Source organism: Exiguobacterium sp. s46, assembly GCF_018618875.1.
Taxonomy (GTDB): Bacteria; Bacillota; Bacilli; order Exiguobacteriales; family Exiguobacteriaceae; genus Exiguobacterium_A; species Exiguobacterium_A abrahamii.
The window spans coordinates 1-54,388 of record NZ_JACSMY010000005.1 but is presented as its reverse complement, the minus strand read 5'-3'; the positions used below and the strand labels follow the sequence as shown (position 1 = coordinate 54,388).

General features: G+C 48.0%; 70 protein-coding genes and 2 other annotated features. Of the genes, 1 reads left to right on the top strand and 69 read right to left on the bottom strand.

Features of this window, described 5'->3' with window-relative positions; all coding sequences use genetic code 11:
- Window positions 1-320: 320 nt before the first annotated feature.
- The 3 genes from KNQ08_RS16010 to KNQ08_RS16000 all read right to left on the bottom strand — a co-directional run bounded on the left by KNQ08_RS16010 (window position 321) and on the right by KNQ08_RS16000 (window position 2,752).
- On the bottom strand, window positions 321-923 hold the full coding sequence (locus KNQ08_RS16010; protein ID WP_058266102.1) for a KinB-signaling pathway activation protein: 603 nt from the start codon (window positions 921-923) through the stop codon (window positions 321-323).
- A gap of 2 nt (window positions 924-925) precedes the next feature.
- Window positions 926-1,957: an Mrp/NBP35 family ATP-binding protein gene (locus KNQ08_RS16005; protein WP_023466657.1), complete on the bottom strand. Its 1,032-nt coding sequence runs from the start codon at window positions 1,955-1,957 to the stop codon at window positions 926-928.
- Window positions 1,958-2,101: 144 nt separating this feature from the next.
- Window positions 2,102-2,752, bottom strand: a complete 651-nt coding sequence (locus KNQ08_RS16000; RefSeq protein WP_214725593.1) for a M15 family metallopeptidase — start codon at window positions 2,750-2,752, stop codon at window positions 2,102-2,104.
- A 96-nt stretch (window positions 2,753-2,848) separates the two neighbouring features.
- On the opposite strand from KNQ08_RS16000, the gene KNQ08_RS15995 reads away from it, so the two are divergent.
- On the top strand, window positions 2,849-3,136 hold the full coding sequence (locus KNQ08_RS15995; RefSeq protein WP_214725591.1) for a hypothetical protein: 288 nt from the start codon (window positions 2,849-2,851) through the stop codon (window positions 3,134-3,136).
- A 93-nt stretch (window positions 3,137-3,229) separates the two neighbouring features.
- Here KNQ08_RS15995 and rpsI read toward each other — a convergent pair whose 3' ends face one another.
- The 66 genes from rpsI to KNQ08_RS15665 all read right to left on the bottom strand — a co-directional run bounded on the left by rpsI (window position 3,230) and on the right by KNQ08_RS15665 (window position 54,208).
- Window positions 3,230-3,622 carry a 30S ribosomal protein S9 gene (gene rpsI, locus KNQ08_RS15990; RefSeq protein WP_023466655.1) on the bottom strand — a complete coding sequence of 131 codons (393 nt, stop codon included), beginning with the start codon at window positions 3,620-3,622 and terminating at the stop codon, window positions 3,230-3,232.
- Window positions 3,623-3,646: 24 nt separating this feature from the next.
- Window positions 3,647-4,084, bottom strand: coding sequence for a 50S ribosomal protein L13 (rplM, locus tag KNQ08_RS15985; protein ID WP_023466654.1), 438 nt, complete (start codon window positions 4,082-4,084; stop codon window positions 3,647-3,649).
- A 168-nt stretch (window positions 4,085-4,252) separates the two neighbouring features.
- Window positions 4,253-4,987: a tRNA pseudouridine(38-40) synthase TruA gene (gene truA / locus KNQ08_RS15980; protein ID WP_214806298.1), complete on the bottom strand. Its 735-nt coding sequence runs from the start codon at window positions 4,985-4,987 to the stop codon at window positions 4,253-4,255.
- Window positions 4,987-5,778 carry an energy-coupling factor transporter transmembrane component T family protein gene (locus tag KNQ08_RS15975; protein WP_149426607.1) on the bottom strand — a complete coding sequence of 264 codons (792 nt, stop codon included), beginning with the start codon at window positions 5,776-5,778 and terminating at the stop codon, window positions 4,987-4,989. The genes truA and KNQ08_RS15975 overlap by 1 nt, the downstream gene beginning before the upstream one ends.
- Complete coding sequence (locus KNQ08_RS15970) at window positions 5,775-6,629, bottom strand: energy-coupling factor transporter ATPase (protein WP_149426606.1); 855 nt, start codon at window positions 6,627-6,629, stop codon at window positions 5,775-5,777. The genes KNQ08_RS15975 and KNQ08_RS15970 overlap by 4 nt, the downstream gene beginning before the upstream one ends.
- Window positions 6,617-7,447: an energy-coupling factor ABC transporter ATP-binding protein gene (locus KNQ08_RS15965; RefSeq protein ID WP_029343095.1), complete on the bottom strand. Its 831-nt coding sequence runs from the start codon at window positions 7,445-7,447 to the stop codon at window positions 6,617-6,619. Before KNQ08_RS15965 ends, KNQ08_RS15970 begins: the two co-directional genes overlap by 13 nt.
- Before the next feature lie 98 nt (window positions 7,448-7,545).
- Complete coding sequence (gene rplQ, locus KNQ08_RS15960; RefSeq protein ID WP_023466649.1) at window positions 7,546-7,917, bottom strand: 50S ribosomal protein L17; 372 nt, start codon at window positions 7,915-7,917, stop codon at window positions 7,546-7,548.
- Window positions 7,918-7,950: 33 nt separating this feature from the next.
- Window positions 7,951-8,895 (bottom strand): DNA-directed RNA polymerase subunit alpha, encoded by a 945-nt coding sequence (locus KNQ08_RS15955; RefSeq protein ID WP_023466648.1) that lies wholly within the window; start codon window positions 8,893-8,895, stop codon window positions 7,951-7,953.
- Window positions 8,896-9,032: 137 nt separating this feature from the next.
- The gene (gene rpsK / locus KNQ08_RS15950; protein ID WP_023466647.1) at window positions 9,033-9,428 is read right to left on the bottom strand and encodes a 30S ribosomal protein S11; all 396 of its coding nucleotides are present in this window, start codon (window positions 9,426-9,428) and stop codon (window positions 9,033-9,035) included.
- Between the two features lie 16 nt (window positions 9,429-9,444).
- Window positions 9,445-9,810, bottom strand: coding sequence for a 30S ribosomal protein S13 (rpsM, locus tag KNQ08_RS15945; RefSeq protein WP_023466646.1), 366 nt, complete (start codon window positions 9,808-9,810; stop codon window positions 9,445-9,447).
- 20 nt (window positions 9,811-9,830) lie between these two features.
- Entirely contained in the window at window positions 9,831-9,944 is a 114-nt protein-coding gene (rpmJ, locus tag KNQ08_RS15940) for a 50S ribosomal protein L36 (protein WP_003156543.1), read from the bottom strand.
- Window positions 9,945-9,977: 33 nt separating this feature from the next.
- On the bottom strand, window positions 9,978-10,196 hold the full coding sequence (gene infA / locus KNQ08_RS15935) for a translation initiation factor IF-1 (RefSeq protein WP_012369032.1): 219 nt from the start codon (window positions 10,194-10,196) through the stop codon (window positions 9,978-9,980).
- 149 nt (window positions 10,197-10,345) lie between these two features.
- Window positions 10,346-11,098, bottom strand: a complete 753-nt coding sequence (gene map, locus KNQ08_RS15930; RefSeq protein WP_023466644.1) for a type I methionyl aminopeptidase — start codon at window positions 11,096-11,098, stop codon at window positions 10,346-10,348.
- On the bottom strand, window positions 11,098-11,745 hold the full coding sequence (locus tag KNQ08_RS15925; RefSeq protein ID WP_023466643.1) for an adenylate kinase: 648 nt from the start codon (window positions 11,743-11,745) through the stop codon (window positions 11,098-11,100). The genes map and KNQ08_RS15925 overlap by 1 nt, the downstream gene beginning before the upstream one ends.
- Window positions 11,746-11,816: 71 nt before the next feature.
- Window positions 11,817-13,106: a preprotein translocase subunit SecY gene (secY, locus tag KNQ08_RS15920; protein ID WP_023466642.1), complete on the bottom strand. Its 1,290-nt coding sequence runs from the start codon at window positions 13,104-13,106 to the stop codon at window positions 11,817-11,819.
- Window positions 13,106-13,546 (bottom strand): 50S ribosomal protein L15, encoded by a 441-nt coding sequence (rplO, locus tag KNQ08_RS15915; protein ID WP_035399353.1) that lies wholly within the window; start codon window positions 13,544-13,546, stop codon window positions 13,106-13,108. Before rplO ends, secY begins: the two co-directional genes overlap by 1 nt.
- Before the next feature lie 35 nt (window positions 13,547-13,581).
- Window positions 13,582-13,767 (bottom strand): 50S ribosomal protein L30, encoded by a 186-nt coding sequence (gene rpmD, locus KNQ08_RS15910; protein WP_023466640.1) that lies wholly within the window; start codon window positions 13,765-13,767, stop codon window positions 13,582-13,584.
- An 18-nt stretch (window positions 13,768-13,785) separates the two neighbouring features.
- Window positions 13,786-14,286 carry a 30S ribosomal protein S5 gene (gene rpsE, locus KNQ08_RS15905; protein ID WP_023466639.1) on the bottom strand — a complete coding sequence of 167 codons (501 nt, stop codon included), beginning with the start codon at window positions 14,284-14,286 and terminating at the stop codon, window positions 13,786-13,788.
- A 22-nt stretch (window positions 14,287-14,308) separates the two neighbouring features.
- On the bottom strand, window positions 14,309-14,659 hold the full coding sequence (rplR, locus tag KNQ08_RS15900; RefSeq protein ID WP_023466638.1) for a 50S ribosomal protein L18: 351 nt from the start codon (window positions 14,657-14,659) through the stop codon (window positions 14,309-14,311).
- Between the two features lie 37 nt (window positions 14,660-14,696).
- Window positions 14,697-15,233: a 50S ribosomal protein L6 gene (gene rplF / locus KNQ08_RS15895; RefSeq protein WP_023466637.1), complete on the bottom strand. Its 537-nt coding sequence runs from the start codon at window positions 15,231-15,233 to the stop codon at window positions 14,697-14,699.
- A gap of 31 nt (window positions 15,234-15,264) precedes the next feature.
- Window positions 15,265-15,663 carry a 30S ribosomal protein S8 gene (gene rpsH, locus KNQ08_RS15890; RefSeq protein ID WP_012369023.1) on the bottom strand — a complete coding sequence of 133 codons (399 nt, stop codon included), beginning with the start codon at window positions 15,661-15,663 and terminating at the stop codon, window positions 15,265-15,267.
- A gap of 31 nt (window positions 15,664-15,694) precedes the next feature.
- On the bottom strand, window positions 15,695-15,964 hold the full coding sequence (rpsN, locus tag KNQ08_RS15885; RefSeq protein ID WP_023466636.1) for a 30S ribosomal protein S14: 270 nt from the start codon (window positions 15,962-15,964) through the stop codon (window positions 15,695-15,697).
- 14 nt (window positions 15,965-15,978) lie between these two features.
- Complete coding sequence (gene rplE / locus KNQ08_RS15880) at window positions 15,979-16,518, bottom strand: 50S ribosomal protein L5 (RefSeq protein WP_023466635.1); 540 nt, start codon at window positions 16,516-16,518, stop codon at window positions 15,979-15,981.
- Between the two features lie 31 nt (window positions 16,519-16,549).
- The gene (gene rplX / locus KNQ08_RS15875) at window positions 16,550-16,861 is read right to left on the bottom strand and encodes a 50S ribosomal protein L24 (protein ID WP_012369020.1); all 312 of its coding nucleotides are present in this window, start codon (window positions 16,859-16,861) and stop codon (window positions 16,550-16,552) included.
- A gap of 34 nt (window positions 16,862-16,895) precedes the next feature.
- Window positions 16,896-17,264, bottom strand: coding sequence for a 50S ribosomal protein L14 (gene rplN, locus KNQ08_RS15870; protein ID WP_012369019.1), 369 nt, complete (start codon window positions 17,262-17,264; stop codon window positions 16,896-16,898).
- A 48-nt stretch (window positions 17,265-17,312) separates the two neighbouring features.
- Window positions 17,313-17,576 carry a 30S ribosomal protein S17 gene (gene rpsQ / locus KNQ08_RS15865; protein WP_023466634.1) on the bottom strand — a complete coding sequence of 88 codons (264 nt, stop codon included), beginning with the start codon at window positions 17,574-17,576 and terminating at the stop codon, window positions 17,313-17,315.
- Window positions 17,577-17,607: 31 nt separating this feature from the next.
- Window positions 17,608-17,811: a 50S ribosomal protein L29 gene (gene rpmC, locus KNQ08_RS15860; RefSeq protein WP_012369017.1), complete on the bottom strand. Its 204-nt coding sequence runs from the start codon at window positions 17,809-17,811 to the stop codon at window positions 17,608-17,610.
- A complete protein-coding gene (gene rplP / locus KNQ08_RS15855; RefSeq protein WP_012369016.1) occupies window positions 17,798-18,235 on the bottom strand; it encodes a 50S ribosomal protein L16 in 438 nt (145 codons plus the stop codon). The genes rpmC and rplP overlap by 14 nt, the downstream gene beginning before the upstream one ends.
- A gap of 33 nt (window positions 18,236-18,268) precedes the next feature.
- Window positions 18,269-18,925, bottom strand: a complete 657-nt coding sequence (gene rpsC, locus KNQ08_RS15850) for a 30S ribosomal protein S3 (protein WP_023466633.1) — start codon at window positions 18,923-18,925, stop codon at window positions 18,269-18,271.
- Between the two features lie 12 nt (window positions 18,926-18,937).
- Window positions 18,938-19,270, bottom strand: coding sequence for a 50S ribosomal protein L22 (gene rplV / locus KNQ08_RS15845; RefSeq protein ID WP_012369014.1), 333 nt, complete (start codon window positions 19,268-19,270; stop codon window positions 18,938-18,940).
- 20 nt (window positions 19,271-19,290) lie between these two features.
- Window positions 19,291-19,569, bottom strand: a complete 279-nt coding sequence (rpsS, locus tag KNQ08_RS15840; RefSeq protein ID WP_012369013.1) for a 30S ribosomal protein S19 — start codon at window positions 19,567-19,569, stop codon at window positions 19,291-19,293.
- Between the two features lie 63 nt (window positions 19,570-19,632).
- Window positions 19,633-20,463, bottom strand: coding sequence for a 50S ribosomal protein L2 (gene rplB / locus KNQ08_RS15835; protein WP_023466632.1), 831 nt, complete (start codon window positions 20,461-20,463; stop codon window positions 19,633-19,635).
- Between the two features lie 32 nt (window positions 20,464-20,495).
- The gene (rplW, locus tag KNQ08_RS15830; protein ID WP_023466631.1) at window positions 20,496-20,780 is read right to left on the bottom strand and encodes a 50S ribosomal protein L23; all 285 of its coding nucleotides are present in this window, start codon (window positions 20,778-20,780) and stop codon (window positions 20,496-20,498) included.
- Entirely contained in the window at window positions 20,780-21,403 is a 624-nt protein-coding gene (gene rplD / locus KNQ08_RS15825; protein WP_023466630.1) for a 50S ribosomal protein L4, read from the bottom strand. Before rplD ends, rplW begins: the two co-directional genes overlap by 1 nt.
- Before the next feature lie 29 nt (window positions 21,404-21,432).
- A complete protein-coding gene (rplC, locus tag KNQ08_RS15820) occupies window positions 21,433-22,059 on the bottom strand; it encodes a 50S ribosomal protein L3 (protein ID WP_023466629.1) in 627 nt (208 codons plus the stop codon).
- A gap of 68 nt (window positions 22,060-22,127) precedes the next feature.
- Window positions 22,128-22,436, bottom strand: a complete 309-nt coding sequence (rpsJ, locus tag KNQ08_RS15815; protein WP_029343090.1) for a 30S ribosomal protein S10 — start codon at window positions 22,434-22,436, stop codon at window positions 22,128-22,130.
- 316 nt (window positions 22,437-22,752) lie between these two features.
- The gene (gene tuf, locus KNQ08_RS15810; protein WP_058266098.1) at window positions 22,753-23,940 is read right to left on the bottom strand and encodes an elongation factor Tu; all 1,188 of its coding nucleotides are present in this window, start codon (window positions 23,938-23,940) and stop codon (window positions 22,753-22,755) included.
- A 117-nt stretch (window positions 23,941-24,057) separates the two neighbouring features.
- Entirely contained in the window at window positions 24,058-26,136 is a 2,079-nt protein-coding gene (gene fusA, locus KNQ08_RS15805) for an elongation factor G (RefSeq protein ID WP_050677142.1), read from the bottom strand.
- A 124-nt stretch (window positions 26,137-26,260) separates the two neighbouring features.
- On the bottom strand, window positions 26,261-26,731 hold the full coding sequence (rpsG, locus tag KNQ08_RS15800; protein WP_023466623.1) for a 30S ribosomal protein S7: 471 nt from the start codon (window positions 26,729-26,731) through the stop codon (window positions 26,261-26,263).
- A gap of 49 nt (window positions 26,732-26,780) precedes the next feature.
- Window positions 26,781-27,200 carry a 30S ribosomal protein S12 gene (gene rpsL / locus KNQ08_RS15795; protein WP_023466621.1) on the bottom strand — a complete coding sequence of 140 codons (420 nt, stop codon included), beginning with the start codon at window positions 27,198-27,200 and terminating at the stop codon, window positions 26,781-26,783.
- A 125-nt stretch (window positions 27,201-27,325) separates the two neighbouring features.
- A complete protein-coding gene (locus KNQ08_RS15790; RefSeq protein WP_023466620.1) occupies window positions 27,326-27,577 on the bottom strand; it encodes a ribosomal L7Ae/L30e/S12e/Gadd45 family protein in 252 nt (83 codons plus the stop codon).
- 80 nt (window positions 27,578-27,657) lie between these two features.
- Window positions 27,658-31,257 carry a DNA-directed RNA polymerase subunit beta' gene (rpoC, locus tag KNQ08_RS15785; RefSeq protein WP_050677143.1) on the bottom strand — a complete coding sequence of 1,200 codons (3,600 nt, stop codon included), beginning with the start codon at window positions 31,255-31,257 and terminating at the stop codon, window positions 27,658-27,660.
- A gap of 20 nt (window positions 31,258-31,277) precedes the next feature.
- Window positions 31,278-34,835, bottom strand: coding sequence for a DNA-directed RNA polymerase subunit beta (gene rpoB, locus KNQ08_RS15780; protein WP_047390625.1), 3,558 nt, complete (start codon window positions 34,833-34,835; stop codon window positions 31,278-31,280).
- Between the two features lie 231 nt (window positions 34,836-35,066).
- A complete protein-coding gene (locus KNQ08_RS15775) occupies window positions 35,067-35,663 on the bottom strand; it encodes a class I SAM-dependent methyltransferase (protein WP_023466614.1) in 597 nt (198 codons plus the stop codon).
- An 82-nt stretch (window positions 35,664-35,745) separates the two neighbouring features.
- The gene (gene rplL / locus KNQ08_RS15770; protein ID WP_023466613.1) at window positions 35,746-36,114 is read right to left on the bottom strand and encodes a 50S ribosomal protein L7/L12; all 369 of its coding nucleotides are present in this window, start codon (window positions 36,112-36,114) and stop codon (window positions 35,746-35,748) included.
- A 76-nt stretch (window positions 36,115-36,190) separates the two neighbouring features.
- A complete protein-coding gene (gene rplJ / locus KNQ08_RS15765; RefSeq protein WP_023466611.1) occupies window positions 36,191-36,697 on the bottom strand; it encodes a 50S ribosomal protein L10 in 507 nt (168 codons plus the stop codon).
- 50 nt (window positions 36,698-36,747) lie between these two features.
- Window positions 36,748-36,899, bottom strand: a sequence feature (ribosomal protein L10 leader region).
- A gap of 55 nt (window positions 36,900-36,954) precedes the next feature.
- Window positions 36,955-37,641 (bottom strand): 50S ribosomal protein L1, encoded by a 687-nt coding sequence (gene rplA / locus KNQ08_RS15760; protein ID WP_023466610.1) that lies wholly within the window; start codon window positions 37,639-37,641, stop codon window positions 36,955-36,957.
- 117 nt (window positions 37,642-37,758) lie between these two features.
- On the bottom strand, window positions 37,759-38,184 hold the full coding sequence (gene rplK, locus KNQ08_RS15755; protein WP_023466609.1) for a 50S ribosomal protein L11: 426 nt from the start codon (window positions 38,182-38,184) through the stop codon (window positions 37,759-37,761).
- A gap of 149 nt (window positions 38,185-38,333) precedes the next feature.
- Window positions 38,334-38,885, bottom strand: coding sequence for a transcription termination/antitermination protein NusG (gene nusG, locus KNQ08_RS15750; RefSeq protein WP_023466607.1), 552 nt, complete (start codon window positions 38,883-38,885; stop codon window positions 38,334-38,336).
- 19 nt (window positions 38,886-38,904) lie between these two features.
- Complete coding sequence (gene secE / locus KNQ08_RS15745) at window positions 38,905-39,075, bottom strand: preprotein translocase subunit SecE (RefSeq protein WP_023466605.1); 171 nt, start codon at window positions 39,073-39,075, stop codon at window positions 38,905-38,907.
- Window positions 39,076-39,119: 44 nt separating this feature from the next.
- Window positions 39,120-39,266: a 50S ribosomal protein L33 gene (gene rpmG, locus KNQ08_RS15740; RefSeq protein WP_023466603.1), complete on the bottom strand. Its 147-nt coding sequence runs from the start codon at window positions 39,264-39,266 to the stop codon at window positions 39,120-39,122.
- A 155-nt stretch (window positions 39,267-39,421) separates the two neighbouring features.
- Window positions 39,422-40,063, bottom strand: a complete 642-nt coding sequence (gene sigH, locus KNQ08_RS15735; RefSeq protein WP_029343084.1) for an RNA polymerase sporulation sigma factor SigH — start codon at window positions 40,061-40,063, stop codon at window positions 39,422-39,424.
- A 187-nt stretch (window positions 40,064-40,250) separates the two neighbouring features.
- Window positions 40,251-40,781, bottom strand: coding sequence for an NYN domain-containing protein (locus tag KNQ08_RS15730; protein WP_214806296.1), 531 nt, complete (start codon window positions 40,779-40,781; stop codon window positions 40,251-40,253).
- On the bottom strand, window positions 40,778-41,542 hold the full coding sequence (rlmB, locus tag KNQ08_RS15725) for a 23S rRNA (guanosine(2251)-2'-O)-methyltransferase RlmB (protein WP_035399377.1): 765 nt from the start codon (window positions 41,540-41,542) through the stop codon (window positions 40,778-40,780). The genes KNQ08_RS15730 and rlmB overlap by 4 nt, the downstream gene beginning before the upstream one ends.
- A gap of 85 nt (window positions 41,543-41,627) precedes the next feature.
- Complete coding sequence (locus KNQ08_RS15720; protein WP_023466600.1) at window positions 41,628-42,032, bottom strand: Mini-ribonuclease 3; 405 nt, start codon at window positions 42,030-42,032, stop codon at window positions 41,628-41,630.
- Window positions 42,029-43,426, bottom strand: a complete 1,398-nt coding sequence (gene cysS / locus KNQ08_RS15715; RefSeq protein ID WP_214806294.1) for a cysteine--tRNA ligase — start codon at window positions 43,424-43,426, stop codon at window positions 42,029-42,031. Before cysS ends, KNQ08_RS15720 begins: the two co-directional genes overlap by 4 nt.
- Window positions 43,380-44,099 carry a serine O-acetyltransferase EpsC gene (gene epsC, locus KNQ08_RS15710; RefSeq protein WP_255343794.1) on the bottom strand — a complete coding sequence of 240 codons (720 nt, stop codon included), beginning with the start codon at window positions 44,097-44,099 and terminating at the stop codon, window positions 43,380-43,382. Before epsC ends, cysS begins: the two co-directional genes overlap by 47 nt.
- Window positions 44,100-44,108: 9 nt before the next feature.
- Window positions 44,109-44,327, bottom strand: a binding site (T-box leader).
- On the bottom strand, window positions 44,327-45,775 hold the full coding sequence (gene gltX / locus KNQ08_RS15705; RefSeq protein WP_023466595.1) for a glutamate--tRNA ligase: 1,449 nt from the start codon (window positions 45,773-45,775) through the stop codon (window positions 44,327-44,329). It overlaps the preceding feature by 1 nt.
- Window positions 45,776-45,818: 43 nt before the next feature.
- Entirely contained in the window at window positions 45,819-46,301 is a 483-nt protein-coding gene (ispF, locus tag KNQ08_RS15700) for a 2-C-methyl-D-erythritol 2,4-cyclodiphosphate synthase (protein ID WP_029343079.1), read from the bottom strand.
- Between the two features lie 2 nt (window positions 46,302-46,303).
- Window positions 46,304-46,987, bottom strand: coding sequence for a 2-C-methyl-D-erythritol 4-phosphate cytidylyltransferase (gene ispD / locus KNQ08_RS15695; RefSeq protein ID WP_023466592.1), 684 nt, complete (start codon window positions 46,985-46,987; stop codon window positions 46,304-46,306).
- A gap of 132 nt (window positions 46,988-47,119) precedes the next feature.
- Window positions 47,120-48,205: a PIN/TRAM domain-containing protein gene (locus KNQ08_RS15690; RefSeq protein WP_214806293.1), complete on the bottom strand. Its 1,086-nt coding sequence runs from the start codon at window positions 48,203-48,205 to the stop codon at window positions 47,120-47,122.
- 127 nt (window positions 48,206-48,332) lie between these two features.
- Window positions 48,333-49,709, bottom strand: coding sequence for a DNA repair protein RadA (radA, locus tag KNQ08_RS15685; RefSeq protein ID WP_251133739.1), 1,377 nt, complete (start codon window positions 49,707-49,709; stop codon window positions 48,333-48,335).
- A gap of 76 nt (window positions 49,710-49,785) precedes the next feature.
- A complete protein-coding gene (clpC, locus tag KNQ08_RS15680) occupies window positions 49,786-52,233 on the bottom strand; it encodes an ATP-dependent protease ATP-binding subunit ClpC (RefSeq protein ID WP_023466588.1) in 2,448 nt (815 codons plus the stop codon).
- Window positions 52,233-53,306: a protein arginine kinase gene (locus KNQ08_RS15675; protein ID WP_064300986.1), complete on the bottom strand. Its 1,074-nt coding sequence runs from the start codon at window positions 53,304-53,306 to the stop codon at window positions 52,233-52,235. The genes clpC and KNQ08_RS15675 overlap by 1 nt, the downstream gene beginning before the upstream one ends.
- A complete protein-coding gene (locus KNQ08_RS15670; RefSeq protein ID WP_231925672.1) occupies window positions 53,299-53,730 on the bottom strand; it encodes a hypothetical protein in 432 nt (143 codons plus the stop codon). The genes KNQ08_RS15675 and KNQ08_RS15670 overlap by 8 nt, the downstream gene beginning before the upstream one ends.
- Before the next feature lie 22 nt (window positions 53,731-53,752).
- Entirely contained in the window at window positions 53,753-54,208 is a 456-nt protein-coding gene (locus tag KNQ08_RS15665; protein ID WP_023466578.1) for a CtsR family transcriptional regulator, read from the bottom strand.
- Window positions 54,209-54,388: the final 180 nt, after the last annotated feature.

Sequence of the window (54,388 nt, the reverse complement as noted above, 5' to 3'; positions counted from 1 at the left end):
ACCGAAGTCACGATTGACGAAGCTTGCGCTTCATTCATTTTTGTATTCCGTAGAATACGATTTTTGCCTCATCGTTCAGTTTTCAAAGTCCAATATGTCATTTGACGACTTTTAAATCTTACAGTAAAGTAATATGTGATGTCAATTACTTTTTTGAAGTTTTTTTCGTCTGTGACGCTCGCGTTTGGCGTGTGCCTCAGCGACATGTATTAATATATCAACTCTTGTTTTTTTCGTCAACTGTTTTTCTAAAAAAACTTTAGAAAAAAGATAGACCCGCTTGAACCGGTAAAACACTACCCGTTCGCGGGTCTTTTTCGTTACGCCTGTTTTTGAGATTGTCCTTGAGAAGCGGGCTTTTCTTGCAAGCGATGCAGCATTAGAATCTGATACGCATTACAGATTAAAAGTGTCGCAAGTGCCGCCCATAACATCCGCTTATCTTGTGTTGCCTGCAAAGCAGGTACCCATTCGATCAACGTGATGACTGTCATGAGGAACAATGTCGGAATGAACGCTGTGAAGTTCGTTTCCCGTGCTTTCGTCCGCGCGACTAAGAACGCTATTAACAGCAAGACGACCATCTCACCAATATAAAGGCTCGTCTTATCAAAGCCGTATGCTAATCCGCGTAGATAAACACCATCAAATAGTGCAAATGCAATCAAGACGACCTGGACACGATTCCAAAGCTTTGCGCCGCGGAATAAATCGAGTCCGACGCGATGTAAGATCAAGTACGAGAAGAATCCCATCAAACTGATGGCTGTCCACGTACTACTGTAGGAGAGAGCCGTCACATATCCGCTAATCGATTGATTTCGGATATATCCAGGTTCTGCTACCAAGTTAAACACGAAGCCGGCGAGCGTTCCGATTAGGAGCGTCATCCAAAACAGCTTCAAAAATCCTTTAATCTTCATTCTTATCCCTCTACTTTTTCGATGACACGCGTGGCGAGTTCATTATAGTACGTCTCAAATGGATGTTCATCGCGATAGATCGATGGGGCGAAGTCCGCATCATTCGCATATGGTTGTCCAAGTGGAATCTTAGCTAGAATATCGGTTTTTAACGCTTCTGACAACCTCTCTCCGCCACCACTACCGAAGACATATTCTTTTTCGCCTGTCACTTTACTTTCAAAGTACGCCATGTTCTCGACGATTCCGAGGAGACGATGGTTCGTTTTAATTGCCATTGCTCCTGCTCGTGCTGCAACGAAAGCGGCTGTTGCGTGAGGTGTCGTGACGATGACTTCCTGACAGCTCGGGAGCATCGAATGAATATCGAGTGCGACATCCCCTGTTCCCGGTGGAAGATCAAGCAACAAGTAATCGAGATCGCCCCATTCGACGTCTGCGAAGAAGTTGTTGAGCATCTTCCCGAGCATTGGTCCCCGCCAGATGACTGGTGCATTATCTTCGACGAAGAAGCCCATTGAGATGACCTTGACGCCAAAGCGTTCTGGTGGAACGATTCGGTCGTTCACGACAGTCGGACGTGTTTCGATTCCCATCATGTCTGGAACACTAAAGCCGTAGATATCGGCATCAATCAAACCGACCTTCTTCCCTGCTCGTGCGAGGGCGACTGCTAAGTTAACGGAAACCGTCGATTTCCCGACGCCCCCTTTACCAGAAGCGATCGCGATGAACGTCGTACCAGATTCTGGTTTGAGAATTGATGGTGTCGTAGCTGCTTGAATCCCGTGATCACCGAGTGCCTCAAAACGGAGTCCCACCGTCTTGAATCCTTTTTCTTTCAGTTCCTTGACGATTTGCTGTTGGAGCACGAGTTGCTCCCCAGAACCGGATTGTGCTAAAGCGATTTTCAGACTGACATAATCACCTTTAATCCGGACGTCACGAATGCCGTTCGTATCTGCAAGCGGGCGGTCAATCGTCGGATCGACGAGCGTTCCGACTACCTCGCGAATTTCTTGTTCATTCAACATAGTGCCTTCCCCCTGAAAACGTTCGATTTAATCCCTATTAGTATAACAAAAATAAGAGAGCGCTTGCACATTTCGACACCGGAAAGGATGACTTTTCCATGTCCAGTGTCGGTTTTCATCATTTTACTCGATCATTCGCTCGTTTTAGAACATTCGGTTCCATGTACCAGGACCCACGACACCATCGACATCAAGTCCTTGACGTGTTTGATAGGCACGCACCTTCTGAGCCGTCTCTGCATCAAAGCGCTGAGTCACGGTTGCTTTGACTGCACGTTGGATCCGTTCGATATCCCGCGGATTCATATTGGCTGCACCTTGATATAACGGACGACCTGGATACGGAACGATCGCACGAGAGCGATTAGTCGTTTCTTCAGACACTCCTAGTAATTCAAAGTGTGGATAATCCTTAAAGCTCGTCCAGTCCCCACCCCAAGAAAAGCCACGTCGTTTCATCGCAGCAACAATCTTTTGAAAGCTTTGGTCGTTTCGAAACAGCGCTTGTGTACCGTCTTTGGAATATTGAAAGAGGTCGACGGCAATGCCGCGGTTATGATTGGATTGTCCCCCACGTGCATTCGTTACGATTGGTCCCGGTAGTGTCCGTCCCTGTGCGTACAACCGATTCTGTTCTGCAATGGATCGGTACCCTTGTGCGACGCCTACATAAATCCCTTGCGCATGCATCTCCCGAATGACCTCTTGCGTCCGTTTGGCGACTTCTCGCGAAAGTCCCGAAGCATTCAACTTCCGATTCGCTCGCTCGAGTAACCAGCTGATCGATAATGCCATCTATGCTCACTCCCTTTGTCTCCTGTTCCCGAAAACAAAATCCGCTATACTTATGGAATGCAGAATGATTTTAACTCATATCAAAAGGAGCATCCTATGAAAAAACGCATCATTTGGACACTTGGCGTCACCTGTCTCTTACATCTTAGCTTCGTCCTGTATCTGACGCTGCAACCGACTGTCGCTACCGAGACGAAGTTACCGGACAATGCAACCGTCTTAAGTGAAGAAACCTCTTTTACAGGACATGTCGGTCAAGCGACGGCACATACACCTACCCAATTCATACAATCTCTCTTTGTTTGGAGCATCCCGCTGACGATCGTCATCCTCTACGTTCTTCTGACGATATTGCACCGATTACGCTCCACTCCGTCGACTTGACTTGAATCGCTGTTCTGACACTTCGTCAGGAGAGCGGTTTTTTAGTGCATAAAAAAACCTCCCACCACAAGGGTGAGAGGGATTCGAAAAGAATTAACGTTTCGAGAATTGTGGTGCACGACGAGCTGCTTTAAGACCGTATTTTTTACGCTCTTTCATACGAGCATCACGAGTCAAGAAGCCTTTCGCTTTGAGTGCGCCGCGGAATTCTGGATCCGCTTGAAGAAGAGCACGTGAGATACCGTGACGGATAGCGCCTGCTTGACCAGTGAAGCCGCCGCCTTTGACCGTTACGATTACATCGTACTTGCCTTCTGTTTCTGTGATTACGAGTGGTTCTTTTGCAGTCATGATCAATGTCTCATAACCGAAGTATTCGCTGATATCGCGACCGTTAACTGTGACTTTACCGTCTCCAGCAACGAGGAAAACGCGCGCTGCCGCGTGTTTCCGGCGACCAGTGCCGTAGTAACGTACATCTGCCATCGTGTAGTTCCTCCTAAATTCGTATTAACCGCGAAGTTCGTAAACTTCTGGTTGTTGTGCTTCGTGCTTGTGTGCAGCTCCAGCGTAGACGTGGAGTTTGTTGAACATTTGACGACCGAGGCTACCTTTTGGAAGCATCCCTTTGATCGCGAGTTCAAGCATGCGCTCAGGTTTGTTAGCAAGCATATCGCGTGCAACAGTCTGCTTTAAGCCGCCTGGATGACCAGAGTGACGGTAGTAGACTTTTTTGTCGAGTTTGTTACCAGTTAAAACGATTTTCTCAACGTTGATGAGGATAACGTTATCCCCACAGTCAACGTGTGGTGTGAACGTAGGCTTGTGCTTACCACGGAGAAGTGATGAAACTTCGCTCGCAAGGCGACCGAGTGTTTTACCTTCAGCGTCGATAAGGAGCCATTTGCGTTCTACATCAGTAGCTTTCGCCATGAAAGTTGTGCGCATGTAAAATACCTCCTAAGGAATTAAAAGTTCTGTTTTTGATTTTTCATTTATTCACTAGGTGAATCTATCATAATCTTAGGTGTACGGGGCTAAGATTGTGGTTTCATAATAAATGAAATGCCAATAAACATTGTATGTTTTTTAATAGCCAATGTCAATTGCCTTTTTTCACTCCGGATAGAAAACTTCCCATAGATAGAGTCCATGGGGAGGCGCTGTCACGCCTGCGACGTTCCGGTCCTTTGCCAGCAACATTTTTTTAATGTCCTCTGGTGCAAAACGACCGCGTCCGACGTCAAGTAACGTCCCGACCATAATCCGGATTTGATTATAGAGAAACCCACTGCCCTGGAACCGAAAGACGAGTTCGTCACCGACTGTCATCAACTCTGCCTCGTAAATCGTCCGGACCCGGTTATCCGTTTCCGTCTTCGCGACACAGAACGAACTGAAATCGTGCGTGCCGACGAGATGTGCCATCCCTTGACGGATGAGCTCGAGATCGAGCGGATACGGAATATGAACCGATAGATTCCGACGAAACGCATTTTCTTTGCGGCGGACGAAATAGCGGTATTCCTTCCCTACGACATCGTAACGCGCTTCAAAGATCGGTTCGACCTCCTCGCAGCTCCGGACACGAATATCCGCTGGTAAGAGCGTATTCAGTGCCTTGACGACGTTCTCCGGTGGAATCGCTAGTTCCGTATCAAAATGAATGACTTGCCCGTAGGCATGCACCCTCGCATCCGTCCGTCCCGACCCGATGATCTTGACGGGATGTTTGTGCATCCGCGCAAGTGTCGTTTCAATTACTTCTTGAATCGTCAATCCGTTTGGTTGCACCTGATACCCGGCGTAGCCGGTTCCGTCATACTGAATCGTACATTTTAAACGACGCATTAACCGATCCCTCGCAATCCTACTAAACTGATCGTTAGGAGGACGAGTAGGATGATCAGACCTGTATCCCGCATCGTCCACTTGGACTCCCGTAAGCGTGTCCGTCCCTCTCCTCCACGGTATCCCCGCGCTTCCATTGCTGTCGCAAGATCCTCCGCCCGCTTAAAGGCGGAGATGAACAACGGAATCAATAACGGAATGATCGCCCGTAAACGTTCCTTGATCGGTCCTGCCGATAAATCAACACCACGTGCTTGCTGTGCCTTCATGATTTTCTCCGTCTCCTCCGCTAAGGTTGGTAAGAACCGAAGTGAGATCGATAACATTAAGGCGATCTCATGCGTTGGAACACGGACGACCTTGAACGGCTTTAATAACAACTCAATCGCATCTGTCAATTCGATCGGTGAGGTCGTCAGCGTGACGAGTGTCGTGATCGAGACAAGATAGAAGAAACGTAATGAGACGATGATCGCGAGTCGCAGTCCTTCTTCGTAGATCCGAAGCCAGCCGAACTCAAAGAGGACAGCCCCTTCGCGCGTGAAGAACAGCTGGATGACGAACGTAAAGACGATCAGGAAAAGAATCGGTCGCAGTCCCTTTAGAACATAACGAAGTGGTAACCGACTACTCATGAGTGCTAAGAACGTAAAGATGAGTAAAAAGATGTTCGTTGCTGCATTGTTCGCGAGAAAGACGAGCGGAATGAAGCAGAAAGCAAAGATGATCTTCGCAAGTGCCGACGACCGGTGCAAGTACGACTGACCGGGAATATGTTGTCCGACGATCATTCGCTCACCCCTTTCGTCATCAACCACTCGATCAATTCGGTCTCCGTCCGGATCTCCGGTCGTTGCAATCCACGCCGATCAGCGACTTGCCAAGCAAGCGATAGGACGTGCGGGAGATCGAGGTGGAATTGCTCGAGCAATGTCTCTTCTTTAAACAGATCAAGCGGTAGCCCGTCAAACGCCACCTGGGCGTCTTCCATGACGATGACACGCTCGGCATACTCAAGCACCTGATCCATGTCGTGCGTGATCAGGAGCAACGTCATACCGGTCTCTGCATGGAGCCGGGCAAATAGACTCAGCATATGCTTGCGCCCTTGCGGATCGAGTCCTGCCGTCGGCTCATCGACGATCAACACGTCTGGTTGACTAGCGAGTACGCCGGCAATTGCAACACGCCTCATTTGCCCACCAGACAGGTCAAACGGCGAACGACTCCAAAAGACTTCATCGAGTCCGACAGTCCGTAATGCCTCTTTCGCTAATTGCTCAGCCTTCGCGGCGTCATGACCGAAGTTCATCGGACCGAACATGACATCCTTTAAGACCGTCTCTTCGAACAATTGATATTCCGGATATTGAAAAACAAGCCCGACGCGACGTCTTAATGGCTTGAGGTCTTGTTTTTTCTTCGGTTCGACGATGATGTCATCGACTTGTACCTTCCCCGCTGTCGGCTTGAGCAACCCATTGATGTGCTGCACGAGCGTCGATTTCCCGGATCCGGTATGCCCTACAAACGCAACAAGCGCCCCTGACGGAATCTCAAGATTCACATCACGTAGCGCGACTCGTTCGAACGGACTATTGAGTTGATACGTATAATTTAATTCCTGGATTAAGATTGGCATAAACGGTTCACCAATTCTCTTTCATCTAGTATCGTCTCCTCGAGTGAGAGACCTTGCGCCCGTAAACGTTCTTGTACCCGAACAACGAATGGAACATCGAGTCCGATGTCTTCTAAGAACGATGCATGACGAAAGACTTCCTGAGGGGATCCTTCTAATACGATTTTCCCGGCATCCATGACGATGACACGACTAGCCCGTAATACTTCGTCTAATTCGTGTGTAATCGCGATGACCGCCATTGGGTGAGTCGCATGGAGTTCCTGAACGGTCGACATGACCTCTTGTCGTGCTAATGGATCAAGCATCGATGTAGCTTCATCGAGCACGAGAACATCAGGGCGCATCGCAAGCGCCGAAGCGATTGCGACACGCTGCTTCTGTCCGCCGGATAGTTGATGGGGTTCCCGATCAACAAAATCCGTAAGGCCAACGCGCGCTAGACTGTCGTCGATACGACGAACCATTTCCTCGCGTGGCACACCCCAGTTTTCTAGAGCAAATGCCACGTCGTCGCGCACGGTCGTGCCAACGAATTGATTATCTGGATTTTGGAAGACGATGCCGATTGCTCGGCGCATCTCCCACAGTTGCTCCGGATTCGCACTTGAAAAGCGCTCAGCAACCGTGACGGTCCCTGTCTCCGGTAACAACAATCCATTAAACAATTTCGTCAGCGTTGATTTTCCAGAGCCGTTGTGACCAACGATGGCGACCCATTCACCTGAACGAATCGTCAGAGAGACCTCGTGTAGGGCTGCTTGCTCCTGTTCCGGATACCGATAGGTGACCTGTTCCAGTTCAATCAGCTTGTCCATGATCTCTCCTCCTTCATCAAATCAATACTTTCATTTTGTAGCAAAAGGGCAGAAGCGGGATACGCACTGCCCTTTTATGGCGAATCATTTAATGAGGATTAAACGAGTTCGATGATGACCATTTCTGCGCCGTCACCACGACGTGGTCCCATTTTCATGATGCGTGTGTAACCACCTTGACGCTCAGCAAAACGTGGAGCCACATCAGCGAATAATTTTTGGATCGCGTCTTGTGCTTTGCCCTCTGCGTTTTGACCAGCAGCTTCACGGCGAACGAACGATGCAACTTGACGACGAGCGTGGAGATCACCGCGTTTACCTAAAGTGATAAGTTTCTCTACGACTGGACGAAGTTCCTTCGCTTTTTGTTCTGTAGTTTGGATACGCTCATTGATGATGAGATCAGTCGCAAGGTCACGCAAAAGTGCCTTACGTTGTGAGCTTGTACGGCCTAATTTCGAGTATGCCATGGATGGATTCCCTCCTTCGTGCAATTAATAGTATTAGTCTTCTTTGCGCAAGCCTAGTCCGAGTTCGTCGAGTTTCGCTTGAACTTCCTCGAGTGATTTACGTCCGAGGTTACGGACTTTCATCATCTCGTCTTCGCTCTTATTCGCGAGTTCTTGAACCGTGTTGATACCAGCGCGTTTCAAACAGTTGTACGAACGAACTGAGAGATCGAGTTCTTCGATCGTCATTTCGAGTACTTTTTCTTTTTGATCTTCTTCCTTTTCGACCATGATTTCAGCATGGAGCGCTTCGTCCGTAAGACCAACAAAGATGTTTAAGTGTTCTGTCATGATTTTCGCACCGAGTGACACTGCTTCTTCAGGGCGGATTGAACCGTCCGTCCAAACATCTAGCGTCAACTTATCGAAGCTCGCATCTTGACCGACACGTGTTTTTTCAACTTGATAATTTACACGTTGAATTGGCGTGTAAATCGAGTCGATTGGGATTACACCGATTGGCATATCGTCCCGTTTGTTATCTTCAGCCTGAACATACCCACGACCACGGCGTGCTGTAAGACGCATATGAAGTGATGCACCTTCTGCAAGCGTTGCGATGTGAAGTTCTGGGTTGAGGATTTCGACGTCGCTGTCATGCGTAATGTTCGCAGCAGTGACAACACCAGCGCCTTGAATATCGATCTCAAGCGTTTTCTCTTCTTCCGAGTACACTTTGAGGGCGAGTTTCTTAAGGTTCAAGATGATTTGGGTAACGTCTTCTACAACGCCATCAATCGTCGAGAACTCATGAAGAACGCCATCGATTTGGACTGCAGTGACTGCAGCACCCGGAAGTGAAGACAATAGGATACGACGCAATGAGTTACCAAGCGTTGTACCGAATCCACGCTCAAGCGGCTCAACTACGAATTTACCAAACGTAGCGTTCTCGCTTAACTCGATCGTTTCAATCTTCGGTTTTTCGATTTCGATCATCTGAACCCCTCCTTGAATATCGTCATGTTGGCCATCGCGTTCAATCGCCAACCGCCTTGTGTACGTTTCTACTGCCTTGCTTGGTCAAACGATCAACAAAAGTCTACTCGAATCCCCGCTCTGCAGTACAAGACGGGTTACACGCGACGACGTTTTGGAGGGCGGCAACCGTTGTGTGGTACTGGAGTAACGTCACGGATTGCAGTGACTTCGAGACCGATTGCTTGAAGAGCACGGATAGCTGCTTCACGACCTGCACCAGGACCTTTAACGTTAACTTCTACAGTACGCATACCGTTATCCATTGCTGTTTTAGCAGCTGTTTCAGATGCCATTTGTGCAGCGAAAGGAGTCGATTTACGTGAGCCTTTGAAGCCCATGTTACCTGCAGTTGCCCAAGAGATTGCATTCCCTTGCATATCAGTGATCGTAACGATCGTGTTGTTGAATGTTGAACGGATATGCACGATACCAGATTCAATATTCTTTTTGACTTTACGTTTACTACGAACGTTCTGTTTGCGTTTTGCCATCTTAGTTTACCCTCCCTTACTTCTTCTTGTTCGCTACTGTACGGCGTGGGCCTTTACGAGTACGCGAGTTGTTTTTAGTGTTTTGACCACGAACTGGAAGACCACGACGGTGACGAACACCACGGTAGCAACCGATTTCGATCAAACGTTTGATGTTGAGTGAGATTTCACGACGAAGGTCACCCTCAACTTTGATTTTGTCTAAACCATCACGAAGTTGGTTCAATTGTTCCTCAGTCAAGTCGCGAGTACGAGTATCTTCAGAGATACCAGTTTCTTTCAAGACTTTTTGAGCAGTCGTTTTACCAACACCATAGATGTAAGTGAGTGAGATGACGATGCGTTTCTCACGTGGAATATCTACACCAGCAATACGTGCCATGTGTGCACCTCCTTGTTTAATTACCCTTGTTTTTGTTTATGCTTAGGGTTTTCGCAAATAACCATTACTTTGCCTTTACGGCGGATAACTTTACATTTTTCACAGATCGGTTTAACCGAAGGTCTTACTTTCATTGTGAATACCTCCTCCTGAAAAAATCGGAGTTTTTATTTGAAACGGTATGTGATCCGTCCGCGAGTCAAGTCGTATGGTGACAACTCAACCGTTACTTTATCTCCTGGCAAGATCCGAATGAAGTGCATCCGAATTTTTCCTGAGACGTGCGCGAGGACCGTGTGGCCGTTTTCTAACTCCACCTTAAACATCGCGTTTGGAAGCGGCTCGATAACCGTACCTTCCACTTCGATTACATCTTGTTTCGCCATCAATTATACCCCTTTCTCTATAAAGTTGATTGGGAGCCCAGACGATTTGTAGCGCTAGGGGCTTTCTACAAGAGCCATTGAGAGATCATCGGTCACAAACACGAGTGGATACTGGCTTATAGAAAGGTGACACCAATAACGCGCACAGCTCACTCTGCATCGACCGTTAAGATCTCGTAGCCGTCGTCTGTGATGGCGATGGTGTGCTCAAAGTGGGCGCACATGCTACCGTCCACCGTCACTACCGTCCAATTGTCGGATAGTGTGCGAACATAGCGTTTCCCGACGTTGACCATTGGCTCAATTGCCAGTGTCATGCCGGTTTTCAGGCGCGGCCCTTTCCCCGGTGGTCCATAATGTGGAATTTGCGGATCTTCATGCAAATTTTGTCCCACGCCGTGGCCCACATATTCGCGGACTACAGAAAAATTCGCAGCTTCAACATGTGACTGAATCGCATGCGAAATATCTGTCAGGTGCACGCCAGCTTTGGCGCGCTCCAATCCTTTATACAGAGATTCTTCAGTTACGTCAAGTAACCGCTTCGTCTCTTCAGAGATTGTACCTACCGGATATGTCCAGGCTGAATCTCCGTGATACCCATTGTACTCTGCTCCGATGTCAATCGAGATGATGTCACCGTCCTGAAGTACACGATCTCCCGGAATACCATGGACAAGCTCTTCGTTCACGGAAGCACAGATGCTACCCGTGAAACCATTATACCCTTTAAACGATGGTGTTGCCCCTTGACTTCGAATATAGCGTTCAGCGATCGCGTCGAGTTGCCCCGTCGTGATACCTGGGCGAATGTGAGCTTGAAGCTCCTTATGCGTCCGGGCGACGATTTGTCCTGCTTTACGCATGATGTCGATTTCACGCGGCGCTTTCGTGATGATCATTACTGATCACCAAGGAGTGCCTGAACATCGGAATATACATCGTTGATTGGACGATCACCGTCCAAATTACGAAGATACCCTTTTTCTGCGTAAAAGTCAATCAAAGGTTGCGCTTGAGCGACGTTGACTTCCAAGCGACGACGTACTGTCTCCTCTTGGTCATCTTCACGTTGTACAAGTGCTGATCCGTCGATATCACAGATCCCCTCCACTTTTGGTGGGTTGTAGAGAACATGATACGTTGCTCCGCAAGTTGGGCAAATCCGGCGACCTGTCAAACGAGGGACAAGTTTCTCCGGGTCTACACCGATGTGGATGACGTGATCAATTTGTTTGCCCAGATCTTCAAGTAATGCTTCAAGAGCATCTGCTTGTTTCACTGTGCGTGGGAAACCGTCAAGGAGAAAACCATTTGCACAGTCTTCTTTGGCGAGACGCTCACGTACGATGCCGATTGTGACTTCGTCCGGAACGAGTTCCCCTTTATCCATGTATGATTTCGCTTCTTGTCCGAGTGGCGTTGAATCTTTGATCGCCGCGCGGAACATGTCGCCTGTCGAGATGTGGGGGATCGCATAGTCTTCGATGATTTTCGCAGCCTGCGTTCCTTTACCAGCACCCGGCAAACCCATCAATACTAGATTCATGTCGGTAGCCTCCACTTCTATAGCTCTATAGACACAACAGAAAGGAAAGGGATGGTCCCCTTCCTCCCGCCTTATCGGATAAAGCCTTTGTAGTGTCGTTTAACCAATTGGCTTTCAATCTGTTTCATCGTCTCTAGTCCTACACCGATGACGATCAACAAGCTCGTTCCACCAATCTGCACCGAGTTCGGTAAGCCAGCAAACTTAATGAAGAATGTCGGCGTCACCGCGATGACAGCGAGGAAGAGTGAACCGAAGAATGTCAGACGGTATAGAATCTTCGTGATGTACTGCTCCGTTTGCTTACCAGGACGAATACCAGGAATGTATCCGCCTTGTTTTTGAAGGTTCTCTGCCATTTGTTCCGGGTTAACCTGAACGAATGTGTAGAAGTACGAGAACGCGATGATCAGTGCCACATAGATCGACATACCGATTGGACTCGTATAGTCGAAAATGTCACGGATCTTCGTTGCCGTCTCCGGACTTGCAAAGAAACTCGCAATCGTTGGTGGCGTCACCATGAACGACACCGCGAAGATGACTGGAATAACACCGGCAGCGTTCAATTTAATCGGCAAGTGTGCCGATTGACCGCCAACTGGTGTCCGGTTCACCGTACGCTTAGCGTACTGAATCGGAATCTTACGTGCAGCTTGCTGAACATAGATGACTCCGACGATGACCGCAATGATGATTAAAAGCAAGAGTACGATATAAAGCACGTTTACAAACAAAGCATCCCCTGCATTTTGGAGCTTCGTTTCGTAAATCTGGCGGAATGCATTCGGGAAGCCCGCGACGATCCCAGCGAAGATGATCATTGATATCCCGTTACCAATGCCCTTCTCCGTGATGAGTTCACCGATGAACATCAAGAATGCTGTTCCCGCTGTCAATACGAGTGCAATCATAACGTATGTCCAGGTGCCGAACTGTTCGTCGACAAGACCTGGGTAGATACGGTTAAATCCAAGCGCGATTCCAAACGCTTGGACTAAGCCGAGTACGATCGTTCCATAGCGCGTTACCGTTGCTAACTTCTTACGGCCCGCCTCTCCTTGTTTTGCCCATTCGGCAAACTTTGGAACAACGTCCATCTGTAAGAGTTGGACAACGATCGAGGCCGTGATATACGGCATGATTCCCATCGCAAAGAGTGAGAAATTCTGCAAAGCATTCCCGCCGAACGAGTTCAAGAAACCAAGAATACCATTCTGGTCAATCTTGAACACTTCCGTGTTTACCATCGGCACCGGGATATGTGCTCCAATCCGGAACACGATAACCAATGCCAAGGTAAAGAGAATGCGCCGACGAATGTCAGCTACGCGCCACATATTGGAGATCGCTTGAAACATTAGATCACCTCAACCGTACCGCCGGCAGCTTCGATTGCTTGCTTCGCAGCGTCGGAGAACTTATGAGCTTTGACTGTTAGTTTCTTTTCGATCTTACCGTTAGAAAGAATTTTCACGCCGTCTTTCATGCCTTTGACTGCACGAGTCTCGACAAGAAGTTCTGGAGTGACTTCAGTTCCTTCTTCAAAACGGTTGAGTGTGTCAAGGTTAATGACCGCGAACTCTTTACGAGTTGGGTTGTTGAAGCCGCGTTTTGGTAAACGACGGTAAAGTGGGTTTTGTCCACCTTCGAAACCTGGACGAACACCACCGCCTGAACGAGCTTTTTGACCTTTGTGACCACGGCCAGAAGTCTTACCGTTACCAGAAGACATACCGCGACCTACACGGTTGCGTTCTGAACGTGAACCAGCAGCTGGTTTCAATTCATGGAGTTTCATAGTGGGGCACCTCCTCATAAAATTATATCGAACTATTACTCTTGAATTTCTTTTACTGTCACTAAGTGTGACACGTGGTTAATCATCCCACGCATAGCAGCGTTGTCAGGTACGACAACAGTCTGGTGCATCTTACGGAGACCAAGCGTACGAGTAGTAACGCGTTGGTTCTCCGGACGACCGATCATGCTGCGTGTGAGGGTAACTGCGAGTTTCGCCATCTGTTTTCCCTCCCTTTCTTAACCGCGAAGTTCTTCGACGGTTTTACCGCGGAGTTTCGCAACTTCTTCAGCACGTTTGAGTGATGTGAGACCTTCGACAGTCGCACGAACCATGTTGATTGGAGTGCTTGATCCAAGTGATTTTGAAAGAATGTCGTTGATTCCCGCTAATTCGAGAACCGCACGAACTGGACCACCAGCGATGACTCCAGTACCTTCAGAAGCAGGCTTCAAGAAGACGTGACCTGCACCGAATACACCGTTGACTTCGTGTGGAATTGTTGTGTTAACGATTGGAACGTTAACCATGTTTTTCTTAGCATCTTCGATTGCTTTACGGATCGCTTCAGGCACTTCCTGAGCTTTACCCGTACCGAAACCTACGTGACCATTCTTGTCACCAACGACGACGAGGGCAGCAAAACGGAAGCGACGGCCACCTTTTACTACTTTCGCGACGCGGTTTACGGTAACAACGCGTTCTTCGAGTTGATCCATGTTAATTTCTAACTGGCGCATGTAGAGGTTCCCTCCTTTTCTATTAGAATTTGAGACCAGCTTCACGAGCTGCTTCAGCTACAGCTTTGATACGTCCATGATAGAGATATCCTCCACGGTCGAAAACGACTGTTTCGATACCTTTTTCAAGAGCGCGCTCAGCTGCGAGCTTACCAACTGCTGCCGCAGCGTCAGTCGTGTTGCCTTTTTCAAGGTCGAGTGATGATGCAGATGCGAGTGTTGCATGTGTTGCATCGTCAATGACTTGTACGTAAATGTTCTTGTTCGAACGGAATACGTTCATACGTGGACGTGTTGCAGTCCCGATGATTGTACGACGGACACGACCATGACGTTTTTTACGCGTAGCGTTTTTATCTGCCTTTGAGATCATTTATGCCACTCCTTTCCGGTCAATTCGCATTCGCGAATTACTTACCTGTTTTACCTTCTTTACGACGAACGACTTCATCACTGTAACGAATACCTTTACCTTTGTACGGCTCAGGTTGACGGTACGAACGGATCAATGCAGCGACGTGACCAACACGTTCTTTGCTGATTCCGCGAACGATGAGTTGCGTATTCGTAGGAACTTCGACTTCGATGCCTTGTTCCGGAGTGTACTCGATTGGGTGTGAGTAACCGAGGTTGAGTACGATTTTGTTACCTTGCTTTTGTGCACGGTAACCAACACCTTGGATATCGAGTGTCTTAGCGAAACCGTTGCTTACACCTTCGACCATGTTCGCGATAAGCGCACGAGTCGTTCCGTGGATCGTACGGCTTGCTTTCTCGTCGTTCGGACGAGTGACAGTCAATTCATTACCTTCTACGTTGATCGCCATAGCTGGGCTGAACTCGCGTGAGAGTTCCCCTTTAGGACCTTTTACCGTAACCGTGTTGTTTTCAACTGTTACTGTAACGCCTGCTGGGATGACGACTGGCTTTTTACCAATACGTGACATTTAAGACACCTCCGTTCTTTTTATGCGTGTATTACCAGATGTATGCGATCACTTCGCCGCCGACTTTTTGTTGGCGAGCTTCTTTATCAGTCATTACACCTTTAGATGTTGAAACGATAGCGATTCCGAGACCACCGAGTACTTTCGGGATTTCATCAGCTTTCGCGTAAACGCGAAGACCTGGTTTCGAGATACGTTTGAGTCCAGTGATGACGCGCTCGTTGCTTGCGCCGTATTTAAGGAATACGCGGAGCGTACCTTGTTTGCTGTCCTCGAGATATTCAACATCGCGGATGAAACCTTCACGTTTGAGGATTTCAGCGACTTCACGTTTGATTGTAGAAGCTGGCATTTCCAACTTCTCATGGCGAACCATGTTTGCATTACGAATGCGTGTAAGCATATCTGCAATCGGATCTGTCATAACCATGCGATGTACCTCCTTTCACAACTTTAATGAATTACCAGCTTGCTTTTTTAACACCAGGGATTTGACCTTTATGAGCAAGATCACGGAACTTAATACGGCTGATACCGAATTTACCAATGTAACCGTGTGGACGGCCAGTGATACTACAACGGTTGTGTAAACGAACCGCTGAAGAGTTACGTGGGAGTTTGCTCAAGCCGATGTAGTCGCCTTGTGCTTTCAATTCTGCGCGTTTTTCAGCGTAGCGCTCAACGAGTGCTTGACGTTTTACTTCACGTGCGATCATTGATTTCTTAGCCATGTTGTCGACCTCCCTTATTTTTGGAATGGCATGCCGAGTGCAGTGAGAAGCTCACGTGACTCTTCATCCGTGTTAGCAGTAGTTACGATAACGATGTCCATACCACGGACTTTCGATACGCGATCGTAGTCGATCTCTGGGAAGATCAATTGTTCCTTCACGCCTAGCGTGTAGTTACCACGGCCATCGAAAGATTTTTTCGATACGCCACGGAAGTCACGTACACGTGGAAGTGACACGTTGATCAACTTGTCGAGGAATTCGTACATGCGCTCGCCACGAAGTGTAACCTTCGCACCGATTGGCATACCTTCACGAAGTTTGAAACCAGCGATTGATTTCTTAGCTTTCGTGATGAGTGGTTTCTGACCAGTGAGGAGCTGAAGCTCTTCAACTGCCATGTCAAGTGCCTTAGAGTTCGTAACAGCGTCACCAACACCCATGTTGATTACGATTTTATCGACTTTCGGCGCTTGCATTACAGAACTGTAATTGAATTTCTCCATCATTACTTTGACGATTTCGTCTTGGTATTTAGCTTTTAAACGGTTCATCAGAAAGTGGACCTCCTTTCTTTAAATCTTCTTATTTATCTAAAGCTTCGCCCGATTTTTTAGCGATACGTACTTTCTTGCCGTCAACCACAGTGAAACCAACGCGTGTTGGGTTACCTGTCTTAGGGTCGATGAGCATAACGTTCGATACGTGAATCGGTGCTTCTTTCTCGACAATTCCGCCTTGCGGGTTGAGTTGAGAAGGTTTTGAGTGTTTTTTGATCATGTTAACGCCTTCGACGATTACGCGATCTTTTTTAGGCATAGCTGTAAGGACAACGCCTTGTTTGCCTTTGTCTTTACCAGTCATAACCTGAACTTTATCACCTTTTTTGACATGCATCGTTAGAGCACCTCCTTGTAGGAATTCTTTGGAATTAAAGTACTTCCGGTGCCAACGAGACGATCTTCATGAAGTCTTTTTCACGAAGTTCGCGTGCGACTGGTCCGAAGATACGTGTGCCACGTGGGCTTTTGTCATCTTTGATGATGACTGCTGCGTTTTCGTCAAAACGGATGTACGAACCGTCTTTACGACGAACGCCACGTTTAGTACGAACGACTACTGCGCGTACAACTTCACCTTTTTTGACAACGCCACCTGGTGTTGCTTGTTTTACTGTACAAACAATAACGTCACCGATGTTAGCAGTTTTACGACCAGAACCACCGAGGACTTTGATCGTCAAGACTTCACGAGCTCCTGAGTTGTCTGCTACTTTTAAGCGAGATTCTTGTTGAATCATACGATTGTACCTCCCTCCGGATGTTTATTCACCCGAACTAATTAGAGTTTAGATGATTACTGCTTCTTCAATGACTTCTACGAGACGGAAACGTTTGTCCTTAGATAATGGACGTGTTTCTTGAATGCGTACAACATCACCGATTTTAGCTGTGTTGTTTTCATCATGCGCTTTGTACTTTTTAGAGTAGTTTACGCGTTTGCCGTAAAGCTTGTGCTTTACTTTTGTTTCAACTGTAACTACGATCGTTTTGTCCATTTTGTCAGAAACGACGCGTCCAGTTAACACTTTGCGGTTGTTAGTGCGTTCCATTGAGTGTTCCTCCTCTCAGAATCCGAGTGAATTATGCGTTGTTGATGCCGAGTTCGCGTTCACGAAGAACGGTTTTCGCGCGTGCAATCGACTTGCGCACTTCACGGATACGAGCAGGGTTCTCAAGCTGACCAGTCGCGAGTTGGAAACGAAGGTTGAACAACTCTTCTTTCCACGAACCGACTTTACCGTTAAGCTCTTCAGTTGTTTGCTGACGGAGATCAGTTGCTTTCATTCGTATCACCACCATTTTCTTCACGTTTTACGAACTTACATTTTACTGGAAGTTTGTGTGATGCAAGACGGAGAGCTTCGCGTGCGATCTCTTCCGATACTCCTGCGATTTCGAACATTACTTTACCCGGTTTGACGACTGCTACCCAGCCCTCCGGAGCACCTTTACCTGAACCCATTCGGACTTCAAGAGGTTTTTTAGTGTATGGCTTGTGTGGGAAGATCTTGATCCACACTTTACCACCACGTTTCATATAACGAGTCATCGCGATACGCGCTGATTCGATTTGACGGCTAGTGATCCAGCTAGCTTCTTGAGCTTGGATACCGAACTCGCCGAAGTGTACTGTAGTACCACGTTTCGCTTTACCACGCATGTTGCCGCGGTGAACACGACGATATTTTACACGTTTTGGTAACAACATGTTGTGTTGCCTCCTTCCCTAGACGGATGTGGATTATTCTTCGTTTGCTGCTGCTTTTTTCGTAGGAAGCACTTCACCGTGGTGGAGCCATACTTTTACGCCAATTTTGCCGTAAGTTGTATCAGCTTCTGCAGTACCGTAATCGATGTCTGCACGGAGTGTATGAAGTGGAACTGTTCCTTCCGAATACTTCTCAGAACGAGCGATATCAGCGCCACCAAGACGACCAGAAACTTCAGTCTTGATTCCTTTGATACCAGAACGCATTGAGCGTTGGATTGATTGCTTCATAGCACGACGGAACGATACGCGACCTTCAAGTTGGCGAGCGATGTTCTCAGCGACGAGCTTAGCAACTGCATCCGGGTTTTTCACTTCAACGACGTTAACGTGAACGCGTTTGCCTTTTGCAAGGTTAGTGATGTCTTTACGAAGTGTTTCGATTTCAGAACCGCCTTTACCGATAACCATACCAGGCTTAGCAGTGTGAAGTGAGATGTTCAAGCGGTTAGCTGCGCGCTCGATTTCTACTTTAGAGACACTAGCGTCTTTAAGACGTTTTTCGATATATTCACGAACTACGTAGTCTTCATGAAGGAGATCAGCATAGTCTTTATCTGCGAACCAACGTGATTCCCAGTCTTTGATGATACCTACGCGAAGACCAGTTGGGTTAATCTTCTGACCCACGGTAATCCCTCCTTATTTTTCAGATACCACGATGTGAACGTGGCTCGTACGTTTGTTGATGCGGCTTGCGCGACCCATTGCACGTGGGCGGAAACGTTTGAGCGTTGGACCTTCGTTTACGTAAGCCTCAGTGACTACGAGGTTTTCGATGTTCATGTCGAAGTTGTGCTCAGCGTTCGCGATTGCCGATTTCAATACTTTCTCAACGATTGGCGTTGCTGCCTTGTTCGTGTAAGCAAGAATCGAAAGTGCTTCGCCGATTTGCTTCCCGCGGATTAAGTCTACTACGAGACGTGCCTTACGAGGAGCAATGCGAACCATATTAGCCGATGCTTTTGATTGCATAATGAGTACCTCCCCTCAGATTAACGTTTCGTTTTCTTATCGTTTCCAGCATGTCCTTTGTAAGAACGTGTTGGAGCGAATTCACCAAGTTTGTGACCGACCATATCTTCTGTCACGTAAACCGGTACGTGTTTACGACCATCGTAGACAGCGATCGTGTGACCGATGAACTCTGGGAAGATTGTCGAGCGGCGTGACCAAGTTTTGATGACATGTTTGTCACCAGCTTCGTTGGCTTTATCAACCTTAGCGAGCAGATGGTGATCTGCGAATGGACCTTTTTTCAAGCTGCGACCCATAGTTGTACCTCCCTTTGGCATGATTCAGGAACGGTTCCTACGAACCGTCCAGAAATCATGTAATTATTTTTTAGAACGACGGACGATATATTTATCGCTCGCTTTGTTTTTCTTACGAGTTTTGTATCCGAGTGCCGGTTTACCCCAAGGAGTAAGTGGGCCCGAACGACCGATTGGAGCACGTCCTTCACCACCACCGTGTGGGTGATCGACTGGGTTCATGACAGAACCACGAACTGTAGGACGTTTTCCGAGCCAGCGTGAACGACCAGCTTTACCGATATTGACGAGCTCGTGCTCTTCATTACCGACAGCGCCGACTGTTGCACGGCAAGTAGCAAGGATCATACGAGTTTCGCCTGATTGAAGACGAACGATCGCGTATTTACCATCTTTACCGAGAAGCTGAGCAGAAGTACCAGCTGCGCGAACGAGCTGACCACCTTTACCTGGCTTAAGTTCGATGTTGTGGATCAACGTACCGACTGGGATGTTTGAAAGTGGAAGAGCATTACCGACTTTAATGTCAGCTTCTGGTCCAGCCATGACTTGCATGTCTACTTTCAAGCCTTTCGGTGCGAGGATGTAGCGTTTTTCACCATCGATGTAGTGGATCAATGCGATGTTAGCAGAGCGGTTTGGATCGTACTCAATTGTAGCGACACGACCAGCGATGCCATCCTTGTTCCGTTTGAAGTCGATGATACGATATTTACGTTTGTGTCCGCCACCTTGGTGACGTACTGTCAAGCGACCTTGGTTGTTACGTCCGCCCTTTTTCGAAAGCTTTTCAGTTAACGATTTTTCAGGACGTGAAGCCGTAATCTCAGCAAAGTCAAGTGCAGTCATATTACGACGACCGTTAGTGGTCGGTTTAAACTTTTTAATTCCCATCGAGAGTTCCCTCCTTTTCTACAGAGTTCCGATTAACCGAGGTAATCGAGTTCTTTGCTATCTGCAGTAAGCGTGACGACCGCTTTTTTGCGGCGTGCTGTGTAACCAGCGTGACGACCTACGCGTTTTGCTTTTGGTTTTGAGATCAATGTGTTGACTTTGTCAACTTTCACTCCGAAGATCGCTTCAACTGCATCTTTGATTTGAGTCTTAGATGCCTTCACGTCTACTTCGAATGTGTACTTTTTCTCAGCCATTTGGTTTACTGAACGTTCAGTAATGACAGGACGTTTGATAATGTCGTGTGTGTGTGCCATTATGCAAGCACCTCCTCTACTCTCGCAACAGCGTCCTTCGTAATGATGACTTTGTCATGAGCGACAAGATCAAGGACGTTTACACCTGCAGCGTCAACGACTGTGACACCTGGGATGTTGCGTGTTGAAAGAACGACTGACTCGTTGTAATCAGCAGTAACGACGAGAACTTTACGTTCGATTGAAAGAGCAGCGAATACTGCGATCATGTCCTTAGTTTTAGGAGCATCGATTGTCAATCCTTCAAGAACGATGAACTCGTTGTTAGCGACTTTCGAAGAAAGTGCTGAACGAAGTGCGAGACGACGAACCTTTTTAGGAAGTTTGTAAGCGTACGAACGTGGTGTTGGACCGAAGACTGTTCCACCGCCAACCCATTGTGGCGAACGGATCGAACCTTGGCGTGCACGACCAGTACCTTTTTGTTTCCATGGTTTACGGCCGCCACCGCGAACTTCCGAGCGACCTTTTGTATCATGTGTACCTTGGCGACGTGAAGCTTGTTGCATGACGATTGCATCGTATACGACTGCTTCATTTGGCTCGATTCCGAAAACGGCATCTGCGAGCTCGATGTCTCCAACTTGTGTACCTGTTTGGTTAAGCAAAGCTACTTTAGGCATTCGTTATTCCTCCTTTCCTTGCAAACGGATTAGTTGCCTTTAACCGCAGTTTTGATGACAACTTGGCTCTTACGTGCGCCTGGGATAGCACCCTTGACGAGGAGTAAGCCGCGTTCTGCATCAACTTTTACGATTTCAAGGTTTTGAACAGTGATTTGCTCTCCACCCATGCGTCCAGGGAGCAATTTCCCTTTGAATACACGGTTAGGAGCAACAGGACCCATTGAACCTGGGCGACGGTGGTAACGCGAACCGTGAGCCATTGGACCACGTGATTGGTTGTGACGCTTGATTGCACCAGCGAAACCTTTACCTTTCGACGTACCTGTTACATCAACCATTTCGCCTGCAGCGAAAGTATCTGCTTTAATCTCTTGACCGATTTCGAAATCTGCTACTGATGTACGGATTTCTTTAATGAAGCGCTTAGGTGTCGCGTTTGCTTTCGCAGCGTGACCTTTTTGCGGTTTGTTTTGACGACCTTCTTTGATATCACCAAAGCCGAGTTGAACTGCTTCGTAACCGTCAACTTCCGTTGTTTTCAATTGAAGAACAACGTTACCTTCGACTGAAACGACAGTAACAGGGACGACTTCGCCTGACTCGTTGAAGATTTGTGTCATACCGAGTTTAGTTCCTAAGATTCCTTTAGCCATGAGATACACCTCCTAATATTGAATGATTTTGATCTTCTGGCTAGTATCAACTATCTATAGAAGAAAAATTAAAGTTTGATTTCGATGTCAACGCCCGATGGAAGTTCGAGACGCATAAGCGCATCAACAGTTTTCGGTGTTGGGTTAACGATGTCGATCAAACGTTTGTGTGTACGCATTTCGAACTGCTCACGAGCATCTTTGTACTTGTGAACGGCACGAAGTACTGTGTAGACCGCTTTCTCCGTTGGGAGTGGGATCGGACCAGATACAGTAGCACCTGAACGTTTTGCTGTGTCGACAATCTTCTCAGCCGATTGATCAAGCACGCGGTGATCGTATGCTTTCAAACGGATCCGAATTTTTTCATTTGCCATGTTATTTCCCTCCTTTTCGCCTATTTCGTAAATAGACATTCTCCGCGGAAATTTCCACACTAGCCATGGCAATGCCGCCTGGTGTGTCATAACCTCCCGCTTCATCGCGTTGTGTTTGTGACCAACATATTCTATCATACTGAATCACCAGCAAGAATGCAAGCACTAATAAAATAGAATATGTATTCAAGTCTCTCACCACTCGCACAAACACTTTCCTCAGTATATAAGATGTCAGACCATGTTGCAAGACTGTTTTCAAAGAAATGAAAAAAGGTCTTCCGCCACGGGAGACGGAAGACCTTTGTCTTAAAAATTACTCAACGATTTCTGTAACTGATCCAGCGCCTACTGTACGGCCACCTTCACGGATTGAGAAACGAGTTTCTTTTTCAAGAGCGATTGGTGCGATGAGTTCAACAGTCATTTCGATGTTGTCCCCAGGCATAACCATTTCAGTACCTTCTGGAAGTTGAACCATACCAGTTACGTCAGTTGTACGGAAGTAGAACTGCGGGCGGTAGTTCGCGAAGAATGGCGTGTGACGGCCACCCTCTTCTTTAGAAAGAACGTAAACTTGCGCTTTGAACTTTTTGTGTGGTGTGATTGTGTTTGGTTTCGCGAGAACTTGTCCACGCTCGATGTCGTCACGTGATACACCACGGAGAAGAGCACCGATGTTGTCGCCAGCTTCAGCATAGTCAAGAAGCTTACGGAACATCTCTACACCAGTACATACTGATTTTTTAGTTTCTTCGTGAAGACCAACGATTTCGATCTCGTCGTTGACTTTAAGAACTCCACGCTCAACGCGGCCAGTAGCAACTGTACCACGACCAGTGATTGAGAAGACATCCTCAACTGGCATCATGAAGTCTTTTTCAGTGTCACGAGTTGGTTCTGGGATGTACTCATCGACAGCTGACATGAGTTCAAGAATTTTTTCTTCCCATTTAGCTTCGCCGTTAAGCGCGCCAAGAGCAGAACCTTGGATAACTGGGAGGTCATCACCTGGGAAGTCGTACTCAGAAAGAAGCTCACGGATTTCCATTTCGACGAGCTCAAGAAGCTCTTCGTCGTCAACCATGTCAACTTTGTTCATGAATACTACGATGAAAGGAACACCTACTTGACGTGAAAGCAAGATGTGCTCACGTGTTTGTGGCATTGGACCATCTGTTGCAGAAACAACGAGGATCGCGCCGTCCATTTGTGCAGCACCAGTGATCATGTTTTTAACATAGTCAGCGTGACCTGGGCAGTCAACGTGTGCATAGTGGCGTTTTTCTGTTTCGTACTCGATGTGAGCTGTTGCGATTGTGATACCGCGCTCGCGCTCTTCTGGAGCACCATCGATTTGGTCAAACTTAGTTGCAGCTTTACCTTGTGCTTTTGCAAGTACAGCTGAGATAGCTGCTGTTAAAGTTGTTTTACCGTGGTCGACGTGGCCGATTGTACCAACGTTAACGTGCGGTTTAGAACGGTCGAATTTTTCCTTACCCATTCTGAATTCCTCCTCTATGTGTCTAATAATTTTTTATAACTAGGAAGGTGAGTCGTAAGATAACGTACACCTTCCTTAGCTTACACTAATCATAAAAGCGTGACAACCTGTGAAGGATTAGCCGTTTGCTTTTTTGATGATTTCTTCCGCAACTGATTTCGGTACTTCTTCGTAGTGATCGAAGTGCATCGAGTACGTTCCGCGACCTTGTGTGCGTGAACGAAGACCAGTAGCGTATCCGAACATTTCAGAAAGTGGAATCATTGAACGGACAACTTGAGCGTTACCGCGTGCTTCCATACCTTCTACGCGACCACGGCGTGATGTAACATCACCCATGATGTCTCCCATGTATTCGTCTGGGATGACGATTTCAACTTTCATCATTGGCTCAAGGATAACAGCGCCGCTCTTATCTTTAAGTTGTTTGACTGCCATTGAAGCCGCAACTTTAAATGCCATCTCGTTTGAGTCGACATCGTGGTACGATCCGAAGACGAGTGAAGCTTTTACGTCAACGACCGGGTAACCAGCAAGGATACCGTTTTGAAGTGCTTCTTCGATTCCGTGCTCAACCGCTGGGATGTATTCACGTGGAACAACACCACCGACGATTTTGTTGTTGAACTCGAAGCCAGCGCCTTCTTCGTTCGGCTCGAATTCTACGACGACGTGACCATACTGACCACGACCACCAGATTGACGAGCGAACTTCGAATCGATCTTCGCCGCTTGGCGGATCGTTTCACGGTAAGCTACTTGTGGAGCACCAACGTTTGCTTCGACTTTGAACTCGCGACGCATACGGTCAACGATGATGTCGAGGTGAAGCTCACCCATACCTGAGATGATCGTTTGACCAGTCTCTGGGTTTGTTTCAGTGCGGAACGTTGGATCCTCTTCAGCAAGCTTAGCGAGGGCTTGACCCATTTTATCTTGGTCAGCTTTCGTTTTTGGTTCGATAGCGACCGAGATAACCGGTTCTGGGAATGTCATTGATTCGAGAACGACGTTGTCTTTCTCTGCACAAAGCGTATCTCCAGTAGTTGTATCTTTCAAACCTACAGCTGCAGCGATGTCACCCGCGTATACCATCGGGATCTCTTCACGGCTGTTTGCGTGCATTTGAAGGATACGTCCAAGACGCTCACGTTTGCCTTTTGTTGAGTTTTTAACGTACGATCCTGCCGAAGCTGTACCAGAGTACACACGGAAGAATGTAAGTTTACCGACGTAAGGGTCAGTCATGACTTTGAACGCGAGTGCAGAGAATGGTGCTTCGTCCGAAGACTCACGCACGATTTCTTCATCCGTATCCATGTCGATACCTGAGATCGCTTTTACGTCGATTGGTGATGGGAGGTAATCGAGAACTGCGTCAAGCATAAGCTGAACACCTTTGTTCTTGAATGCCGAACCTACGAGTACAGGATAGAAGTCAACTGTCAGAGTTGCTTTACGGATAGCCGCTTTCAACTCGTCGATTGTGATTTCTTCACCCTCGAGGTATTTCATCATCAATTCTTCTTCGTAATCCGCAACTGCTTCGATCAATGATCCACGGAGTTCTTCAGCTTGATCAGCGAGATCAGCTGGGAAACCGTCAGTCACTTCGATGTCAGTTCCGAGATCGTTGCCGTACATGTATGTTTTCTGTTCGACGAGGTCGATGATTCCTTTGAATTCATCTTCCGCACCGATTGGAATTTGGATCGCGTGTGCGTTCGCTTGGAGGCGTTCGCGAAGCGTTCCAACCGAGTACAAGAAGTCTGCACCGATTTTATCCATTTTGTTAACGAAAACGATACGTGGTACGCCGTAAGTTGTAGCTTGGCGCCATACTGTCTCAGTTTGTGGCTCAACACCAGACTGAGCGTCAAGTACTGCTACCGCACCATCAAGTACGCGAAGTGAACGTTCAACCTCAACTGTGAAGTCTACGTGTCCAGGTGTATCGATGATGTTTACGCGGTTACCTTTCCATTGAGCAGTTGTTGCTGCCGATGTAATCGTGATCCCACGCTCTTGCTCTTGCTCCATCCAGTCCATTTGTGAAGCACCTTCGTGCGTTTCACCAATCTTGTGGATACGACCCGTGTAATACAGGATACGCTCAGTCGTTGTTGTTTTACCAGCATCGATGTGAGCCATGATCCCGATGTTACGAGTGTTCTTAAGGGAGAATTCTCTTGCCATCTTTAAACATTCTCCTTTCGCATTTTAGTTTAGTGGTCGTGTGTTGCCACACGTCATGACTATACCCGAAAGCCACCTCATAATTCCATTAAAAATGGCATGCATGAGGTGGTGATTTTCGGAATTACCAGCGGTAGTGAGCAAACGCTTTGTTCGCTTCCGCCATTTTGTGCATATCTTCGCGCTTCTTAACAGAAGCACCAGTGTTGTTTGCAGCGTCCATGATTTCGTTAGCAAGGCGCGCATCCATAGTTTTTTCGTTACGGAGACGTGAGTAGTTCACGAGGTAACGAAGTGCGAGTGTCGTACGACGCTCTGGGCGAACTTCGACAGGAACTTGATAGTTAGCTCCACCTACACGGCGTGCTTTAACTTCAAGAACTGGCATGATGTTGTTCATCGCTTCTTCAAAGACTTCCATTGCATCGCGACCTGAACGTTCAGCGATAGTTTCGAAAGCTTTGTATAAGATTTGTTGAGCAGTACCTTTTTTACCATCTAACATAAGACGGTTGATAAGGCGGGTAACGAGTTTAGAGTTGTAGATCGGATCAGCCATTACATCACGACGTTCTGCTTGACCTTTACGTGGCATTCCGAGTCCCTCCTTTCATATAGTGAGGTGATATCTTAAGATATCTAGATTATTTTTTAACTTTAGGACGTTTCGTACCGTATTTCGAACGACCTTGCATACGGCCGTCAACACCAGCTGTATCAAGCGCACCACGAACGATGTGGTAACGTACCCCTGGTAAGTCTTTTACGCGGCCGCCGCGGATAAGAACAACACTGTGCTCTTGAAGGTTGTGGCCGATACCTGGGATGTAAGCTGTTACTTCCATTGTGTTCGTCAAACGTACACGTGCGTATTTACGAAGAGCCGAGTTCGGTTTCTTCGGAGTCATTGTACCTACACGAGTACAAACACCACGTTTTTGTGGTGAGCTGATGTCAGTACGAGCTTTAATGAAGCTGTTGTACCCTTTGTTCAGCGCTGGCGAATCTGATTTCACAACTTTTGATTGACGTCCTTTACGGACTAATTGGTTGATAGTAGGCATCTTTGAGATCCTCCCTTCCTGAATTCATGACAAATTTCAAAACCACCGAGCCGGGTGGTTCATCGAAAGTCATAATGAAACGTTTTGCGTGGCTCAGGCATTCCATCGCCACACAAAACGCATTATCAAACTTTCTTAATGGCAACAGCGGTTGCTGCGACATCGATTCCACAAGCTTTTCCAAGCTCTTGCTTAGAAGGAACATTCACGACTGGAACGTTAGCTTGTTTCGCCGCATCGAGCAATGCTTGTTTTACGTGTTCATCTGCGTCATCCGCAATGATCACTTCCGACGCCTTGCCAGATCGCAATGCTTTGAGCGTTTGCTTTTGACCGACAAACTTCAAATCTGCGCCGACTACTTTTTTGTAAGACATGAAGATATCCTCCAAAATAACACAGCCGGTTGGCAACACTATATCATAGTAGCACCGCCATACCGGCGTGTCAAGGCGTTTTATTCTACCGGAGAATCGGCTTCTACAGGTGCTTCGCCAGCTACTTCGAGATCGATCTGACGGTAACGTGCCATCCCAGTACCAGCTGGAACCAACTTACCGATGATGACGTTCTCTTTCAAGCCGCGAAGGTAGTCGCTCTTCCCTTTAATCGCTGCATCCGTAAGGACACGAGTCGTTTCTTGGAACGACGCAGCCGATAGGAATGAATCTGTTTCAAGTGACGCTTTCGTGATACCGAGAAGAACTGGTTTCGCCGAAGCGAGAGCTTTCCCGTTACGGAGCGCTTCTTTACAAGCTTCCTTGAACGTGCTGATATCGACGAGCGAACCTGGTAAGAGTGAAGTCTCACCAGACTCGATGACACGTACGCGACGGATCATTTGGCGAACCATGACCTCGACGTGTTTGTCACCGATCTCAACCCCTTGCATCCGGTATACTTTTTGAACTTCTTGGAGCAAGTAGTTCTGAACGCCGGATACACCTTTAACGTTCAAGAGTTCTTTCGGATCGATCGAACCTTCCGTGAAGACTTGACCGGCTTTGACCTCGTCCCCGAGCTGAACACGTAGACGCGAACCGAATGGGATCGTGTATGTGCGTGTTTCGCTGAGTCCTTGGACCGTCAATTCACGTTTGTCACGCGATTCCGTGAAGTCGATGACTTGACCATCGATTTCCGAGATGACCGCTTGACCTTTCGGGTTACGCGCTTCGAACAACTCTTGGATACGCGGAAGACCTTGTGTGATATCATCCCCGGCAACCCCACCTGTGTGGAAGGTACGCATCGTAAGCTGCGTTCCTGGCTCACCGATTGATTGTGCCGCGATGATACCGACAGCTTCGCCGACTTCGACGTCGTTGCCTGTTGCCAAGTTGCGTCCGTAACATTTCTTACAGACACCATGGCTTGTGTTACATGTGAAGGCAGTGCGGATCTCAACGTTATCGACACCTGCGTCCGTGATTGCACGAGCGATGTCTTCATCGATGAGTTCGTTCGTTGAAACGAGGACTTCTCCTGTTTCTGGGTGAACGACGTTTTCGAATGCAGTACGGCCGACGAGGCGGTCGTAGAGGCTTTCGATCTCTTCCGTTCCTTCACGGAGTGCTGTGACGCGGATACCACGATCCGTTCCACAATCATCTTCACGGATGATGACGTCTTGAGCGACGTCAACGAGACGACGAGTCAGGTAACCTGAGTCAGCCGTTTTCAAGGCTGTATCGGCAAGACCTTTACGCGCACCGTGTGTTGAGATGAAGTATTCCTGTACCGTTAGACCCTCACGGAACGATGATTTGATCGGGAGCTCGATGATCCGTCCACTTGGAGCGGCCATGAGTCCACGCATACCAGCGAGCTGCGTGAAGTTCGACGCGTTACCACGGGCACCGGAGTCACTCATCATGAAGATCGGGTTGAGACGGTTGAGGGATTTCATCAGACGAGACTGAATTTCATCCTTCGCATCATTCCACGATTTAACGACGCGCTCATAGCGCTCGTCTTCTGTGATGAGACCACGACGGTACGATTTCATGACGCGGTCGACATTGTCCTGCGCTTCAACAAGAATTTCTTGTTTATCCGGAAGAACGATGATGTCCGCGATCCCTACCGTGATACCGGCACGAGTCGAGTGTTTGAATCCGAGGTTTTTCATGCGGTCGAGCATGCGGCTTGTTTCTGTTGTCTCAAACCGTTTGAAGACTTCCGCGATGACATTTCCAAGGAATCCTTTTTTGAACGGGTCGATGATCGGACGGTTCTTCAGTTCTGCCGCGACATCTGTTCCTTTTTCAAGGAAGTACTTGTCTGGCGTCGCTTCTTGAAGGTTCGTCATCGTTGGTTCGTTCAAGTAAGGGAACGTCGTTGGGAGGATCTCGTTGAAGATCAACTTACCGACTGTTGTAATCAATAATTTCTCGTTTTGCTCTTCCGTGAATGTCGGGTTTTTCAGAACGCCGGCTGGAATCGCAACACGTGTATGGAAGTGCGCATAACCATTTTGGTAAGCGATGAGCGCTTCGTTCACTGTCGAGAAGATTTTACCTTCGCCGATCGCGTTTTCGCGTTCGAGCGTGAGGTAGTAGTTACCGAGGACCATATCCTGCGATGGTGTAACGACAGGTTTACCGTCTTTCGGGTTCAAGATGTTTTGTGCAGCGAGCATGAGAAGACGTGCTTCTGCTTGTGCTTCTGCCGAAAGTGGTACGTGAACCGCCATTTGGTCACCATCGAAATCGGCGTTGTACGCCGTACATACGAGTGGGTGAAGGCGAATCGCGCGTCCTTCGACGAGCGTTGGTTCGAATGCCTGGATACCGAGACGGTGAAGTGTCGGTGCACGGTTCAAGAGAACCGGATGCTCACGGATGACTTCTTCGAGGACATCCCAGATTTCAGGTTGAACGCGCTCGATTTTCCGTTTCGCACTCTTAATGTTCGGTGCGATGCCACGAGAGACGAGTTCTTTCATGACGAACGGTTTGAAGAGCTCAAGGGCCATTTCTTTTGGAAGACCACATTGATACATCTTCAGGTTTGGACCAACGACGATAACCGAACGACCAGAGTAGTCGACACGTTTACCGAGCAAGTTTTGACGGAAACGTCCTTGTTTCCCTTTCAACATGTGTGAAAGTGATTTAAGTGGACGGTTACCTGGTCCAGTGACTGGACGACCACGACGACCGTTATCGATCAAAGCATCGACTGCTTCTTGAAGCATCCGTTTTTCATTCTGAACGATGATGTTCGGAGCGCCAAGGTCAAGAAGACGCTTGAGACGGTTGTTACGGTTGATGACGCGGCGGTACAAGTCGTTCAAGTCAGACGTTGCGAAACGTCCGCCATCGAGTTGAACCATCGGACGAAGTTCCGGTGGGATGACTGGAAGTACTTCAAGCACCATCCATTCTGGATTGTTGCCTGAGTTACGGAACGCATCGAGGACTTCAAGGCGTTTGATCGCACGCGTACGACGTTGTCCTTGAATCATACGAAGCTCTTCACGTAATGCAGCGACTTCTTTATCGAGTTCCACGTCACGGAGCAATTTACGAACTGCTTCCGCACCCATTTCAGCAGTGAACGAACGACCGAACTTCTCACGATATGCACGGTATTCTTTCTCTGAAAGGAGTTGTTTCTTCTCAAGTGTCGATTCGCCTGGATCTGTGACGACGTACGACGCGAAGTAGATGATCTCTTCTAACGCACGCGGTGACATGTCGAGGACGAGTCCCATACGACTAGGAATTCCTTTGAAGTACCAGATGTGCGAAACCGGTGCTGCGAGCTCGATGTGACCCATGCGCTCACGACGGACTTTCGACTTCGTGACTTCAACGCCACAGCGGTCACAAATGATTCCTTTATAGCGGATCCGTTTGTATTTACCACAGTAACATTCCCAGTCTTTTGTTGGACCAAAGATACGTTCACAGAACAAACCGTCTTTCTCCGGTTTGAGTGTACGATAGTTGATCGTCTCCGGCTTTTTCACTTCCCCGAAAGACCATGAACGGATCTTTTCGGGGGAAGCGAGGCCGATTTGCATATATTCAAATCTATTAACATCTACCAAGGGGTGGACCTCCCTTTCGCTTATTCCTCTTCAGTAACAACTGGTGCGACAGGCGCTTGAACTTCTTCGAGTGCTGGAGTCGCGTTCGGGATATTGTCCTCGTCTTCGTCGCGCATTTCGATTTCTTCATCATCAGCAGACATCATCTTGACGTCCATACCGAGGGATTGAAGCTCTTTAATGAGGACTCGGAACGATTCCGGTACGCCCGGTTGTGGTACATTCTCACCTTTGACGATTGCTTCGTACGCTTTAACACGACCGATCGTGTCATCCGACTTGATTGTAAGGATCTCTTGGAGCGTGTAGGCTGCGCCGTATGCTTCAAGTGCCCATACTTCCATCTCACCGAAACGCTGACCACCGAACTGGGCTTTACCACCGAGCGGTTGTTGTGTGACGAGTGAGTATGGTCCTGTCGAACGTGCGTGAAGTTTATCATCGACCATGTGAGCAAGTTTAATCATATACATGACACCGACAGAGATGCGGTTATCGAACGCTTCACCCGAACGACCATCATAAAGGACAGTCTTCGCGTCGCGATCCATACCTGCTTCTTCAATCGTTGCCCAAACATCTTCCTCGCGCGCACCATCGAATACCGGTGATGCGACTTTGATGCCGAGTTGACGTGCTGCCATCCCGAGGTGAAGCTCGAGCAACTGCCCGATGTTCATCCGTGATGGAACCCCAAGTGGGTTCAACATGATGTCAATTGGCGTACCGTCTGGCATGTACGGCATGTCTTCTTCTGGAAGGATACGCGAGATAACACCTTTGTTACCGTGACGACCCGCCATTTTGTCACCCTCGTGAATCTTACGCTTCTGAACGATGTAAGCACGGATCAACTGGTTGACACCAGGTGAGAGCTCGTCCCCATTATCGCGGTCGAAGATTTTGACGTCGAGGATGATTCCATCACCACCGTGTGGTACACGGAGAGATGTATCACGGACTTCACGTGCTTTTTCACCGAAGATTGCATGAAGAAGACGTTCTTCCGCTGTCAATTCCGTTACACCCTTCGGCGTAACTTTACCGACGAGGATATCGCCGTCCTTGACTTCCGCACCGACGCGGATGATTCCGCGATCGTCGAGGTTTTTCAAGGCATCATCACCGACGTTCGGAATATCACGTGTGATTTCTTCCGGTCCGAGTTTCGTATCACGCGACTCACATTCGTATTCTTCGATGTGGATCGATGTGTAGACGTCGTCTTTGACAAGACGCTCACTCATGATGACAGCATCCTCATAGTTGTAACCATCCCATGTCATGAAACCGACGAGTACGTTGCGACCAAGCGCAAGTTCCCCACCGTCCATCGATGGACCATCTGCAAGGATCTCGCCTTTATCGACTGGGTCGCCCGCTTTGATGATTGGTTTTTGGTTATAACACGTTCCTTGGTTAGAACGGATGAATTTTTGAATCTTGTAACGGTCGAGTTCCCCTTCAACGATGTTGCCATCGACTTCCGTCGTACGACGGACAAGGATTTCACGCGCCGTAACACGCTCAGCGATCCCTGCGTGCTTCGCAACGACAGCGGCTCCTGAGTCTTTCGCAGACACGTACTCCATACCTGTACCGACAATCGGAGATTCCGGGTTCAGAAGTGGGACGGCCTGACGTTGCATGTTTGCTCCCATGAGGGCACGGTTCGAGTCATCGTTCTCAAGGAACGGGATACAAGCCGTTGCGGCAGATACAACCTGCTTCGGTGAAACGTCCATGTAATCGACACGTGCTGGTTCGACAGACAAGTTTTGTCCACGGAAACGTGAAAGAACGTGTGAATCTTGGAACGTCTTCTCTTCCGTCAACAACATGTTTGCCTGAGCGACGACGTAGAGATCCTCTTCGTCAGCAGTCATGTAGTGGATTTCATCCGTGACGACGCCCGTTTCCGGATCGACACGACGATATGGCGCTTCGATGAAGCCGTACTCATTGACCTTCGCGTACGAAGACAACGAGTTGATCAAACCAATGTTTGGTCCCTCTGGCGTTTCGATCGGACACATACGGGAATAGTGCGAGTAGTGTACGTCACGAACTTCGAAACCAGCGCGCTCACGTGTCAAACCACCAGGTCCGAGTGCTGAAAGACGACGTTTGTGCGTCAATTCCGCAAGCGGGTTCGTTTGGTCCATGAACTGAGACAACTGCGAGCTACCGAAGAACTCTTTAATCGATGCGATAACCGGACGAATGTTGATCAATGCCTGTGGCGTGATCGCATTCTGGTCCTGAATCGACATCCGTTCCTTAACGACACGTTCCATCCGTGAGAGACCGATCCGGAATTGGTTCTGGAGCAGCTCACCAACTGAACGGAGACGACGGTTACCGAGGTGGTCGATATCGTCTGTCGTACCGACTTCATGCAACAAGTTGAAGAAGTAGTTGATGGAAGCAATCATGTCAGCAGGCGTGATGTGCTTGATGTCACGATCGATGTTACCGTTACCGATGATATTGATGATGCGTTCACCTTCAGCATCGTCCGGTGCGAACACCTTGATTGACTGTAAGTTGAAAGCCTCACCCTGCGTCACGCCGCCTGTAGGCGTCGCTTCGATGTAACCAACGGATCCTTCGAGGAATGGAAGGACTTTATCGAGCATACGACGATCAAGGACCGTTCCTGCTTCCGCGATGACTTCACCTGTCTCAGGATCAACAAGCGTTTCCGCAAGTTTTTGACCGAAGAGACGGTTCTTAAGATGAAGCTTTTTATTGATTTTATAACGACCAACGTTTGCCAAATCATAACGTTTCGGGTCAAAGAAGCGCGATACGAGCAACGCTTTTGCGTTTTCGACTGTCGGCGGCTCTCCCGGACGTAGACGCTCATAAATCTCAATGAGGGCTTTTTCCGTTGATTCCGTATTATCTTTTTCAAGTGAATTCCGGAGGTACTCATCATCACCGAGAAGATCGATGATTTCCTGATCCGTACCGAAACCAAGAGCACGTAAAAGAACCGTTACTGGAATCTTACGCGTGCGATCAATGCGAACATAAACGATGTCTTTCGCGTCTGTCTCGAGCTCGAGCCATGCACCACGGTTTGGGATGACTGTCGCGGAGAATCCACGCTTACCGTTCTTATCTAACTTATTGTTGTAATAAACACTTGGCGAACGAACAAGCTGCGAAACGATTACGCGCTCCGCTCCATTGATGATGAATGTTCCCGACTCCGTCATAAGCGGGAAGTCACCCATGAAGACTTCTTGTTCTTTCAATTCACCCGTCTCTTTATTTTGAAGACGGACTTTAACGCGTAGTGGTGCCGAATAGGTCACGTCGCGCTCTTTCGATTCATCGATCGAATACTTCGGCTCTCCGAGCGAGTAGTCGATGAATTCTAATACGAGATTCCCTGTGAAATCGGAAATCGGCGAAATGTCATGAAACATCTCACGAAGACCTTCCCGCAGGAACCACTCATACGAATTCGTTTGAATCTCGATTAAGTTTGGAAGTTCCAATACTTCGCTGATACGTGCATAGCTTCTTCTCTGACGGTGACGACCGTACTGAACAAGTTGACCAGTCAACTGATTCACCTCTCAGACCCACTTCTTCTTATAGAGAAGGACGGGTGTAATATCGAACATTGAAGCCATTTTTTGATTGATAAGCGCAAAAAAGCGACGTCTTGTCTACTCAATCATCTGTAGTCGAGAACGCCAGCTGCTTTCAAACATCTTATCCAAAAATCACTCCAATGGCATTTTATAATACTATCATAGACACAACATGCGGTCAACGACAAATCCTTCGATTTGTCAAGACCGAATTGATTTAAATATCGAGTACCCTTTATCGCGGGTAACTGTCTCACACATACCGAATACGTCTTCCATCAATTTCTTCGCTGATGGTCCACCTTGTTTCTTTTGAATGACGACCCAAAGCTCGCCGCCGACGACAAGGTGATCATACGCTTCCCGGAGAATACGATGAACGACCGTTTTTCCCGCCCGAATCGGTGGATTCGTCACGATCGCTGCGAATGTCGATTCGCCTACCCCATCATACCCGTCACTCACACCGGTCGTCACGGAAACACCGTTCGCGCGCGCATTGTCTGCCGCTAGTTCGAGCGCCCGTTCATTGACATCGATCAAGTGCGCCGGACGACCCGTCGACTTCGAAAGCGCGATGCCCATCGGTCCGTATCCGCAACCGACATCCAAAATGTCTCCCGCTACAGCCGGTTCCGTGAATGCCTCGATCAACAGACGGGAACCAAAATCGATTCCGTTCTTCGAAAAGACACCATGGTCCGATGTAAAGCGGAGCGTCTGACCACGCAGGACATATTCCCACGTCTTCGGATCTCGTTTCGATGAAGGGTCATTCGTATAATAATGATCCGCCATGTTTCCTTCCCCTCTCATGTAAAAGATGAAAACAAAAGAAGCTCGCAATGCGAGCTTCTCTTGTTTCTACGGAAGAAGAAAATTACTTAACTTCTACAGTAGCGCCAGCTTCTTCAAGCTTAGCTTTCATTGCTTCAGCGTCTTCTTTCGAAACGCCTTCTTTAACTGGTGCTGGAGTTCCGTCTACGAGAGCTTTCGCTTCTTTAAGACCGAGACCAGTCAATTCGCGAACTGCTTTGATGACGTTGATTTTACCAGATCCAGCGTTAGTAAGGATAACGTCGAATTCAGTTTGCTCTTCAGCTGCTGCGCCTGCGCCAGCACCTGCAACTGCTACTGGAGCTGCTGCTGATACGCCGAATTCTTCTTCGATTGTTTTTACGAGTTCGTTAAGTTCAAGAACAGTCATGCCCTTGAGGTCTTCGATAAATTGCTCTTTGTTGAAAGCCATTATGGTTTTCCTCCTTTGATTTAGCCCACGTTGGGGTGTGAAAATTGTGTTGGTTGCCTATCCCGCTAAGCAGAAATTAAGCAGATTGTTCTTCTTTTTGCTCTGCGATTGCGTTCGTTGCCACCGCGAGTCCACGGATTGGCGCTTGAAGCACGCTGAGGAGCATCGAAAGGAGACCTTCGCGTGATGGAAGTTCCGCAAGGGCTTTGACATCTTCTACTGAAGTGACTTTGCCTTCGATGATACCACCTTTAAGTTCGAGAGCCTTGTGCGTTTTAGCGAAGTCGTTCAAGATCTTAGCTGGCGCGATAACGTCTTCATTGCTGAAGGCGATCGCACTAGGACCTGTGAAGACTTCATCAAGACCTTCGAGGTTGCTTTGAACTGCCGCGCGGCGGAGGAGACCGTTTTTGTAAACTTTGAATTCAACGCCCGCTTCGCGGAGTTGTTTACGAAGTTCAGTGACTTCTTCTACTGTGAGACCACGGTAGTCGACGACAACTGTTCCTGCGCTCGCTTGGAGTTTCTCAGCGATCTCAGATACGAGATCCGCTTTGACAGCGATAACTTTTTCGTTTGCCATTTCTGTTGCACCTCCTGGTAGATGAAATGTACCGGTGCGAGGGGCTGCTCGATTTCAAATAAAAAGCCTCCGTCTGCAGAGCAGAGGAGGCGTAATCGTCAAAAAGGATACCTGAACAAACAGGCTCTCTGAGCAAGAACACCTCGGAAGGATTTATGCCCATGTGAGCACCTTCTGTCTACGGTATGTCGAAATATATCAACGTTTTATACTGTAACAGCGTTCTTAGAACGTTGTCAAGTTCGTTTTAGACGAAATTATTTCGCGAAGTCAGCTGAAGATACTTTTACACCAGGACCCATTGTAGAAGCGATCGCGATGTTCTTAAGGTATACACCTTTAGCAGTAGCAGGCTTAACTTTTACGAGAGTTTCGATAACTGTGTTGATGTTCTCAACGAGTTTCTCGTTATCGAATGATTTTTTACCGACAGGAACGTGGATGTTACCTGATTTGTCGACACGGTACTCAACTTTACCAGCTTTGATATCGTTGATTGCTTTTGTGACGTCAAATGTAACTGTACCTGTTTTCGGGTTTGGCATGAGGCCTTTTGGTCCGAGAACGCGACCAAGTTTACCAACTTCACCCATCATGTCTGGTGTCGCGACGATAACGTCGAAGTCGAACCATCCTTGTTGGATTTTGTTGATGTACTCAGCATCACCAGCGTAATCTGCTCCAGCAGCTTCCGCTTCTTTTAATTTCTCACCTTTCGCGAAGACGAGAACTTTTTGTGTTTTACCAGTACCGTGTGGCAATACGACTGCTCCACGGATTTGTTGGTCTGCTTTCTTCGGATCTACTCCGAGACGAACAGCCAATTCGATAGTCTCATCGAATTTCGCAGTTGCAGATTTTTTAGTCAAATCTACAGCTTCTGCGAGTTCGTATGAAACCGTACGATCGATAAGCTTAGCAGCTTCTTTGTACTTCTTACCCATTTTAGGTTCCTCCTTTGTGGTTGTGCGGAAAATCCTCCCACATAATGAAAGGGTAGCAGGCTTCAAGAAACTATCCGCCTGCGACCCTCATCGTTGTTCATGGTAATCAAAAAGACATTAGTCTTCGATTACGATACCCATAGAACGTGCAGTACCTTCAACCATCAACATTGCTGTTTCAACAGATGATGCGTTAAGGTCTGGCATTTTTGTTTCAGCGATTTCACGAACTTTGTCACGTTTGACAGTCGCTACTTTCTTACGGTTCGGTTCACCTGAACCACTCTCAATTCCAGCTGCTTTCTTCAAGAGAACTGCTGCTGGAGGAGTTTTAGTGATGAATGTGAATGAACGATCTTCAAAAACCGTGATGACTACAGGGATAATCAAGCCGGCTTGGTCTTGTGTACGAGCGTTGAACTCTTTACAGAAGCCCATGATGTTCACACCTGCTTGACCGAGTGCCGGTCCAACTGGTGGAGCTGGGTTTGCTTTGCCCGCAGGAATTTGAAGTTTTACGAGTTTCATAACCTTCTTCGCCACGAGACACACCTCCTTAATTCTTTAATGTGGTTTAATTGGACGTTGCGCGTCCTCCCACTCATTCTATTCGACGAGTTATTTATCGAAATAAGCACAACATCAAACACGAAAAATTGTATCATTAAAACAAAACATTCGCAATAGGAAACTTAATCGATTTTATCGACCTGTGCGAAATCAAGCTCGACCTTCGTTTCGCGACCGAACATATCAACAGAGACTTTCATTTTCTCAGCATCTGTATCAAGCTCCTCGATCGTACCTTCGAGATTCTCGAAAGCTCCTTCTTTGATTCGGACGATTTGTCCGAGTGAGAAGTCGTAACGGCTCTTCAGATCGACGAGACCCATTGATCCAAGGATGTTTTCTGCTTCTTCCGGAAGGAGTGGTGTCGGTTTTGAACCGCCGCCGACTGATCCGAGGAAGCCCGTGACGTTCGGAGTATTCCGGACGACATACCAAGAATCATCCGTCATGACCATCTCGACGAGGACATACCCCGGGAAGATCTTGACTTCACGTTCCTTGATTTTCGTTTCTCCCTTTTTGTTCGTTACTTCTTCTTGTACCGTTTCAATCGGAACGAGTACACGGAAGATTTTTTCGTCCATGTTCATGGATTCAATCCGACGTTCAAGGTTCGCCTTGACGTTGTTTTCAAATCCGGAATACGTTTGGACGACAAACCATTGTTTCTCCATGGTAGGCCACCTCTTCTTTTTACTTAATCAACCAGCTCATCAATGCGCTAAGCCCTGAATCGACGCCGAAGATGAAGACACCCATGAAGATCACCATACCGATGACCGTCAATGTGTATTTCGTCAGCTCTTTCCGTTTTGGCCAGCTCGTCTTTTTCAATTCATTCCATACGTCACGCAAAAATTTCATCGTACTTTCCCTCCAGGATGTAATAAATCGGGACAGATGAAGCCTTATTTCGCTTCTTTATGAATCGTATGCGCGTTACAACGACGGCAGAATTTCTTCAATTCCAAGCGGACAGTGACGTCCTCTTTTTTCATCGTCGTATAGTCGCGGGCACCGCAATTATCACAAGCAAGGCCTACTTTCTTCGCCATCTCAAAGTCCTCCTTCTTTGCCACTCTTCTCTTCTGTTAAGGTACTTTCCTTCCGAAAAAGAGCGTAAAAAAAAACGCCTATGAGCGGCGTCTCGCTAGTAAGGCGCTAGTTATACAGTAGCATAGGAAGGGATTACGGTCAATCTACCTCTCTGTTAGACCGTCATCTTTCGTGCTTCAAGATATCGCTCAAGCTTGCGCTTGACACGTTGCAAGGCATTGTCGATCGATTTGACGTGACGATCGAGGTCGTCAGAGATTTCCTGATACGTCCGTCCGTCGAGATAGAGCGCGAGGACCTTCCGTTCGAGGTCGCTCAGAATCTCATCCATCTTCGATTCGATGTCTGCGTATTCTTCCCGGTTGATGATCAAGATTTGTGGATCAGAAGGTGCTGTCGACGTGATGATATCAAGTAACGTCCGCTCCGATTCATCGTCATAGATCGGTTTATCGAGCGAGATGTACGAGTTCAACGGGATATGTTTCTGACGTGTCGCCGTCTTGATCGCAGTGATCATCTGTCGCGTGATGCATAATTCGGCAAATCCTTTAAACGAGGCGAGCTTATCCGTTCGGTAATCCCGTACCGCCTTATAGAGACCGATCATTCCTTCTTGAATGATGTCTTCGCGGTCTGCCCCGATCAAAAAGTAAGAACGGGCTTTGGCACGTACGAAATTTCGATACCGCTCGATCAAAAATTCGAGCGCATCGCTGTTATCGAACTCTTTCGCTTGTTCTACAAGCGCTTCATCGGTCATGCACTCAAACTGGTCGAACGAAACCAAACTCATCCTGTATCCCTCCAAGCATCATTGACGAATAGTTCAATTGTTTTTAATTATACAATAATTACCTGTCGCACGACAATGAAAATTGGCATGACCTCTTTTGTTGTATCCAAAATGTATCTTTTCTACAAAAAAATCCACCGCTCTCGAATGAAGGAGAACGGCGGATTGCTCATACGAATGGTTCATATCATGTATCTGAATTCTTTCGTCGACGAATCGCTTCGAGGCGCGCGACGACATCTTCCGGTAAATCAATCTTCGAGCGCGGTTGAGCCGTCGTCTTCGCAGACGTCGTTTGTTGCTTGATGACGGCAACTGCTGCTTTCCACTCACGCCGGAGTTCCTGCGCTGATATACGGAGTGCTCCAAGCGTGAAGATGACCCATTGCTCCGTGTAGTCGTTCGTCGCTACCGTCAGCTTGACCCGGATATCCTGCAGCCAGTCAGCGGCGGTTTTCTCAATCCACTCGTCCGCCGTCTCGTTTTCTCGTGTATAGACGATATCGATTCCGCTTTTTAGCATCCGAGACTCACGCCCTGGTTGCAGATAGGCATCAAAGACGATCGTAACGTTGATCCCTGTGACGGCTTGGTACTCCGCCATCGCATGAATCAACCGTTCCCGTGCTAATTCAAAGTCTTGCTCCCGCAACGTCCGAAATTCTGGCCATGCGCCAATGATATTGTAGCCATCTACGATGAGGCGATCATATTTCATCGCGCATACGGCTTTCTAGTCCGGTAGACTTCATATAATAATAGCGAAGCCGCGACCGATGCGTTGAGCGACGTGACATGTCCTGCCATCGGGAGGTGGACGAGGAAGTCACATTTCTCACGGACGAGCCGGCTCATTCCTTTTCCTTCACTTCCAATGACGATTCCGAGCGGCATCGTACCATCGAGTGTCCGGTAGTCGTCACTTTCACGTGCATCCGTTCCGACGAACCAGATGCCTTGTTTCTTTAGATCCTCCATCGTCCGAGCGAGGTTCGTCACACGAACGACCGGGATATGTTCGATCGCGCCCGTTGATGCCTTGGCGACGACTTGCGTCAACCCGACTGAGCGACGCTTCGGAATGATGATTCCGTGTGCTCCGACAGCATCTGCTGTCCGCAAGATTGATCCGAGGTTATGTGGATCCTCGAGCTCATCAAGCATGATCAAGAGCGGTGTTTCATCCTTTTGACGTGCAAGCTCGAAGATGTCTTCCATCTCGGCGTATTCATACGCAGCAACCGCTGCGACGACACCTTGGTGATTTTCCGTTCCAGCTAAACCGGTTAACCGCGAACGCGGGACGAGCTGGATTTGAATGCCCGCTTCCTGCGCCATCGCATGGATGACGGCGAGCGGTCCTTTTTGTTGTCCTTCCTGCAAGAACAGCTTGTTCATCTCTCGTCCACTCCGCAATGCCTCTAGGACCGGATTACGACCTGACAAGAAATCTTGTCCTTCTTCGAGTGGTTCGATCACGACGGGCTGTTCCTTGACTGGAGCGGCTTTTCGTTTCTCTTGTACTGGGCGCTGTGCCTTCGTTTTCGGCTTCGCACCGGTAGCCTTAGGATTCGTCTGTTTTTTCGGCTTCGAGTAGTTCGAACGCTTGTCCGATGAGTTCTTCAAGGCGATCCCCTCCTTCTGAAAGATAAATATAACCGAGCAATGCTTCAAATGCTGTCGCGTAGCGATACGTGTGGACGTCCGTGCTCTTCGGGACAGAACCGGATTTCGCGTTCTTTCCGCGCCGAACGACCGCTGCTTCTTCTTCCGTCAGCGCATCCGTGTTCAACCAGTGCGTCACGACCGTCGCTTGTGCTTGAGCCCGAACGTACCGGACAGCTGCTTTATGCAACTCGCCCGGCTTCACATAACCTTGTTCGAGCAATCGCTCCCGCACACGAATCTCATAGACGACATCGCCCATGTACGCTAACGCGAGTGCATTCAGTTGTTTGTAATTCTTCATCCGCGCTTCCACCGCATCCCTTGCGCTGTGTCTTCCAGCAAGATCCCTTGATCACGTAGCTGATCGCGGATTGCGTCCGCTCGTGCGAAGTCACGATTTTGACGGGCTGTGTTCCGCTCTTCGATCAACTGTTCGACTTCTTCATCGAGTAAGCCTTTGTCGACTGTCAACGTGACACCGAGGACATCTGATAATTCCGAGAAGAGTGCGAGGAACTGTTCGAGCACCTGTTTCGACACATGTGCTTCTCCGAGGTACAAGTTGGCTTCTTTCGAGAGATCGAATAAATCCGTCACAGCGTTCGCTGTATTGAAATCATCATCCATCGATGTGATGAAATGTTCCTTGATCGCCGCTAGACGATTCAACCACTTCTCGTCACCTGTTCCGAGATCGGCCGTCATTTCAAGGCGGTGTTCGATGTTTGCGACCGATTCCCGAATCCGTGCGAGACCATTCGCTGCTTGATCGATCAGTTCACGACTGTAGTTGATCGGGTGACGATACTGAACCGATAACATGAAGAATCGTAATACCATCGGATCGACCGCTTGGATTGCTTCATGAACCGTCAAGAAGTTACCGAGCGACTTCGACATCTTCTCGTTTTCGATGTTTAAGAACCCGTTATGCATCCAGTAGTTTGCGAACTTCTGTGAGTTGCATGCTTCCGACTGGGCGATCTCATTCTCATGGTGCGGGAACTTCAAGTCTTGTCCACCAGCATGAATGTCAATCGTCTCTCCAAGGTATTTCTTTGCCATCGCCGAGCACTCGATGTGCCAGCCTGGTCGTCCTTCGCCCCATGGACTCGTCCATGCCGGCTCACCTGGTTTTGCTGCTTTCCAGAGCACGAAATCAAGCGGATCTTCTTTTTTCTCTCCGACTTCGATTCGTGCGCCTGCGCGCAATTCATCGATCGACTGTTGGCTCAATTGACCATAATCCTTGAAACTACGCGTCCGGAAGTAGACATCCCCGCTTGATGCGTAGGCATTGCCTTTTTCGACGAGGACTTCGATGAAGGAGATGATATCGTCCATCGTTTCCGTGACGAGTGGATGGATATCCGCTTTTTGGACATTCAAGGCGCCCGTATCCGCGTGATACGCCTCAATGAAACGTTTCGTCAACGCATGATAGTCTTCTCCGAGTTCGTTTGCTGTCCGGATGATCTTATCATCGACGTCCGTGAAGTTCGAGACATATTTGACTTCATATCCGCGGTATGTGAAGTAGCGACGGACCGTATCGAAGACGATGGCCGGACGTGCGTTTCCGATATGAATGTAGTTGTACACAGTCGGGCCACAGACATACATCTTGACCTTTCCTTCTTCTAATGGTTTAAATGGTTCCTTTTTTCCGGTCATGCTGTTGTACAGTTGAATCATGACGTCGCCCTCCTTTAATCCGTTCAATTTCTTGTTTTAATACTTCTAGTTCCATTTCAATCCGCTCTTGACATTCGCTGACCGGATCCGGGAAACGATGATCAAGTGGTGCTTCGACCTTCATGCCGTCTTGAATGACGACACGTCCCGGAATGCCGACGACAGTCGCATTGGGAGGAACGTGTTTTAAGACGACAGAACTAGCACCGATTTTTGAGTATGCCCCAATCGTGATATCACCAAGGACACGGGCACCGGCAGAGACAAGTACGCCGTCTTCAATCGTCGGATGACGCTTTCCTGTTTCTTTCCCCGTTCCGCCGAGTGTCACGCCTTGAAACAACGTGACGTCATCACCAATGATCGTCGTCTCACCAATGACGACACCCATCCCGTGGTCAATAAAGAACCGGCGTCCGATCGTCGCTCCTGGATGAATCTCGATGCCTGTCAAAAAGCGACTGAACTGCGAAATTAATCGACCGAGTAAGCGGAACTTTGCGTTCCAGAGTCGATGGGCCAGACGATGCATCCAAATCGCATGTAAGCCCGGGTATGTCAAAATGACTTCTAACGTGCTGCGGGCAGCTGGATCTTGCTCAAACACATTGCGGATATCTTCTCGTATCCGTGTCATATACGTTCTCCTCTCCATAAGAAAAAGCGCCTCTATGCATTGCTGCACAGAGACGCTAACGAAGCGCGGTCCCACTCTGTTTGGACGATTGACTCGTCCCTCTCGACGTCCGTTAACGCCGGAGATACGTCTGCGCCTACTCTCACGGATTTCGGGCAGCACTCAGAGGGGCATTTCATGATTCGCTTCTTCAAGCCCTCGCACCATTCGAGCTTGTCTCTGGAGAAGAAGACGCATCGTTACTTTCCTCGTCTACGCTTTCGTTATTCTGCTTCAAGCCGTGCAAGCACACGGTCTTTTCCTAGTAATTGAATCGTGTTCGGGAGTTCTGGACCATGCGTCTGTCCTGTCGTCGCGACACGAATTGGCATGAATAAATTCTTTCCTTTTTGACCAGTCGCTTTTTGCGTCGCTTTGATCGATGCTTTAATTGCTTCTGGTGTCCACTCTTCGAGAGCACGTAACTGGTTCGCGAATTCTGCAAGTACAGTCGGAACCGTCTCGCCACTCAAGACAGTGTTTGCCTCTTCATCATACACCACTTCGTCCTCAAAGAACATCTCTGAAAGCTTGACGATTTCCGCGCCATGCGTCATCTGTTCGCGGTATAACGCGACAAGATCACGTGCCCAAGCGAGCTCTTCTTCTGAAGGTGACGCTTCGACGCGACCTGCTTCTTGTAGGAACGGAAGACTGGCTTCGAATACTTCTTCGAACGATTGATGTTTCATGTACTGGCTATTGATCCAAGCCAATTTGTTTTGGTCAAAGACAGCTGGACTCTTCGAGAGACGATCCGCGTCAAAGATTTCGATGAACTCTTCTTTCGTGAAGATCTCTTGTTCGCCGACTGGTGACCAACCGAGAAGCGTGATGAAGTTGAGCAATGCTTCCGGGAGATAACCGAGCTCTTTATACTGCTCGATATACTGAATGATCGAGTGATCACGTTTCGAGAGTTTCTTGTGTGATTCGTTGACGATCAATGTCATGTGACCGAACGTCGGGTATTCCCAACCGAACGCATCATAGATCATCATCTGTTTCGGTGTGTTCGAAATATGATCATCCCCACGAAGAACATGGCTGATCGCCATCAAGTGATCGTCGATGACGACGGCAAAGTTATACGTCGGAATGCCGTCTTTTTTGACGATGACCCAGTCACCGAAGTCTTTTGATTCGAATGAGACATCGTCTTTAACGATATCATTCCATGTATACGTGACATCTTCCGGTACACGAATCCGAATCGACGGCGTGCGACCTTCTGCGCGGAACGCTTCTTCTTGTTCTGCTGTCAGGTTACGGTGTGCTCCTGAATAACGCGGTGCTTCTCCACGTGCGATTTGTGCTTCGCGTTCTGCTTCGAGCTCTTCCGATGTCATATAGCAACGGTAAGCAAGTCCTTTTTCAAGTAACTCATCCGTGTATTTTTGATAGATATCGAGACGCTCCATTTGTGAATAAGGACCGTACTCGCCACCGCGACCTGGACCTTCGTCCCAATCGACACCGAGCCACTCGAGGTTCTTCATTTGACTCTCGACACCGCCTGCGATGTTCCGCTTTTGGTCCGTATCCTCGATTCGTAATACCATCTTACCGCCTAAGTGGCGCGCAAAGAGATAGTTAAATAATGCAGTCCGGGCATTCCCGATATGCAAGTGTCCTGTTGGACTTGGGGCATAACGTACTCGTACTTCTGCCATTGCCAATCACTCCTTCGACTAAAATTCGCTTATCTAGTATACCTTATTCTTCGATTCGTTTCAGTAGAATCACTGCTTGACAAGCGATTCCCTCTTCTCGTCCCGTAAAACCTAACCATTCCGTCGTCGTTGCCTTGACATTGATCTGTTCAATGTCCGCTTCGAGTAATTCCGCGATCCGCGCACGCATCGTGTCGATGTACGGACGGAGCTTTGGTGCCTGTGCGATGACTGTCGCATCTAGGTTGCCAAGCTCATACCCTTGTTGTTTAACGAGCGCGTAGACATGCTGCAGCAATTTTGCTGAATCGGCATCCTTGAATTCCGGATCCGTATCCGGAAAATGTTTTCCGATATCCCCTGCTGCGATTGCACCAAGTGCCGCGTCGGCAATCGTATGTAACAAGACGTCTGCATCCGAGTGACCGAGCAATCCTTTCGTGTGCGGAATCTCGATGCCGCCTAAAATCAATTTCCGATCCTCTGCAAAGGCATGTACATCAAAACCTTGTCCAATTCGAATCATCGTCATTTCCCTCGTTTCATTAGAATCGCTTCACCGAACCACAAATCGTCCGGTGTCGTCATCTTGATATTTTCGTAGTGACCGTGGACGATCGTTACTTTTCCTCCGTCCCATTCTATCAAACTTGCATCATCGGTTCCTAGGTATTTCGTTGCCGCTTTTTCGTGAACCGTGCGAATCGTCGCAAGATCAAACGCTTGTGGTGTCTGCGCTGCCATCAGATGTTCCCGTGGGACGGTCTCGCTGATGTGGTTCGCTTCAATCCGTTTGACCGTGTCTTTAATCGGCACGGCAAGAATCGCTGCTTTGTCTAGGACTGCCGCTTGGACGACCGCATGAATCGCTGCTTGTGAAATGAACGGTCGGGCACCATCATGGATCAGAACGATCCCTTCGCCTTCTAACGCCTCAAGACCACGGAGCACACTTTCCTGACGTTCGGCACCACCCGCGACAAGTCTAATCGATGTCTTATAAGACGCGATAATACTTGTAAACCATTCCTGTTCTAGTGGATTGATCGCGAGGACGATTTCCGTACATGCCGGATCTGCCTCGAAGACATCCAGTGTCCAAGCGATGATTGGACGGTCTCTTAGTTCAAGCATCAATTTATTACGATCTGCGCCCATCCGCTTACCGGCACCGGCAGCGGGGATGACGACGCGATATGTGGCTGTAGACATCCCATTCCCTCTTTTCTCTCTCACTGATCATCGTGATCCATTCCATCACACCGAAAACGGACTCGATCATGAAATCGAATCCGTTGCGGGGTCTATCCGAATGCCTCTCGATGTCTCTCTAGGCATAGTGTCTCATTTTTCTTGTGGTTTCGCAAAAATCATTCGTCCAGCTGACGTCTGCAAGACACTCGTGACGACAACGCCAATCGTTTTAGAAATGAGGTGTTTGCCTCCTTCAACAACGACCATCGTCCCATCTTCGAGATAGGCGATACCCTGTTTTTGTTCTTTTCCTTCCTTGATGACAAGGACGGTCATCTCTTCTCCTGGAATGACGACTTGTTTAACGGCATTCGCCAAATCATTGATGTTGAGGACAGGAACATGTCGGACTTCACAGACTTTGTTCAAGTTATAGTCGTTCGTGACGACGATCCCTTTGACGAGTTCCGCGAGTTTGATCAATTTAATATCGACTTCCGGTACATCCTCGAAATCGCCATCATAAATTTCGACCTCGACTCCAGGGATCTCTTGTAACTCTTTTAAGACATCGAGTCCACGACGTCCACGATTTCGTTTCAACGTATCCGAAGAATCGGCGATGTACTGCAACTCACCGATGACGAATTGCGGGACGATCAGTTTTCCTTCGACGAAGCCGGTTTTCGTGATATCCGTAATTCGTCCGTCGATGATGACGCTCGTATCAAGTACCTTGCTGTTTGATTTAACTGGGACGACGACGTCTGGCGTCGCCTTTTTCTCACTTTGGTTGCTACGTAAGAAGATTTTCGTCAATTCATGACGTTTACGATACCCGACCGTAAAGCCAAGATATCCGAACAACGCGGTCACGAAGATCGTTAAGACGTTACTGAGGACAGGAATACCTACTAAATCAATCAATGTACTGACGAGGAAGGCCAGTACCAACCCAATCAACAAACCAAATGTTCCAAAAAAGAGATCTGCTACTGGGGCTTTGACGAGTCGTTCTTCTAAAAATCGGAGAAGTCGAATTACCGAATCCGTAATGAATAATCCAATTAATAAGAATATGAGTGCACCAATCGTTCCAGTTACGTATTCGCTCATCAACCATGCAGGGAATGTCGTATTCGTTGCCGTTTCAATTAATTGGAAGAACTGAGGAAGCAACAAAATCCCGAGGGCAAGTCCGAGTAATGCAAAAAATACCCGAATGACGATTTTCAATCTTCTCACCTCCTTTGCTTATTTTAAGTTCATTGTAACATGTACTGATTTGAACTACCTACGCCGGAAGGAGGGGAAACTGTTTACATATCCATTACAGTTCCCCCATTTTTTGCGTCATTCCAGCTTAAAACGGAATCGTTTCAAGTAATGCTTCGTCCACACTCTCGACACCTACGACCGTAATTCCGTCCGGATACGTCCAACCACCCAAGTTGTTTTTCGGAATGATCGCCCGCGTGAAACCGAGTTTAGCTGCTTCTGCTACACGTTGTTCAATCCGCGATACACGGCGAACCTCACCTGTCAATCCGACTTCACCAATCACGACATCCGTCGGACGCGTCGGCTTGTCACGGAAACTAGAAGCAATTGCCACACAAACCGCCAAGTCAATCGCCGGTTCATCAAGCTTCACACCACCGGCTGCCTTGAGGTACGCATCTTGTGTCTGAAGGAGAAGACCCGACCGTTTCTCAAGCACAGCCATCAATAAGGCTACCTTGTTTTGATCGATTCCGGTCGCCATCCGTCTTGGATTTCCGAATGACGTCGGTGAAATCAACGCTTGCAGTTCGACAAGGACGGTCCGTGTCCCTTCCATGGAAGCGACGATCGTCGAACCGGATACACCGGACGTCCGCTCCTCGAGGAAAATTTCTGACGGATTCAAGACCTCTTCAAGACCAGACTCCCGCATCTCAAAAATTCCTATCTCATTCGTTGAACCAAATCGGTTTTTGACGGCACGTAGAATCCGGAACGTATGGTGACGTTCACCTTCGAAATACAAGACGGCATCCACCATGTGCTCCAGTAAACGTGGTCCAGCAATCGAACCCTGTTTCGTGACGTGACCGACGATGAAGATCGCAATCCCGCGACTCTTCGCAATTTTCATCAGCATCGCCGTACATTCACGTACCTGTGTCACACTCCCGGGTGCAGACTGGATTTCATCAATGTAGACGGTTTGAATCGAGTCGATGATTAAAAAACGTGGCTGTTCTTCATCGACGACACGTTCAATCATGTTCATATCCGTCTCACTAAGGACGAACAAATCCTGTGTCGGTAAGCCAAGCCGTTCCGCGCGCAATTTAGTTTGTTTGAGCGATTCTTCTCCTGAGATGTAGAGCACTTTTTCGCCGCGCTGGGCAAGACGTGCGCTCGTCTGCAGTAAGATCGTCGACTTCCCGATCCCCGGATCTCCTCCAACAAGCACCATCGAACCTGGAACGATACCGCCTCCGAGAACACGGTCGAATTCACCACTTCCGGTAAAGACGCGACTCTCTTCTTGCGAGACGATGTTCGCGAGGCGCTCTGGCTTCAATTGTTTTGTTGTCGTATGAACGAAAGCTGCACCGCGCCGCCCTTTTTTCTCTTCGACGACTTCTTCGACCATCGTGTTCCATTCTCCGCACCCGGAACAACGTCCCATCCATTTCGGTGATTCGGTTCCACAGCTTTGACAAACGAATTTTGTTTTTAACTTAGCCAATCGATTCATCCTTTCTGTTTCAAAAAAAGAACCAGCTTCGCTCAGAAAGTGCGAAAGCTGGCCCTGTGCTCAGTGCTTATTCCGTTGCGGCAGAACTCACGTGATTCCGGCGAACGATGAATTCGTTCTCTTCGACATCAAGCGCAACACGTTCTCCTTTTTGGATATCGCCTGCGAGCAATGCTTCTGACAACCGGTCTTCCGCTTCCCGTTGAAGGGCACGACGGATTGGACGTGCGCCGTACTCTGGATCGTATCCGATATCGGCAATCTTCGAGAGGGCAGCTGGTGTCAATTCGAAATGAATTTCCTGTTCAGCCAAACGTTTTTCAAGGGTTTTCGCCATCAACTTCACGATCTCTTCGATGTGTTGTTTCTCGAGTGAGTGGAAGACGATCGTTTCATCAATCCGGTTCAAGAACTCTGGACGGAACGCCCGTTTGAGTTCTTCCATGACTTTATCTTTCATGTCTTTGTATTCGCGATCCGTATCTTCAGAAACAGCGAATCCGACATATTTATTACGTTTAAGGGCACTTGCACCGACGTTCGATGTCATGACGATGATCGTGTTACGGAAATCAACCGTCCGACCTTTCGAGTCTGTTAAGCGTCCATCATCAAGTACTTGCAAGAGAATGTTGAAGACTTCCGGGTGCGCCTTCTCGATTTCATCAAGTAAGATGACCGAGTATGGTTTCCGACGAACTTTTTCCGTCAATTGACCGCCTTCTTCGTAACCGACATATCCTGGAGGTGAACCGACGAGACGGCTCGTTGCATGTTTCTCCATGTACTCTGACATGTCGATCCGGATGATCGCATCCTCATCTCCGAACATCGCTTCGGCAACCGCACGGGCGAGTTCTGTTTTACCAACCCCAGTAGGACCGAGGAAGATGAACGAACCAATCGGACGTTTTGGATCTTTGAGTCCAGCACGTGCGCGACGGATGGCTTTTGAAATTGATTTAACGGCTTCATTTTGTCCGATGACACGATCGTGAAGGATTTCTTCGAGGCGAAGGAGACGATCCGTCTCTTCTTCCGCGATCTTCGTGACCGGTACACCTGTCCAGTTGGCAACGACTTGTGCGATGTCATCTTTTGTGACTTCAAGTTTTTCGTTGCCTTGTTTATTCTGCCATTCCTCTTTCAAACGCTCAAGCTCATCGCGTAATTTTTGTTCCGTATCGCGGAGGCTTGCTGCTTTTTCGAACTCTTGGCTTTGGACAGCTTCATCCTTGTCCTTGCGGATGCCTTCAAGTTTCGCTTCGACTTCTTTTAAGTTCGGTGGTGCTGTGTATGAACGCAACCGAACTTTCGATGCCGCTTCATCAATCAAATCGATCGCTTTATCCGGAAGGAAACGATCCGAAATGTATCGATCTGACAATGTGACGGCTTCTTGAATCGCTTCGTCTGTGATCGTCACACGGTGGTGTGCTTCATAACGATCGCGAAGACCAAATAGGATTTGTGTTGCTTCATCCGTTGTTGGCTCTGCGACTTGGATCGGTTGGAAACGACGTTCGAGTGCCGCATCTTTCTCGATGTATTTCCGGTACTCATCAAGAGTCGTTGCTCCGATACACTGGAGTTCGCCTCGTGCGAGCGATGGTTTAAGGATGTTCGATGCATCGATCGCACCTTCTGCTCCACCCGCTCCGATCAATGTATGCAACTCATCAATGAAGAGAATGATGTTCCCCGCTTGACGAATCTCATCCATGACCTTTTTCAAACGATCCTCGAATTCACCACGGTATTTTGTACCGGCGACAAGTGTCCCCATGTCGAGTACCATAACACGTTTATTGCGTAACGTCTCCGGTACTTCATTATTGATGATTTGTTGAGCGAGACCTTCGACGACAGCCGTTTTACCGACCCCTGGTTCCCCGATCAAGACCGGGTTATTTTTCGTCCGGCGGCTCAAGACTTCGATGACACGTTGAATTTCTTTCGCACGACCGATAACTGGATCAAGACGTGTTTCGCGCGCTTGTTGTGTCAAATCACGAGCAAGACCATCAAGTGTTGGTGTTGCGACACCTGAACCTGCTTGCGACGCGTTTGCTGTCGTTTCGCTGTTCCCGAGCAACTGGAGTACTTGCTGACGGGCTTTTGAAAGACTGATACCTAAGTTATTCAAGACACGAGCAGCAACGCCCTCTCCTTCTCGAATCAATCCGAGCAAGAGGTGTTCTGTTCCAACGTAAGAGTGACCTAGTTTACGTGCCTCATCCATTGATAACTCAATTACTTTTTTCGCACGTGGTGTATAGTGAATCGTCGTTGCACCATCTTGTCCGCGACCGATTAATGCTTCGACTTCCATCTGAATTTTATCTGAACTGAGACCGAGTGCTGTTAAGGCTTTCGCAGCGATTCCGTCTCCTTCACGTACAAGTCCGAGTAAAATGTGTTCTGTTCCGATATTGTGATGCCCCAACCGTACTGCCTCTTCTTGAGCAAGTGCCAATACACGTTGTGCACGTTCTGTGAATCGTCCAAACATCATTATGCAAAACCTCCTTGTGTGTGATCCCTGTTTGTCTGTTCGGTTAACATCGTCCGGATTCGTTTCGCCCGTTCGATGTCCCGTTCTCTAGATGTTAATTGTTTCCCGAAATGCTTTTGTAGAAAACCTGTTTGTAATGAAACGAGCAGTTGATGAAAAAGATTTGGAGGAAGATTGACCTCTAGTCCCAGACTGTCTGCTAAGCGAACATCCGATAGTCGTTCCGTTGCTTCCCGCGCTGTAATCAGTCGAGCTGATGTCAGGATACCGTAGGAACGATATAGTCTGTCCTCTAGTTCTTCTTGATACATCTCCAATAATCCTTTTCGTGCTGCCTGTTCTGCTTCAATTAATGCTTCGACGGCAAATTGATAGTCCGTGATCAGCATATCCTCACTTGCCCCAAGCGTCCGTTGGTTCGAAAGTTGGAACATGCGACCAGAGGCATCGCTTCCCTCGCCGTAACGCCCACGAATCGCGAATCCGAGCTGTCGTAAGTGTTTGATATAGCCTTGAATCTGATTCGTCAGGACCAGTCCCGGTAAGTGCAACATCACGGAAGCACGAAGACCTGTTCCGACGTTACTCGGACATGTCGTTAAATAACCAAGCGTATCATCAAAAGCAATTTTAAATCGTTCACTGATCAAACGATCGACTTGTTTTGCGATCCGAAACGCTTCTTCAAGTTGAAGTCCCGGTAATAACGTCTGAATTCGGAAATGATCCTCTTCGTTTACCATGACACTAATCTGTTCATCCTCACTAATAAAGAGTCCTGTCCGTGGATGACTTGCTAACGCTGGACTGATCAGATGCTTTTCTACTAAAGCGGTTCGCGTCAGGACATCTGCTTGATCGACGCGACCAAACCGGAACCCTTTCATCCCGTTTAGTTGGCGTTCTGTCTCTTCAATGAGCGCATTCGCTTGTGTTTCTGACAACATCGTTGAGAACGGATAACGTGTCGTATTACGCGCCAACCGGATCCGTGTCGAAACGACGATGTCGTCAAAGGGAGAAGATTGATTCATCGATTCGCTTAAAGGGTGTTGGAGCAACTCTTCAAACATGACGCAAATCCTCCTCGACACTCTCAATCTGTTGTTTTATGATTTCTGCTTCTTCATAATCTTCTGCTAAGATTTTGCGGTTAAGTTGTTCTTTCAATCGACTGAGCTGCTGGTTCAATCGTTTTTCAACGGATTCCTCATCAGGCCGTGAGCCATAATGTTGCGTATGACCGTGTTGGAACTGACGAACCATGCCGTCGACTTCGTCTTTAAAAAATGAATAACAAGTCGGGCAACCGACTTTACGAAGATGAAGCAATTGTTGACGGGTCATACCACAAGACGGACACGCCGTCCCTTGATATTCACGTGCTAACTCCCGCACACAAACCGAGCATAAGAACTTCTCATCGGTTTCCGATTCTTGTGGAAGTTTGACACGGACGATTGCTTCTCGTTCGCCACATCGTTGACAACGCATCATGCATTCCTCCAATGTCCGACGACTAGAGTCGCTTCATGGTTTGAAGAAGCGTCCGCATCAAGTGGGCACGCATCCGGTGTTGATCTTCGACCGCCATTGGCAAACTCTCTTTTTGCAACAGCGATTGAATCAAAATAGCTTCCCGCCGCGTCAATAATTGTTCGTTCATCAAACGAATCAAATAATCTTCTGCAGCTTGTTCCGTCAAATGATCACCGATCCATGAACTGACTTCGTCTAATAGATCGTGACTATCGAGCACAACGATTTTTTGAATCCGAATGTATCCACCGCCACCCCGTTTACTTTCAACAAAATAACCCTTTTCGACCGTAAAACGAGTATTAATGACGTAGTTGATTTGTGATGGAACACAGTCAAAACGTTGTGCAATTTCTTGACGTTTGATTTCAATCGTCTTTTCGTCGTGTAAAATTTGCTTTAAATAGGCTTCGATGATATCTGTGATGTTTTGCATTGGCACCACCTCTCTGACCATCTTTGACTATTGTTTGATTTAATAGTAATCATCTAAAAAAAGAAATGCAACTGATAAGGCTTTTTAGAAAACACAAAAAGACCGACCTGCAATCTGCAGATCGGTCAAGTGCCTGGCAACGTCCTATCCTCACAGGGGGAAGCCCCCAACTACTTTCGG

What these genes read in the sequence shown, in the direction of transcription:
- rplF (WP_023466637.1), bottom strand. Translation starts at nt 15,233, where the DNA reads ATGTCACGTATTGGTAAAAAGCCAGTCGTCATCCCAGCAGGCGTTACA.
- rplE (WP_023466635.1), bottom strand. Translation starts at nt 16,518, where the DNA reads ATGAACCGTTTAAAAGCTAAATACCAAGACGAAATCGTCAAAGTAATG.
- KNQ08_RS15730 (WP_214806296.1), bottom strand. Translation starts at nt 40,781, where the DNA reads ATGAAATATGATCGCCTCATCGTAGATGGCTACAATATCATTGGCGCA.
- rpmD (WP_023466640.1), bottom strand. Translation starts at nt 13,767, where the DNA reads ATGGCGAAACTCGCAGTTACCCTCACACGCAGCATGATCGGTCGTCCG.
- KNQ08_RS15675 (WP_064300986.1), bottom strand. Translation starts at nt 53,306, where the DNA reads ATGTTTGAAGAGTTGCTCCAACACCCTTTAAGCGAATCGATGAATCAA.
- rpsE (WP_023466639.1), bottom strand. Translation starts at nt 14,286, where the DNA reads ATGCGCCAGTTAGAAATTAACATGGATCAACTCGAAGAACGCGTTGTT.
- KNQ08_RS15975 (WP_149426607.1), bottom strand. Translation starts at nt 5,778, where the DNA reads ATGATCGTCGGACAACATATTCCCGGTCAGTCGTACTTGCACCGGTCG.
- rplL (WP_023466613.1), bottom strand. Translation starts at nt 36,114, where the DNA reads ATGGCTTTCAACAAAGAGCAATTTATCGAAGACCTCAAGGGCATGACT.
- rplW (WP_023466631.1), bottom strand. Translation starts at nt 20,780, where the DNA reads ATGGCACACACACACGACATTATCAAACGTCCTGTCATTACTGAACGT.
- rpsN (WP_023466636.1), bottom strand. Translation starts at nt 15,964, where the DNA reads ATGGCTAAGAAATCAATGATCGCACGTGAAGTAAAACGTCAAGCACTC.
- rpsM (WP_023466646.1), bottom strand. Translation starts at nt 9,810, where the DNA reads ATGGCACGTATTGCTGGTGTAGATATTCCACGTGAGAAACGCATCGTC.
- infA (WP_012369032.1), bottom strand. Translation starts at nt 10,196, where the DNA reads ATGGCGAAACAAGATGTAATCGAAGTGGAAGGTACGGTTATCGAGCCG.
- KNQ08_RS16005 (WP_023466657.1), bottom strand. Translation starts at nt 1,957, where the DNA reads ATGTTGAATGAACAAGAAATTCGCGAGGTAGTCGGAACGCTCGTCGAT.
- rpsH (WP_012369023.1), bottom strand. Translation starts at nt 15,663, where the DNA reads ATGGTTATGACAGATCCGATTGCAGATATGCTTACACGCATTCGTAAT.
- KNQ08_RS15670 (WP_231925672.1), bottom strand. Translation starts at nt 53,730, where the DNA reads ATGATGCGTTGTCAACGATGTGGCGAACGAGAAGCAATCGTCCGTGTC.
- rpsL (WP_023466621.1), bottom strand. Translation starts at nt 27,200, where the DNA reads ATGCCTACTATCAACCAATTAGTCCGTAAAGGACGTCAATCAAAAGTT.
- map (WP_023466644.1), bottom strand. Translation starts at nt 11,098, where the DNA reads ATGATCATCACGAAAGCGCCGCGTGAAATCGACATCATGCGTAAAGCA.
- KNQ08_RS15790 (WP_023466620.1), bottom strand. Translation starts at nt 27,577, where the DNA reads ATGTCTTACAAAAAAGTAGTCGGCGCAGATTTGAAGTTTGTCGGTCAA.
- KNQ08_RS15955 (WP_023466648.1), bottom strand. Translation starts at nt 8,895, where the DNA reads ATGATCGAAATCGAAAAACCGAAGATTGAAACGATCGAGTTAAGCGAG.
- gltX (WP_023466595.1), bottom strand. Translation starts at nt 45,775, where the DNA reads ATGGCAGAAGTACGAGTACGTTATGCCCCAAGTCCAACAGGACACTTG.
- rplN (WP_012369019.1), bottom strand. Translation starts at nt 17,264, where the DNA reads ATGATTCAACAAGAATCTCGCTTAAAAGTAGCAGACAACTCAGGAGCT.
- KNQ08_RS15665 (WP_023466578.1), bottom strand. Translation starts at nt 54,208, where the DNA reads ATGCAAAACATCACAGATATCATCGAAGCCTATTTAAAGCAAATTTTA.
- rpsG (WP_023466623.1), bottom strand. Translation starts at nt 26,731, where the DNA reads ATGCCACGTAAAGGTCAAGCAGAACGTCGTGATGTAATGGCTGATCCG.
- truA (WP_214806298.1), bottom strand. Translation starts at nt 4,987, where the DNA reads ATGCGTCGTTTAAAATGTACGATTCAGTATGACGGAACCGGCTACGCC.
- rplV (WP_012369014.1), bottom strand. Translation starts at nt 19,270, where the DNA reads ATGCAATCAAAAGCATCGGCTAATATGGTTCGCATTGCTCCTCGTAAG.
- rpmC (WP_012369017.1), bottom strand. Translation starts at nt 17,811, where the DNA reads ATGAAAGCAACTGATCTCCGTCAGCAAACAACTGAAGAGCTTAACGGT.
- rplJ (WP_023466611.1), bottom strand. Translation starts at nt 36,697, where the DNA reads ATGGCAAACGAAAAAGTTATCGCTGTCAAAGCGGATCTCGTATCTGAG.
- rpmG (WP_023466603.1), bottom strand. Translation starts at nt 39,266, where the DNA reads ATGGCGAAGAAAGTAGGCCTTGCTTGTGATAATTGCGGTGCCCGCGAC.
- rplA (WP_023466610.1), bottom strand. Translation starts at nt 37,641, where the DNA reads ATGGGTAAGAAGTACAAAGAAGCTGCTAAGCTTATCGATCGTACGGTT.
- sigH (WP_029343084.1), bottom strand. Translation starts at nt 40,063, where the DNA reads ATGAGTTTGGTTTCGTTCGACCAGTTTGAGTGCATGACCGATGAAGCG.
- rplQ (WP_023466649.1), bottom strand. Translation starts at nt 7,917, where the DNA reads ATGGCATACTCGAAATTAGGCCGTACAAGCTCACAACGTAAGGCACTT.
- KNQ08_RS15925 (WP_023466643.1), bottom strand. Translation starts at nt 11,745, where the DNA reads ATGAATCTAGTATTGATGGGTTTGCCGGGTGCTGGTAAAGGAACGCAG.
- rplC (WP_023466629.1), bottom strand. Translation starts at nt 22,059, where the DNA reads ATGGCTAAAGGAATCTTAGGAACTAAACTCGGTATGACACAAATCTTC.
- tuf (WP_058266098.1), bottom strand. Translation starts at nt 23,940, where the DNA reads ATGGGTAAGGAAAAATTCGACCGTTCTAAACCGCACGTTAACGTTGGT.
- KNQ08_RS15775 (WP_023466614.1), bottom strand. Translation starts at nt 35,663, where the DNA reads ATGGCGGATCATTATTATACGAATGACCCTTCATCGAAACGAGATCCG.
- rplP (WP_012369016.1), bottom strand. Translation starts at nt 18,235, where the DNA reads ATGTTGTTACCAAAACGTGTAAAATATCGTCGTGTTCACCGCGGCAAC.
- rplM (WP_023466654.1), bottom strand. Translation starts at nt 4,084, where the DNA reads ATGCGCACAACTTTCATGGCGAAAGCTACTGATGTAGAACGCAAATGG.
- nusG (WP_023466607.1), bottom strand. Translation starts at nt 38,885, where the DNA reads ATGGAGAAACAATGGTTTGTCGTCCAAACGTATTCCGGATTTGAAAAC.
- rpsS (WP_012369013.1), bottom strand. Translation starts at nt 19,569, where the DNA reads ATGGGTCGCAGCTTGAAAAAAGGTCCATTCGCAGATCACCATCTGCTC.
- rpmJ (WP_003156543.1), bottom strand. Translation starts at nt 9,944, where the DNA reads ATGAAAGTAAGACCTTCGGTTAAACCGATCTGTGAAAAATGTAAAGTT.
- KNQ08_RS16010 (WP_058266102.1), bottom strand. Translation starts at nt 923, where the DNA reads ATGAAGATTAAAGGATTTTTGAAGCTGTTTTGGATGACGCTCCTAATC.
- fusA (WP_050677142.1), bottom strand. Translation starts at nt 26,136, where the DNA reads ATGGCAAGAGAATTCTCCCTTAAGAACACTCGTAACATCGGGATCATG.
- ispF (WP_029343079.1), bottom strand. Translation starts at nt 46,301, where the DNA reads ATGATTCGAATTGGACAAGGTTTTGATGTACATGCCTTTGCAGAGGAT.
- KNQ08_RS15965 (WP_029343095.1), bottom strand. Translation starts at nt 7,447, where the DNA reads ATGGACAAGCTGATTGAACTGGAACAGGTCACCTATCGGTATCCGGAA.
- KNQ08_RS16000 (WP_214725593.1), bottom strand. Translation starts at nt 2,752, where the DNA reads ATGGCATTATCGATCAGCTGGTTACTCGAGCGAGCGAATCGGAAGTTG.
- rplR (WP_023466638.1), bottom strand. Translation starts at nt 14,659, where the DNA reads ATGATCTCAAAGGCAGATAAAAACGCTACGCGTAAAAAACGTCATGGT.
- ispD (WP_023466592.1), bottom strand. Translation starts at nt 46,987, where the DNA reads ATGTCTACAGCCACATATCGCGTCGTCATCCCCGCTGCCGGTGCCGGT.
- KNQ08_RS15995 (WP_214725591.1), top strand. Translation starts at nt 2,849, where the DNA reads ATGAAAAAACGCATCATTTGGACACTTGGCGTCACCTGTCTCTTACAT.
- rpsQ (WP_023466634.1), bottom strand. Translation starts at nt 17,576, where the DNA reads ATGGAACGCACTAACAACCGCAAAGTGTTAACTGGACGCGTCGTTTCT.
- KNQ08_RS15970 (WP_149426606.1), bottom strand. Translation starts at nt 6,629, where the DNA reads ATGCCAATCTTAATCCAGGAATTAAATTATACGTATCAACTCAATAGT.
- cysS (WP_214806294.1), bottom strand. Translation starts at nt 43,426, where the DNA reads ATGATTCAACTGTACAACAGCATGACCGGAAAAAAGGAACCATTTAAA.
- clpC (WP_023466588.1), bottom strand. Translation starts at nt 52,233, where the DNA reads ATGATGTTTGGACGATTCACAGAACGTGCACAACGTGTATTGGCACTT.
- rplX (WP_012369020.1), bottom strand. Translation starts at nt 16,861, where the DNA reads ATGCATGTCAAAAAAGGTGATAAAGTTCAGGTTATGACTGGTAAAGAC.
- rpsI (WP_023466655.1), bottom strand. Translation starts at nt 3,622, where the DNA reads ATGGCAGATGTACGTTACTACGGCACTGGTCGCCGGAAACACGCGGCA.
- rplB (WP_023466632.1), bottom strand. Translation starts at nt 20,463, where the DNA reads ATGGGAATTAAAAAGTTTAAACCGACCACTAACGGTCGTCGTAATATG.
- rpsK (WP_023466647.1), bottom strand. Translation starts at nt 9,428, where the DNA reads ATGGCAAAACGCAAACAGAACGTTCGTAGTAAACGTAAAGTCAAAAAG.
- secY (WP_023466642.1), bottom strand. Translation starts at nt 13,106, where the DNA reads ATGTTTCAAGCGATCTCCAATATGTGGCGCGTAGCTGACATTCGTCGG.
- secE (WP_023466605.1), bottom strand. Translation starts at nt 39,075, where the DNA reads ATGAAATTTTTGCGTGACGTATGGAATGAATTGAAAAAGACGAGCTGG.
- rplO (WP_035399353.1), bottom strand. Translation starts at nt 13,546, where the DNA reads ATGAAACTCCATGAATTGAAACCAGCTGCTGGTTCACGTTCAGAACGC.
- KNQ08_RS15720 (WP_023466600.1), bottom strand. Translation starts at nt 42,032, where the DNA reads ATGAAGAATTACAAACAACTGAATGCACTCGCGTTAGCGTACATGGGC.
- rplD (WP_023466630.1), bottom strand. Translation starts at nt 21,403, where the DNA reads ATGCCTAAAGTAGCTTTGCTTAACCAAACAGGTACACAAGTTGGAGAC.
- rpsJ (WP_029343090.1), bottom strand. Translation starts at nt 22,436, where the DNA reads ATGGCAAATGAAAAAATTCGGATCCGTTTGAAAGCATACGATCACCGC.